General features: G+C 48.8%; 50 protein-coding genes, 1 pseudogene and 2 riboswitches. Of the genes and pseudogenes, 15 read left to right on the top strand and 36 right to left on the bottom strand.

Features of this window, described 5'->3' with window-relative positions; genetic code table 11:
• The 8 genes from G548_RS0114530 to G548_RS0114495 form a co-directional block, all read right to left on the bottom strand.
• Positions 1–207 (bottom strand): transposase (locus G548_RS0114530; protein ID WP_022794880.1); only part of this gene is annotated, 207 nt, incomplete at its 3' end.
• A 238-nt stretch (positions 208–445) separates the two neighbouring features.
• Positions 446–1,480 carry a zinc-binding dehydrogenase gene (locus G548_RS0114525; protein WP_022794879.1) on the bottom strand — a complete coding sequence of 345 codons (1,035 nt, stop codon included), beginning with the start codon at positions 1,478–1,480 and terminating at the stop codon, positions 446–448.
• A gap of 194 nt (positions 1,481–1,674) precedes the next feature.
• Positions 1,675–3,405, bottom strand: a complete 1,731-nt coding sequence (locus G548_RS0114520) for a sigma-54-dependent transcriptional regulator (RefSeq protein ID WP_022794878.1) — start codon at positions 3,403–3,405, stop codon at positions 1,675–1,677.
• A 68-nt stretch (positions 3,406–3,473) separates the two neighbouring features.
• Entirely contained in the window at positions 3,474–4,469 is a 996-nt protein-coding gene (gene pdxA, locus G548_RS0114515) for a 4-hydroxythreonine-4-phosphate dehydrogenase PdxA (RefSeq protein ID WP_022794877.1), read from the bottom strand.
• Complete coding sequence (locus G548_RS0114510) at positions 4,466–5,755, bottom strand: four-carbon acid sugar kinase family protein (RefSeq protein WP_022794876.1); 1,290 nt, start codon at positions 5,753–5,755, stop codon at positions 4,466–4,468. The genes pdxA and G548_RS0114510 overlap by 4 nt, the downstream gene beginning before the upstream one ends.
• A 71-nt stretch (positions 5,756–5,826) precedes the next feature.
• Positions 5,827–6,801, bottom strand: coding sequence for a 2-keto-3-deoxygluconate permease (locus G548_RS0114505; protein ID WP_022794875.1), 975 nt, complete (start codon positions 6,799–6,801; stop codon positions 5,827–5,829).
• A 216-nt stretch (positions 6,802–7,017) separates the two neighbouring features.
• Positions 7,018–8,163 (bottom strand): glycerate kinase, encoded by a 1,146-nt coding sequence (locus tag G548_RS0114500; RefSeq protein ID WP_022794874.1) that lies wholly within the window; start codon positions 8,161–8,163, stop codon positions 7,018–7,020.
• Positions 8,164–8,192: 29 nt separating this feature from the next.
• Positions 8,193–9,839, bottom strand: coding sequence for an SLC13 family permease (locus G548_RS0114495; RefSeq protein WP_022794873.1), 1,647 nt, complete (start codon positions 9,837–9,839; stop codon positions 8,193–8,195).
• Positions 9,840–10,004: 165 nt separating this feature from the next.
• Here G548_RS0114495 and G548_RS0114490 point away from each other — a divergent pair, with 165 nt between their 5' ends.
• From G548_RS0114490 to paiA, 4 genes are all read left to right on the top strand, one after another.
• The gene (locus tag G548_RS0114490; RefSeq protein ID WP_022794872.1) at positions 10,005–11,102 is read left to right on the top strand and encodes a tartrate dehydrogenase; all 1,098 of its coding nucleotides are present in this window, start codon (positions 10,005–10,007) and stop codon (positions 11,100–11,102) included.
• Between the two features lie 108 nt (positions 11,103–11,210).
• Positions 11,211–11,927, top strand: coding sequence for a GntR family transcriptional regulator (locus G548_RS0114485; RefSeq protein WP_084687373.1), 717 nt, complete (start codon positions 11,211–11,213; stop codon positions 11,925–11,927).
• A gap of 241 nt (positions 11,928–12,168) precedes the next feature.
• A complete protein-coding gene (locus tag G548_RS0114480) occupies positions 12,169–12,621 on the top strand; it encodes a MarR family winged helix-turn-helix transcriptional regulator (RefSeq protein ID WP_022794871.1) in 453 nt (150 codons plus the stop codon).
• A 26-nt stretch (positions 12,622–12,647) separates the two neighbouring features.
• Complete coding sequence (gene paiA / locus G548_RS0114475) at positions 12,648–13,181, top strand: spermidine/spermine N(1)-acetyltransferase (RefSeq protein ID WP_022794870.1); 534 nt, start codon at positions 12,648–12,650, stop codon at positions 13,179–13,181.
• A gap of 21 nt (positions 13,182–13,202) precedes the next feature.
• Here paiA and G548_RS0114470 read toward each other — a convergent pair whose 3' ends face one another.
• The 3 genes from G548_RS0114470 to G548_RS0114460 form a co-directional block, all read right to left on the bottom strand.
• On the bottom strand, positions 13,203–13,475 hold the full coding sequence (locus G548_RS0114470; RefSeq protein WP_022794869.1) for a hypothetical protein: 273 nt from the start codon (positions 13,473–13,475) through the stop codon (positions 13,203–13,205).
• Between the two features lie 39 nt (positions 13,476–13,514).
• On the bottom strand, positions 13,515–14,264 hold the full coding sequence (locus G548_RS0114465; RefSeq protein WP_022794868.1) for a helix-turn-helix transcriptional regulator: 750 nt from the start codon (positions 14,262–14,264) through the stop codon (positions 13,515–13,517).
• A gap of 212 nt (positions 14,265–14,476) precedes the next feature.
• A complete protein-coding gene (locus tag G548_RS0114460) occupies positions 14,477–15,547 on the bottom strand; it encodes an aldo/keto reductase (protein WP_022794867.1) in 1,071 nt (356 codons plus the stop codon).
• A 169-nt stretch (positions 15,548–15,716) separates the two neighbouring features.
• On the opposite strand from G548_RS0114460, the gene G548_RS0114455 reads away from it, so the two are divergent.
• From G548_RS0114455 to G548_RS0114445, 3 genes are all read left to right on the top strand, one after another.
• Complete coding sequence (locus tag G548_RS0114455; protein WP_027847446.1) at positions 15,717–16,277, top strand: GNAT family N-acetyltransferase; 561 nt, start codon at positions 15,717–15,719, stop codon at positions 16,275–16,277.
• Between the two features lie 256 nt (positions 16,278–16,533).
• A complete protein-coding gene (locus G548_RS0114450) occupies positions 16,534–16,821 on the top strand; it encodes a hypothetical protein (protein WP_022794865.1) in 288 nt (95 codons plus the stop codon).
• A gap of 85 nt (positions 16,822–16,906) precedes the next feature.
• Complete coding sequence (locus G548_RS0114445) at positions 16,907–17,263, top strand: hypothetical protein (RefSeq protein WP_022794864.1); 357 nt, start codon at positions 16,907–16,909, stop codon at positions 17,261–17,263.
• Positions 17,264–17,333: 70 nt separating this feature from the next.
• Here the strand turns inward: G548_RS0114445 and G548_RS0114440 are convergent, their stop codons facing one another.
• From G548_RS0114440 to G548_RS0114420, 5 genes are all read right to left on the bottom strand, one after another.
• Positions 17,334–18,977, bottom strand: a complete 1,644-nt coding sequence (locus G548_RS0114440; RefSeq protein WP_022794863.1) for a catalase — start codon at positions 18,975–18,977, stop codon at positions 17,334–17,336.
• Positions 18,978–19,179: 202 nt separating this feature from the next.
• Entirely contained in the window at positions 19,180–20,913 is a 1,734-nt protein-coding gene (locus G548_RS18365) for a SulP family inorganic anion transporter (RefSeq protein WP_022794862.1), read from the bottom strand.
• Between the two features lie 187 nt (positions 20,914–21,100).
• Complete coding sequence (locus G548_RS19360; protein WP_022794861.1) at positions 21,101–21,274, bottom strand: hypothetical protein; 174 nt, start codon at positions 21,272–21,274, stop codon at positions 21,101–21,103.
• Between the two features lie 34 nt (positions 21,275–21,308).
• Positions 21,309–21,872, bottom strand: coding sequence for a hypothetical protein (locus tag G548_RS0114425; protein ID WP_022794860.1), 564 nt, complete (start codon positions 21,870–21,872; stop codon positions 21,309–21,311).
• A gap of 165 nt (positions 21,873–22,037) precedes the next feature.
• Positions 22,038–22,550, bottom strand: a complete 513-nt coding sequence (locus G548_RS0114420; protein WP_022794859.1) for a GNAT family N-acetyltransferase — start codon at positions 22,548–22,550, stop codon at positions 22,038–22,040.
• Between the two features lie 156 nt (positions 22,551–22,706).
• Positions 22,707–22,812: riboswitch (glycine riboswitch) on the top strand.
• 3 nt (positions 22,813–22,815) lie between these two features.
• A riboswitch (glycine riboswitch) is annotated at positions 22,816–22,893 on the top strand.
• Positions 22,894–22,971: 78 nt separating this feature from the next.
• Between G548_RS0114420 and G548_RS0114415 the strand changes: the two genes are divergently transcribed.
• Genes G548_RS0114415 through G548_RS19355 form a run of 3 tightly spaced genes read left to right on the top strand, consistent with a single transcriptional unit; the run spans position 22,972 to position 24,548 of the window.
• Entirely contained in the window at positions 22,972–23,469 is a 498-nt protein-coding gene (locus G548_RS0114415; RefSeq protein ID WP_022794858.1) for a serine dehydratase beta chain, read from the top strand.
• Positions 23,466–24,350, top strand: a complete 885-nt coding sequence (sdaAA, locus tag G548_RS0114410; RefSeq protein ID WP_022794857.1) for an L-serine ammonia-lyase, iron-sulfur-dependent, subunit alpha — start codon at positions 23,466–23,468, stop codon at positions 24,348–24,350. The genes G548_RS0114415 and sdaAA overlap by 4 nt, the downstream gene beginning before the upstream one ends.
• A 27-nt stretch (positions 24,351–24,377) precedes the next feature.
• The gene (locus tag G548_RS19355; protein ID WP_022794856.1) at positions 24,378–24,548 is read left to right on the top strand and encodes a hypothetical protein; all 171 of its coding nucleotides are present in this window, start codon (positions 24,378–24,380) and stop codon (positions 24,546–24,548) included.
• Positions 24,549–24,951: 403 nt separating this feature from the next.
• Here the strand turns inward: G548_RS19355 and G548_RS0114400 are convergent, their stop codons facing one another.
• Positions 24,952–25,434 carry a universal stress protein gene (locus G548_RS0114400; protein WP_022794855.1) on the bottom strand — a complete coding sequence of 161 codons (483 nt, stop codon included), beginning with the start codon at positions 25,432–25,434 and terminating at the stop codon, positions 24,952–24,954.
• Positions 25,435–25,709: 275 nt separating this feature from the next.
• Here G548_RS0114400 and G548_RS19350 point away from each other — a divergent pair, with 275 nt between their 5' ends.
• Positions 25,710–25,847, top strand: a complete 138-nt coding sequence (locus G548_RS19350; RefSeq protein WP_022794853.1) for a hypothetical protein — start codon at positions 25,710–25,712, stop codon at positions 25,845–25,847.
• A 50-nt stretch (positions 25,848–25,897) separates the two neighbouring features.
• Here the strand turns inward: G548_RS19350 and G548_RS0114385 are convergent, their stop codons facing one another.
• The 5 genes from G548_RS0114385 to G548_RS0114365 form a co-directional block, all read right to left on the bottom strand.
• A complete protein-coding gene (locus G548_RS0114385) occupies positions 25,898–26,473 on the bottom strand; it encodes a nitroreductase family protein (protein ID WP_022794852.1) in 576 nt (191 codons plus the stop codon).
• A gap of 37 nt (positions 26,474–26,510) precedes the next feature.
• Complete coding sequence (locus G548_RS0114380) at positions 26,511–27,377, bottom strand: pirin family protein (protein ID WP_027847445.1); 867 nt, start codon at positions 27,375–27,377, stop codon at positions 26,511–26,513.
• A gap of 132 nt (positions 27,378–27,509) precedes the next feature.
• Positions 27,510–27,947: a MarR family transcriptional regulator gene (locus tag G548_RS0114375; RefSeq protein WP_022794850.1), complete on the bottom strand. Its 438-nt coding sequence runs from the start codon at positions 27,945–27,947 to the stop codon at positions 27,510–27,512.
• 110 nt (positions 27,948–28,057) lie between these two features.
• Positions 28,058–28,804, bottom strand: a complete 747-nt coding sequence (locus tag G548_RS0114370) for an SDR family NAD(P)-dependent oxidoreductase (protein WP_022794849.1) — start codon at positions 28,802–28,804, stop codon at positions 28,058–28,060.
• A gap of 55 nt (positions 28,805–28,859) precedes the next feature.
• Positions 28,860–29,315, bottom strand: coding sequence for an Lrp/AsnC family transcriptional regulator (locus tag G548_RS0114365; RefSeq protein WP_022794848.1), 456 nt, complete (start codon positions 29,313–29,315; stop codon positions 28,860–28,862).
• 184 nt (positions 29,316–29,499) lie between these two features.
• Here G548_RS0114365 and G548_RS0114360 point away from each other — a divergent pair, with 184 nt between their 5' ends.
• Positions 29,500–30,402 (top strand): DMT family transporter, encoded by a 903-nt coding sequence (locus tag G548_RS0114360; RefSeq protein WP_022794847.1) that lies wholly within the window; start codon positions 29,500–29,502, stop codon positions 30,400–30,402.
• Between the two features lie 13 nt (positions 30,403–30,415).
• On the opposite strand, the gene G548_RS0114355 is transcribed toward G548_RS0114360, so the two are convergent.
• The 9 genes from G548_RS0114355 to G548_RS19340 form a co-directional block, all read right to left on the bottom strand.
• Entirely contained in the window at positions 30,416–31,288 is an 873-nt protein-coding gene (locus G548_RS0114355; protein ID WP_022794846.1) for an SDR family oxidoreductase, read from the bottom strand.
• An 89-nt stretch (positions 31,289–31,377) separates the two neighbouring features.
• Complete coding sequence (locus G548_RS19345) at positions 31,378–31,521, bottom strand: hypothetical protein (RefSeq protein WP_022794845.1); 144 nt, start codon at positions 31,519–31,521, stop codon at positions 31,378–31,380.
• 46 nt (positions 31,522–31,567) lie between these two features.
• Positions 31,568–32,074: a GNAT family N-acetyltransferase gene (locus G548_RS0114345; protein WP_022794844.1), complete on the bottom strand. Its 507-nt coding sequence runs from the start codon at positions 32,072–32,074 to the stop codon at positions 31,568–31,570.
• Between the two features lie 190 nt (positions 32,075–32,264).
• On the bottom strand, positions 32,265–33,281 hold the full coding sequence (locus G548_RS0114340) for a hypothetical protein (RefSeq protein WP_022794843.1): 1,017 nt from the start codon (positions 33,279–33,281) through the stop codon (positions 32,265–32,267).
• Positions 33,278–33,499, bottom strand: coding sequence for a hypothetical protein (locus G548_RS0114335; RefSeq protein WP_156847956.1), 222 nt, complete (start codon positions 33,497–33,499; stop codon positions 33,278–33,280). Before G548_RS0114335 ends, G548_RS0114340 begins: the two co-directional genes overlap by 4 nt.
• A 142-nt stretch (positions 33,500–33,641) precedes the next feature.
• Complete coding sequence (locus G548_RS18360) at positions 33,642–34,304, bottom strand: 3D domain-containing protein (RefSeq protein WP_022794841.1); 663 nt, start codon at positions 34,302–34,304, stop codon at positions 33,642–33,644.
• A 468-nt stretch (positions 34,305–34,772) separates the two neighbouring features.
• Positions 34,773–35,210: an Hsp20/alpha crystallin family protein gene (locus tag G548_RS0114325; RefSeq protein ID WP_022794840.1), complete on the bottom strand. Its 438-nt coding sequence runs from the start codon at positions 35,208–35,210 to the stop codon at positions 34,773–34,775.
• A 143-nt stretch (positions 35,211–35,353) separates the two neighbouring features.
• Positions 35,354–35,629: a hypothetical protein gene (locus tag G548_RS0114320; protein ID WP_022794839.1), complete on the bottom strand. Its 276-nt coding sequence runs from the start codon at positions 35,627–35,629 to the stop codon at positions 35,354–35,356.
• Between the two features lie 225 nt (positions 35,630–35,854).
• The gene (locus G548_RS19340; protein WP_022794838.1) at positions 35,855–36,028 is read right to left on the bottom strand and encodes a hypothetical protein; all 174 of its coding nucleotides are present in this window, start codon (positions 36,026–36,028) and stop codon (positions 35,855–35,857) included.
• Between the two features lie 105 nt (positions 36,029–36,133).
• Between G548_RS19340 and G548_RS0114310 the strand changes: the two genes are divergently transcribed.
• On the top strand, positions 36,134–36,499 hold the full coding sequence (locus tag G548_RS0114310; protein WP_022794837.1) for a hypothetical protein: 366 nt from the start codon (positions 36,134–36,136) through the stop codon (positions 36,497–36,499).
• Positions 36,500–36,511: 12 nt separating this feature from the next.
• Here the strand turns inward: G548_RS0114310 and G548_RS0114305 are convergent, their stop codons facing one another.
• Both G548_RS0114305 and G548_RS0114300 read right to left on the bottom strand, forming a co-directional pair.
• Positions 36,512–36,862, bottom strand: coding sequence for a DUF4181 domain-containing protein (locus tag G548_RS0114305; protein WP_022794836.1), 351 nt, complete (start codon positions 36,860–36,862; stop codon positions 36,512–36,514).
• Positions 36,863–37,151: 289 nt separating this feature from the next.
• Positions 37,152–37,787 carry an FMN-dependent NADH-azoreductase gene (locus tag G548_RS0114300; protein WP_022794835.1) on the bottom strand — a complete coding sequence of 212 codons (636 nt, stop codon included), beginning with the start codon at positions 37,785–37,787 and terminating at the stop codon, positions 37,152–37,154.
• A gap of 248 nt (positions 37,788–38,035) precedes the next feature.
• Between G548_RS0114300 and G548_RS0114295 the strand changes: the two genes are divergently transcribed.
• Positions 38,036–38,395, top strand: a complete 360-nt coding sequence (locus G548_RS0114295; protein ID WP_022794834.1) for a winged helix-turn-helix transcriptional regulator — start codon at positions 38,036–38,038, stop codon at positions 38,393–38,395.
• Positions 38,396–38,454: 59 nt separating this feature from the next.
• Here G548_RS0114295 and G548_RS0114290 read toward each other — a convergent pair whose 3' ends face one another.
• Entirely contained in the window at positions 38,455–39,342 is an 888-nt protein-coding gene (locus tag G548_RS0114290) for an SDR family oxidoreductase (RefSeq protein WP_022794833.1), read from the bottom strand.
• 185 nt (positions 39,343–39,527) lie between these two features.
• Between G548_RS0114290 and G548_RS0114285 the strand changes: the two genes are divergently transcribed.
• The gene (locus tag G548_RS0114285) at positions 39,528–40,079 is read left to right on the top strand and encodes a DUF7010 family protein (protein ID WP_022794832.1); all 552 of its coding nucleotides are present in this window, start codon (positions 39,528–39,530) and stop codon (positions 40,077–40,079) included.
• A 97-nt stretch (positions 40,080–40,176) separates the two neighbouring features.
• On the opposite strand, the gene G548_RS0114280 is transcribed toward G548_RS0114285, so the two are convergent.
• Complete coding sequence (locus G548_RS0114280) at positions 40,177–40,488, bottom strand: hypothetical protein (protein WP_022794831.1); 312 nt, start codon at positions 40,486–40,488, stop codon at positions 40,177–40,179.
• Positions 40,489–40,719: 231 nt separating this feature from the next.
• Positions 40,720–40,915, bottom strand: a pseudogene (locus G548_RS19500) (IS701 family transposase); the annotation flags it as partial.

The raw sequence follows: 40,915 nt of genomic DNA, 5'->3' as shown, positions 1-40,915 counted from the left end.
TTCGGTTTTCAGCGTGCGTTCGTACGTGCCGTTGCGGGAATTGCCAGAACCAATGCCGGAGGCATCGTATTTGTCGTAATCCAGAAAGGACGTTAATTCGGTTTGAAGCAGCTGGTTGACGGCGTGTTCCAGGTGAGATCGAAAGATCTCGTTCACGTCCTGATGTTGGACTAGAGCTTGAGCAATATCTGTAGTAAAATCATTCATAGGGAAGTCCTCTTTTCTATGGATGTGGTCGGTAACTTCATTCTACTAGAAAAGGACTTCCTTTTTTTGCGATCGATCGTTTACACAAAATATTTTACGCTCTCCCTCTTTAGTCAGCGTTTCTTTTATCATCCCATAAATTGAAATATTATCCAATAAACATCTTTGCAACCAAAAAGAATAAATAAAGGGAAAGCACAAATGAATGTGCTTTCCCTCTGGCGGTTATTCGCTTATCTTACGGCTTTACCAGTACTTTAAGTGCTTCGCGGTCGTTCATCGCCCGGTAGCCTTCCGGAACGTCGTCAATTCCCATCGTGACGTCAAACACGCGGCCCGGATTGAGGGTGCCGTCCAGAATGTCCGGCAGCAGCTCGTCCATGTAGGCACGAGTCGGAGCAGGACCTCCCGTGAGTGTAATATTGTGCCTGAAAAGACTTCCAAAGCCTACCGCTGCCTCTTCATACTGCGGCGCGCCCACACGGCTGATTGCGCCACCGGGACGGACAACGCCCACGCTCATGTCGTACGCCGGCATCAGCCCGACACATTCGAGCACGACGTGGGTGCCTTCCCCGTTTGTCAGCTCAAGAACCTTGGCAATGCCTTCATCCCCGCGCTCGGAAACGACGTCGGTAGCACCGAATTCCACCCCGAGGTCAGTGCGCTCCTGGTGGCGCCCCATTAATATGATTTTCTGCGCCCCAAGCTTTCTCGCAGACAGCACCGCAAGCAGTCCAACGGCTCCGTCGCCTACTACCGTGACGGTGGTATTTTCGTTTACGCCGCCCATCACTGCAGCGTGATAGCCGGTGCCGTAAACATCCGAAATCGTCAGAAGGGACGGAAGCAGCGGGGAATCATCACCGATCTCGTCCGGAAGCTTAAACATGCTTCCCTGGGCCTGCGGGATGCGGACGTATTCAGCCTGACAGCCGCTCATAAATCCGCCGTTCACACAGGACGTCTGCAGCCCTTCCTGGCAGTACGGGCACGTATTGTCTCCATACGCAAACGGAACCACGACCAGATCGCCTTTTTTAAAATCTGTCACGCCAGGGCCCATTTCTTCGATGCGGCCGATCACTTCGTGGCCCATCGGTTCGCCTCCGCCCTGTTCATCGGCATGCATATGGCGGTACGGGTGCAGATCGCTTCCGCAGATGCAGGCAGCGACAACCTTCAACACGCTGTCCGTCGACTCCTGCAGCTGCGGCTTCGGTACGTCTTCCACGCGGACGTCGCCCGCTTCGTACATAATATTTGCCTTCATAGCTGAAACCCACCTTGTCAGTAATATGTTTGTTTTTATCCTCACTTTTCCACTAACCATGGATAAGTGATGCGTTCAGTGTAACCCGTACACTCCATTTTAAAGCAAGGAAAAGGCTTCACTCTCTTTCCCATAAGAAAAACACCTCCATATTAGAGGTGCTTGTCTATTTCTCATTATATAGGTTTTGTTTCTCAGCCTTTAAGCTTGCGCCACAATGTGGAACGGTTAATATTCAGCCTTTGGGCCGCCCGGGTCTGATTCATGTTTTCTTCCTGCAGCACCAGGTTGATCACCTGCTTCTCAATGCTGTCCAATGGTTGATTCAAATCCAACGATTCGCCGGATCCATAGGAAGATGTTGAATTAATTTGAACGGCTTCCCTGGAAATGTACGGGCCTTCGGAGTTTTTTACTCCCATTTCAACCAGATCCTGCAGCTCATGCAGGTTCATCGGCCAGTGATAGGATTTCCATTCCAGCAAAAGCCCGCTTTCCACTCCCACCAACTGTTTTCCGTATTTTGAATTGTTTCTGGCAATGAATGTGCGTATATACTCGGGCAAATGCTCGATTCGCTCACGCAGAGGCGGAAGCGAAAGCACGATGCTTTTCTTTTGAAATTTCTGCTGAAGCAGAGGCAGATTGGTTTTGGCAGCAGCAAATATAATTACCGACACAGAATCAAAGGCAACCTGAAAGAGCTGTTCAAGCCTTTCAGCTGATAGAGCCTCCCAGTTTTTAATATAAAATGTACCATTTCCCGATAGAATCATCGCTTCGAGCCGCTTCATCGCCATTTCGTCGAAGTCTTTGTCCAGTATTACTTCCCATTGATTTTCAATGTAGTTATTACGATAATGATGCAATGCAGCAGCAATGGAACGCTTTCCTGTCCCATCTTCTCCCTGGAGGAAGTATACGGATTCCGTGAACTTCTTCGCCTGTTCCACAATGGAACGTACCCGTTCATCGGCTGTTGAAATTTGGCCAAAGGAAACAATGTCTGACTGAAGCGGCTGAATAACTAAACCGTTTTGTTCTATCCTGTATCTGTTTTCATCACTGATTTTCAGAAAATACAGGCGTTCTTTTCCTTCAACTAAAAATTCCCCCTCTGCAATTACACTGCGTTCCTTAATTACAAAGGTTTCCTGAAGGAAAAAATAATTCAGCATTTTTTGATGCAGGCTCTGCAAAATTTCGTTTTTATCAGCATGATTATTTGTATACGAAGGTAATTGAAACAGATTCAAAAATGGCTGATTGGCAAACATTAATTCACCTGTGTCTTTGATAAGAGCGATACTTTCCGGTAAATGCTCCAGCAGATGGTGGTAGCTTGTATTCATGGCTTCCTGGTAAAGCAGCAGGCTTCCGACTTCTTTAGCCTGAACAACAGCCTGCTCCACCGACTCCGGCCCGGAGGTGATCATAATTCCCTCCAGCCCAAAACGGCGGGCTGTTGTTAAGGTTACCGTGTCTCCAATAATGATTTGAATGCCCCGGCTGATAGCATTCTCTACTGCCTGATACACTTCCTGAGAGCTGTGAATAACCTGATAGGAAATGGATATGCCAAGCAGCTCTGCCACCTGATTCACCCCGTGGCAGACATTCGGAAACCCTATCAGCTCTATAGGGTCCTTCGAGTCTTGAAACAGCAGCAGCGTACGCAAAATATCATAGCCGGAAACATCAATTTCCACCACCGGAAGAGAAGATCGTTCACGCAGAATCTGCGCTGTCCCTCCCCGGCTGATCAATACATGGTACCCCTGCTCCTCCAGACGCCGGGCCGGTTCCACAGCCTCCTCCAGGTCTGCTGACTCTACGTTTATCATGACTTCCTGATGAGAAGCACTAATCCTAGTTGCTACTTCCTTTAAGCCTTCATAAGGAGCTATAATTCCTATTTTCAACATTTGCTTACTCCCTTTAATGCAATTTTCTTCATATTTTACACGAAAAAATGCACATGATGGAGAATGAATTATTTAGGAGCAAGCTCCGCGGCAATGGTGAGCGCCTCCAGAAGACTGCGCTCATCCGCGATATTTTTTCCGGCTATGTCAAAGGCGGTGCCGTGATCGACCGAGGTGCGGATGACGCCGTAATTTAACCCAACGGTAATGTTCACCCCGGCTTCCAAGCCCAGTACCTTCACCGGCGCGTGGCCCTGGTCGTGATAACATGCCACCACGACGTCAAAATCGCCGCGTCCCGCACGGAAAAATAAAGTGTCTGCCGGGTACGGCCCCTCCACATTGATATTTTCCTCCTGAGCTTTGTGTATGCCCGGGAGCAGCTGTTTTTCTTCTTCGCCGTATCCAAACAGGCCATTTTCACCGGCATGCGGATTAATGCCGCACACAGCAATTTTCGGGTTGGTAAAACCGGCCTTTGAGAGCGTTCTGTGCGCAAGACGAATCACATTATACGTGCGTTCCGGTGTTATCGCTTCAATGGCGTCCTTGAGCCCCAGATGGGTGGTTAGATGAATCACCTTCAAGTTGGGGGCGGAGAGCATCATGGAATAATCCTCGGTTCCGGTCAGGTCCGCCAGAATTTCCGTATGCCCCGGATAATTGTATCCCGCTCCCTGAAGAGCTTCCTTATTTAAGGGCGCTGTACAGATAGCGTCAATACGCTTGTCCATGGCAAGCTGCACTGCTTTTTCCAAATATAAAAACGCATGCTTTCCTGCCTCAAAGGACAATTGTCCATAGGGAAGCTCAGGCTCCAGATTCCCTACCTGAATGCAATAAATGACACCCGGATCCACTTTTGCTTCCGCGGGATCTTCGATGGACACCACGGTCTGGCCGGTGTCTGTTATTTTTATGACGTCCTCCAGGCGTGCGATGTCGCCAATAACCACTGGCGTGCAGTAGTCATAAACCGAGGTTCCTGCCAAAGATTTGACAATAATTTCCGGCCCTACGCCGGCAGCATCCCCCATCGTGATCCCAATAACTGGCTTTGTCATGTTAAAATCTCTCCTCTCAGCGTTTCGATCGCATGAACGAACGTTTTTTCTGTACCAAAAGCCCCTGCCTTCGTAATGGCGATTGGATTGTAATACCCGCGCAGCCGTCCCACAGGAATACCCGGCTCAAACTCCTGTATCAATTCAAATTCTGTACTATCGAGCGAAACACAAACCGCTTTAGCTACGTCCCCGCCCGTCATTACGAGCGCATCAAACGTATTAATATCGAAAACCAGGCGTGTGAGCCTGCCCAGTCCTTCAGCAATTTTTTTCGTTGCTTCCACCATCGGGATATTTACCGCCTCCGCTTTTGCCTTCACGTTCTCCACAGCCTCTAACGTGGTATCCGTGGAAATAAGCATCACTGGATGGCTGCGTTTGGAAGCCGCCCGGAGAATATCTTTGATGGAAGCATCCGACTGCCACCCGGGATCCAGAAAAATTTCCGGGGGCACTGTCCAGCCGGGATAGTTCACCTCCAGGTGGGCTTTCTGTTTTTGCGTGATATCACTCCGGCTGCCGGCGACAATTAACACGGATTCGCACTCGTTTAATCGGTCTGCTTTTTCAGTTGATGATTCGCTCCCGTTTAAACCGTAAATCTCGGGTAAAAATTTCATCACGCCGGCAGAGCCCGCCCAGATAACATCGTATCCGGCAGCTGTAAGCGCACGGCTCTGGCGGAGCATCTGCTCCTCCGTTTCCCCGTCAAAGCTGAGATATCCCACACCCTCCCTTTTCAGCCGTTTAAGCAGGGCCAAAAGTTCGCCGGAGGATATTTCCTCTTCGCTAAGATGATAAGCTTTATTACTGCTTTGTGCTTGAAGAAGATCGATGACTGTTGAAGAACGGACGGTCTGGTTCGGAAGCGTAGTTATTCCGGTCTCTTTTAAAGCTGTACTGTTTACATATAACTCCCCGTTTATCACCGTTCTGCCGTTCTCCGGATAAGCGGGGTTAACCAGGATAAAATCCGGTGAAAATGCTTCATACAGGGCATCTAATTCCCTTCCAATGTTTCCCCTCATCGTAGAATCAATTTTTTTATACATTAATTTCGGAGGACTTTCTGCAAATGGGCGGACAGCATTTTTAACGGTCCGGTAAGCTGATTCTGTATTCATTTCCCTTGAATCTGTGTCGATGATAAGCGCCTCCTTATGCACAAAAGCACCTGTATCACGTGCATTTACGGCCACCGAGGGCCGGTAGCCGTACCGGGCGCACTGCACCCCGGAGTCATTGGCTCCCGTTAAGTCGTCAGCCACAATACATATATCCATATTAAAACCACCTTGTCTGGCAAAAATAAGAGGACTTCATGTTTTGAAATCCTCTCATTTTACGTTGAATGTCATTGAAGATACGTCTGAAGCTTTCCTTTTTTCTCCAGACGCTTTACAAGAAAGCCTACATAAATAGGCAGGAGGATAGCAGTAGTCACGACGCTGGCTGCCACCTGGACGGTAGCCACAGATTCCACACTGGCGAAAGCGGCATTGGCGGAAGCTATCGCTGCCGGAGTCGCAACTGAGTTACCTGCCGAAGAACCCTCCGATGCACCAACAATCGGGTTCCAGTTGAACAGTTTAAATACCCAGTAGCCAGCAGTGCCCGTTAGAAATACAGTCATAAACCCGAGCACGATACCGCCGAGCCCGCCGGCTAAAATGTCTGCAAAGTTAATCCCCATCCCGAGCGCGAAGGCGAAAAACGGAATTAACATATTGCTTCCGGAATCCAGAAAATCTCTCATCTCTTCATCCAGGTTTCCGAGCACCGCGCCAATAATAATTGGCAGCAGAACAGCGACAAAATCAACGACCGAGAACAGGCCGTCCACAAAACCAATCGCGCCAAAAATCGATAAAGCCACCATGGTTAAAAAAGGGCCGTCGTTAAGCGCAAGGATGGAATAAGCCGCCCGATCATCACCTTTTCCGTACTGGCCGACAAGCGCTACGTACAATCCGCCGTTACTGTTTGTCATAGCCGCAATGATAGCGAGCGGGGCCAGGCCAAGGAATAAACCGTCCGTGCCGGCAAAGGCGTAGGCAATTAAACCGAAGGCTGCCCCTACCACCCATTTCACTGTTAATAATGTGACACCTTTCCCCACGGTAGTTCCAACATTTCGTACATTAATCTGCGCTCCTGCACAAAGTAAAAATAAAGCAATTAAAACTAACGCCCCATCGACAAAAAGCGCCTGGGTAAAGCCTCCAATCCTTAGCATACCAGGTGCAAAGGTGTTAATCAGAGCCCCAAGCAATAATGGGACTACCATCATGCCGCCAGGGATTTTCTCCATGTTCGCTTTAATACGCATTATACAACCTCCTTTTAATATTTGCAATTTGCAACAGTTATTATAATAACGCTTACATGTTGAAATATAAAACATAAAAAATAATTATTCAACTATGAAAGCGGATTTTCTAAAAATAGTTGCAAAATTAAACAAAACAAAAAAGAAACTGGATATTATCCAGCTTCACGCGTTTTATTACGACTTTTTAATCGTTCTCTATTCTTTATATTTTATCTACTTTATTATCTGTCCATAGAATTTAGACAAATTGCCTGCCAGATGTGCTATTAATTTTTTCGAATCTGCGACGGCTTTCTGTAGAGTGGAAGGTCCTTCGCTGATACTGAAAACGGCTGTAATACCTTCTTCATATACATTTTCAAAGCCTTCTCCAAGCTGGCCGCATATCGCGATCACTGGGATCGAAGGATTTACTTCTTTGACGGCCCTCGCAACGCCCACCGGCGTTTTCCCTGAACCACTCTGATAATCAATTTTTCCTTCCCCAGTAATAACTAATGAGGCGTCCCGCACCCGTTCATAAAAATTGCTTTCTTTCAAAATAAACTGGATACCCGGCTCAAGCCGGCCTTTTAAGCACCCTTCCAAGGCCGAAGCCAGGCCTCCGGCTGCCCCCATATAAGGAAGCTCGCTCACAGCTTTATGGGTATACGAGTTAAGCACTCTGCCGAATGTACTCAATGCCTCCTCCAGCGAAGCAGCTGTTTCTTTGGATGCTCCTTTTTGTGGACCGAAAATATAGCTTGCTCCCCATGGTCCAGTCAAAGGGTTATTTACATCACATAAACCAATTATTTCTGTCTTTTCCAACCTTGGATCCAAAGCAGTCATATCCATCGCCTCAAGCTGCTTTAAAAATTGACCGCCGTACGGTAGCTCCTGATGGTTTGCATCCAGCAGTTTTCCACCCAGGGCCTGTAGCATGCCGGCTCCGCCGTCGTTTGTACCGCTCCCTCCAAGCCCAATAAGGAGCCGGTCAACATCGTAATCCAGGCACGCTTTGATGAGCTCTCCCGTTCCGTAGGAAGTCGCAATAGCGGGGTCCCGCTGCCCTGCAGGGATTTTATCCAGTCCTGATGCAGAGGCCACGTCTATGACAGCCGTTCTGTGTGTTCTGGAAATATGCATCGAGGCGGTGATCGGATTCATCAGCGGGTCATGCGCCGGCACTGAAATTTCTTTCGTATCCAATGCCTGCTGCAGGGCCTCTGAGGTTCCTTCCCCTCCGTCTGCCATAGAAATAACATCAAACTCTAAATCATAGGAGGCGAATTTTTCCCATCCCTGACGAAAATAACTGGCCACCTCCAACGAACTTAAGCTTTCTTTAAACGAATCAGAAGCTACAACAATCTTCATAGTTTTCCTCCATTGACGGTATTAGAGAGTTACATAACGCTTAGATTGCCGAAGACAATTGGCACAAAATATAAAACGATCAGGCAGGAAATAATGATGCATATCAAGTTTAACCAGATGCCCGCTGAAGCCATTTTGCTCATTTTCACGTAACCGCTTGCAAATACAATTGCATTCGGCGGAGCCGCTACCGGGAACATAAAGGCAAATGTAGCCCCCATGCAGGCAGCAATCATTAATACGATCGGGTCAGTGCCGAGAGTTGCAGCTCCTGCTGCCACAATTGGATAAACCATGGTTGAAGTTGCTGTATTGGAGGTGAATTCGGTGAGCAGTGTAATTAACCCAATGATAAACAGTAATATAACAAACAGTGGTGCGTTGGAAAAAGCAACGAGCTTTTCACCAAGCCAACTGTCCAGACCGCTGTTCGTAATACCGGCAGCAAGTGCGAGCCCGCCTCCAAACAGCCATAAAATTCCCCATGGCAGTTTTAGAGCAGTGTTCCAGTCCAGGATCGTGTCTTTTTTGTTCTTGGATGGAATAAGAAAAAGCAGTAAGGCGCCGCATAACGCGATAATGGTGTCATTGATTCCGGGAATGAAGTTTTCCAGCAGAAAACTCCTGGTAATCCAGGCAAAAGCTGTAAGTGAAAAAATTGTAAGCACAATTTTTTCTTCATACTGAGTCTTACCCAGGCCATGAAGCTCCTCTTTAATAATTTCCCTTCCGCCCGGAATATGATCGACTTTCATCGGAAAAGCTATTTTGATGAGGTAGAACCACACTAAAGGAACCAGCACGACAACTAACGGTACGCCGAACATCATCCACGTGGCGAAAGCAATTTGCACGTCATACAAATTATTTAACGTTGCAGCTAAAATCGTATTGGCTGGCGCTCCAATTAACGTGCCGAACCCTCCGATCGTAGCCGCATACGCTGTACCAAGCATCAGAGCCGTACCAAAAGGAAACACACCGGGTGAAGTGTCTATATCTGTATGCTTCAAGGAATCTGAAACGTGCTTGGCCACTGCAATACTGATCGGAACCATCATCATCGTTGTAGCGGTATTTGAAATCCACATCGACAAAAAACCAGTAGCGATCATAAATCCGAGAATAATCATGTTGGGGTTGGCACCGACAAAAGCGATAACACTTAATGCGATACGTTTATGCAGGTTCCACTTTTCCATCGTTAAAGCAATCATGAAGCTTCCCGCAAACAAGAAAATAAGCGGATCGCCGTAGGAAGCCGTGACTCCATCCATTTCCATAATGCCGAGCACCGGAAACAGGACAATCGGCAGCAAGGAAGTTACCGGAATCGGCAAGGCTTCCGTGACCCACCACGTGGCAATCCAGGCAATCATTCCGAGCATGGATACCGCTTCTACAGACATTGTTTCCGGCTGAACAACGAATTTTATCAATAGGAAGAGCAGCGGTCCTAAAAATAAACCGATCAATTGTACTTTGGAATACAGCCGGGGTTCGTTAGGCGGATTCGGCTCTTCATTTTCCAGCTCCTGGCGCTCGGCTTCCGAAACATTGTCTGCACGCTTTGGTTCAGGTTGTGAAAACATCAGGATTTTGAAGCTGCTTTTTAATTGGCTTTTAACTTGGTCATTCCAATGCCAGAGGTGATTCCAGGTTTTTATGAAATTCATTTCTTTCCCTCCCTGTTATTGATAACGCTTTCAATTACCCAAATCTTATATTAACGTATACATTAAGTCAATTAATTTTCTTAATTAAGCTTAAAATATTTTTTTATTGACTTTTACGTATACGTTGTAGATAATGAAATCAAATACAAAAAAGGTGGGAACAGGATGGACAATCAAAAGACTCATCAATTAGCAATTATTCCGGGAGACGGTATAGGAAAAGAAGTTGTGCAGGAAGGGATTCGGGTATTGGATTTTATCAGCAAACATTCTCCAAATAATTTCAATTTTGAAACCGATTACTTTCCGTGGGGCTGCGAATATTATCTTGAGCATGGCCGCATGATGGCTGAGGATGGGCTTGAGAGGTTGAAAAATTATGATGCTATTTATTTCGGGGCCGTTGGCTTCCCGGGTGTGCCCGACCATGTTAGTTTATGGGGACTCCGCATTGCGATATGCCAGGGCTTTGATCAGTGGGCAAATATTCGTCCCGTCGAATTTCTTCCTGGAGTGCCCAGCAAGCTAAACCACCCAGACACAGATACGCTGAACTGGGTGCTCGTTCGCGAAAATTCCGAAGGCGAATACTCTGGTATCGGCGGCAGAAACTTTACCGGCCGGGGCCCTGGGAAGGAAGTGGCTGTCCAGTCCTCCCTCTTTACCGAAGAAGGCTGCGAACGTGTTATCCGCTACGCTTTTGATTTAGCGCGGACCAGAAAACGGAAAAAAGTAACGAGCGTCACGAAGAGTAACGCCCAGCAATACGGCATGGTACTGTGGGATGAAGTATTTGCGAGAGTCAGCAAGGAGTATCCGGACGTGGAGACGGATCAGTGGCTGGTGGATGCCATGGCTGCCAACTTCGTTCTCCATCCGGAGGATCTCGAAGTAGTGGTTGCTTCAAACCTTTTAGCAGATATTCTCTCTGATTTAGGAAGTGCTCTTGCTGGGAGTCTTGGCATTGCTGCCAGTGCCAATCTGGATCCGGAGCGCAGATACCCAAGCATGTTTGAATCCGTACACGGCTCCGCGCCGGACATCGCCGGTAAAGGCATAGCTAACCCAATAGGTGCGATCGGAAGCGCAGCACTCATGCTTGAACAGCTCGGTTATGCCGAAGAAGCCCAGCTCGTCAATCAATCTATTCGGGATGCAACGGCCGCCGGTTATTTAACAGCCGATATCGGAGGAAATACTTCCACCAAAGAAATGACCGACGCTATTCTGGAAGCCCTAGCTAAGGTTTACGTCAAAGCGTAATAAACGCAAATAAAAGAATTAAAGTATAACACCTCCTTTTTAACTGAAAAGGAGGTGTTATACTTTTATATGAACGGATAGAAACTTATATACAGGGAGAGGCTTTCGATGAACACTAACGATTATTCCCCTTCAATCCTTTATGATGAAACCCTGCACCATCATTTAACGCAGCTTTCTTCTTCAGTAGAAGAAAAACGCCTGCCTCAAAAAGCGTATCAAATTATTCGGCAGGCTATTCGTAACCTTTATCTTCCGCCGGAAAAGATGGTTCTGGAAAGGGAAATGGCGGAGGTTTTGGATATGAGCCGCACGCCGGTACGGGAAGCGTTGATACGTCTGCAGACAGAGGGCTTAGTGCGTGTCATTCCCCGTAAAGGCTTCGCAGTTACCCCTATTGAAAGTAAAAACTTAATGGAAATTTACGAAATTGCCGAAAGTTTGGACGGCCTGGCCGCCGAACTGGCTGTCCGAAACTTGACTGATTCATTTATTACTCAATTAGAATCCTTGATTGCGGATCAGAAAGCAGCCCTTGAAAGTAAAAATCTTAAGGACTGGGCCGTACTGGATGACCAGTACCATTCCCGGATTTTAGAAGCAGCCGGAAACCAGCGGCTGAACGATTTAATCGAATTTCACGCCGATCATTTATTCAGGGCCCGTTTATATACTGTAAACAAACGCCCGCTCCCCACCAGTTCCGTTTTAGAGCATGAAGCGATTGTAGCCTGCTTGAAAACAAACGACGGCAAAGCTGCCAGAACCATTATGGAATCCCACCGGCGCCGAGCCAGCCAGGATATCTTAAACGCCATTGACTGAATGGGAAGAAAAAATGTTATTACCTATAATTAGATGGAAGAGGCTGTTCACAAATTTGGGCAGCCTCTTTTCAGGCTAGCAAAATATAATTTAATAGTATTGATTTTTTCATGGTTCGTTCGCCACCTGTATTAATTAAGTCAACTCTTTTTTGTTGCAAATGCAACAAAGATAATGTACATTTTTTATATAGCCTGACATACACCTTCAACAAACACATACAGCAGGGAGGCAGGGACGAATGACAGAAATTCTTCGTGAAATCGGCATGATAGCGAGAGCGCTGGATTCAATCAGCAATATAGAGTTTAAAGAATATGACCTTACCAAAGGGCAGTATGCCTACCTTGTGCGCATTTGTGAACACCCAGGGATCATCCAGGAAAAAGTAGCTGGAATGCTCAAGGTAGACCGGACCACCGCCGCCCGGGCCATTAAAAACCTTGAAACGAACGGCTTCATCGAGAAAACAGCGGACATACATAACAAAAAAATCAAAAAGCTTTTCCCCACCGAGAAGGGAAAGAACATTTATCCTTTCATCACACGGGAAAACAATTATTCCAATGGCGTGGCCTTGGAAGGCTTTTCTGACAAAGAAGCAGAAACCATGCTCTATCTCCTTCAAAGAGTCAGGCAAAATGTAGAAAAGGATTGGGAGTTTGTTAAAAAAGGACATAAGAGAGATTACTGATTTAAATAAAGGAGTGACCGGTTCCCATGAGTACCACAATAAAAAAATGCGGCCTGGAGGATGCTTACCGCCTTCAGCAAATTAGCTTCGAAACATTTAATGAGACGTTTAAGGATCAAAATTCCCCGGAAAACATGGATGCCTATATGACCAGGGCATTCGACATCAACCAATTAAAGAAGGAGCTGTCAAACTCCTCTTCCTACTTCTACTTTATTTATTTTAATGAGGAACTCGCCGGCTATTTAAAAATCAACACCGGCACGGCCCAGTCGGAACGCATGAATGAGGAAGCGCTTGAGATCGAAAGAATTTATGTAAAGAACAACTACCAGCAATACGGACTTGGCAAACGGCTGTTCAATAAAGCGATCGAAATGGCCATGGAAAATAATAAAGAGTCCATCTGGTTAGGCGTATGGGAAAAAAATGAAAAAGCCCTCGCCTTTTATAGAAAACTCGGGTTCATTCAAACCGGTGCCCATTCCTTCTACATGGGTGATGAAAAGCAGACGGACTTTATTATGGCTAAAGAGCTTACTCCCTCTTTGGAAAAATAAACTGGAGCCGCCTCTATTTGTTTAGAGACGGCTCTTATGTATGATCTCTGCATAATGACCAGCACCATTATAGACTTTCTTTTGCAAAACAACGGCCACCGATCCTGATGAAGATTTAACCTTTTTCACGGCATCGGCCTGCTCTAAACTGTTGGTAATATCGCTTATTTCTTTGGCATGCACCGGGAACGGCAGCTTGTGAGTCACCTTCCTTACTAACGCTGACATTTCCATTTCGCCATCATTGGCCTCCAGGCAGGTTAATAACGCCTGTTTCAAATCCTTCGTCCGCATCTCTTTTTCCTCTTTCCTTCCCTTTGTTTTCTTTATCTGTTACCGCTGGGCAGTAAATATCCGGTACTGCCTCGGCGTACAGCCGTATACGTTTTTAAAGCACACCCCGAAATAACTGGCGCTTGAAAATCGCAGCTGTTCGGCGATTACTTTCATCGGACTTGTTGTGCTCTGGAGAAGATAGGCCGCCTCCTGAATCCGTTTGTAGGTCACGTAGTTCGGAATGGACATGCCAAGCTCTTCGTTCACCAGCCGGGAGACATGACTACGGGAGATCTCGAGCTGACCTGCGAGAACGTCCGTATTTAACTCCTGATACAGCTGCTGTTCCACAAGCGTAATAAACCTGGAAATAATCGGATTGTTGTAGGTCTGAATGTCTTCATTCCAGGTGGTATCGAGCATTCCGTCCACCAACACATGGATCCCTTCGTAAAACTCCTCTTCCCGTGTCCATGCTTCCATGACATTGATCAGGGCCACCGCGGCGGCGAGCGCTTTTTTATCGAACGAAAAGGTCTGGGTATACCGGTCCAGAAAACCACCGATCAAAAAGAAATAATACTGCTTGAGTACCTGCAGGCGTTTATCATTTTCCGGCTTAAGCGTAATGACCCGGTAAATCGCCCTCAGCTCTTTTTTGGCTGCCTGTTTCCGGCTGCGGAAAATACAGTCAAAAAAACGGTTCTGTGCCATATACAGCTGCACCAGCTCTTCATTTTCCGCCAGTTCCATTTTCTCTATTTCCTGTTCGTACAGCGAACGGAAACGTTCATAATCCTTAATCATCGCGGATGTTCCTTTGTTTTATGTATTGGCCTGCCTTTCTTAACGTACTACATCCCGCGTGTATAATCTATCAATTATGTTTCATTAACTATCAATAATTCATCTTTTCTGTTAAAAATAACGATTCTCTTTATAATTTCGATAATCTTATCTATGTAAAAAAGTAGCGGAAGCAGATAGTTCCTGCTTCCGCTGCTTAGCTTATCCTGGTATTACTCATCCATCCCCATCGACTTTTTGTATCCTTCGAGATACGGCATTTCGGACGGGCTGCCCATTTCAAAGCCGGCCATCGTCCGGTGCCATAGCGGGTAAATCGGTGCCGGACGCGCGACGGATTCGATCCGGTCATGCTCGTCCTGCGTCAGATACATATCTGCCGACGCCAGGTTTTCACGCAGCTGCTCTTCGTTGCGGGCTGCAATGACGATCGGGCCGACGTTCGGGCGGTCCTTGACCCACGCGTAGGCAATCTGCGGAACCGTGGCGTTCCGGCCTTCGGCTACTTCCTCAAGCGCATCAATCACCTGATACAGGCGTTCTTCATCCTGAATCCATGGCTCCGGCCAGCCTTCGCCCTGGCGGGTATTCGCCGGTGCTTTTTTATTCCGGCCGATCTTGCCGTTCAGAAGTCCTTCGCCGAGCGGACTCCATATCATCGAGCTTACGCCGAGCTCCCGGCCTGCCGGAAGCAGCTCGTACTCTGCTTCACGAGCCTCCGGTGTGTAATAGATCTGCTGGGTAACCGGCGGAATGTAGCCCGGACGCTCTGCCACGGAGAATATTCTTGCAAGCGCCCAGCCGCTGTAGTTGGAGACGCCCCAGTACCGGATTTTTCCGGATTTCACGAGGTTGGTCATCGTTTCCACGGTTTCCTCCACCGGCGTGCGGCCGTCCCACAAGTGGACAAAATACACGTCCAGGTGATCCGTGCCGAGCCGCTCTAGCGTCCGGTCAATGGACGCTTCAATGTTGCTGCGGGATGCACCGAGGGCGTTCGGGTCATTGTCAAAATGAAAGCCGGTTTTGGACGTTAAGAGAACCTCATTCCGGCGTCCTTTAATCGCAGAGCCCAAAACACGTTCGGCATCGCCCTTCGAATACAGGTTCGCAGTATCGAACATGTTCATGCCTGCCTCCAGTGATATATCCACGATCCGGCGGGCATCATTTTCGTCAATATTTCCTGTTGGTTCAAATCCATTCGTGCCGCTGAATGGAATCGTACCGAGAATGTACTTCGGCACGCGCAGTCCTGAGTTTCCTAAATAAATGTATTCCATTATTAAAGCCTCCTGTGTGTTAAAGTTCCACTGGCTGACAGGTGATTTTCTGTGAGAGCAATTACGTTGTTCATATACCTTGAATAATTTTTTTCCAAACATTTGTAAGCGAATACCTGCTAATTTAAAATAATGATAATAATGTTAACGCGTCTAAGGAGGTTATCATATTTCTGCTCAAAAACCCGGAAAAGAAAGTCTGCATACCGAACGCCTGCTTTTAAGAATTCCACATCCTGCGATTGATACTGAAGCCGTCTATGAAGGAATTTTACAGTCTCATCGAAGTCTTAAAGCCTGGATGAGCGCCTTCCAGGAGCCACCAACGCTCGAGGGGACGAAGGAATTTTTAATGGGGGCCTGTACTCAATTCTCAAACAAACAAAAGCTTCGCTACCTGCTGTTTGAAAAACAGTCGCTTTCCTTTGTCGGAAGCATTGTTATTCAGGAAATTGACTGGCATGTGCCGCGCTGCGAGCTGGGCTACTGGATCCTGGATCCATTCCAGCGCAGGGGATACGCACTGGAGGCTGTCACCGAAATTGTCCGCTACGCCCTGGAGGACCTCGGCATGAACCGGATTGAAGCGTGGACGGATGAACGGAACGATCCAAGCACGGCAATGCTTGCGAGAGCCGGCTTTCAACTGGACGGCATATTTAAAAATGATGAACGTTCCGCGGATGGAAGTCGTTTAATAAACTCGGTGGTTTACTCAATTACTACTTAGAACATAACCCACAGAGTAAATTAGGTCTTTTGGCATGAGTAAATAATTGTTATACGGGTATACATACGTCTGTGGGCATTTATCTTTTTTCTGCCTGTAAATATCGCAGATCACTACACCTCCATCTTTTCATCGTCCTATTAACTTTATACACGCCTGGCTTAGAAGAAGGAAAAAATGCTTTTTTCAAGCCATTTCTGTCCCGTCCCGTGGATAGGAATGGCTTTTTTTAATGCTCACAAAGGGGAAATGTCCGATGTCTTCATCTACTTTTGGTTTTATGTTTTATGGTCAGGAACTGCTTGTCGGTACAGCCGTCACCCTCGAACCTTACATGCAGGGGAACGTCCCGGAAATACACACAAATATCGATAAATTGTTCCAGGCCCTTCATCCGTTTGCAGTAAATGGCTACCCGGTCCGTTTTCTTTCTGAAGCCTGTGTTTTAAAGGCACCGTGGGCCGCCTACGATTTAAGTCATGCTGATCGTTCCTTCTTGAACAATCAGCAATTGTCCACCAATAATTTCACCCCGCTTCATTAATATTTCTTTTAGTCTGATATTGGATGCTGTAAAGACCTGCTTCTATTAAGGAAAAAGTAACTTCACTTAAGAAAGGGTGCTTTTTATGCTTCGACTCGATTTAGCTGCTGTCCACGAGGAACCTCCCATCGATGATCATACAGGCAGTTTTTCCGGCAGTGTTTTCCAGGAGCAACAAAACATTGGCACGTACCGGTTCCTCCTCTATTGCCGCAGCCGTTTGGCCGAAGTCAGTATCACCTTTGAGGTGGATGTAAAAAAACCTGACGATTTTTTCCGCATTGATCTGCACCGCAATCTTGATATGGAAGCGTTCCAGGACGATCCCGCAAGTCTGCTGCGATTGATTAAAATCAGAGTTTTGAGCCCGGAATGGCAACTGCCGGGCACTTCACGCCAAGGTTTTCAATACAAATTTGAGCACGTTAATACTTTTTCGTAACTATGTAAAAAAGCTGAAGCCGGAGAACGATCTCCAGCTTCAGCTTTTATTGTTTCAGGCTTTTCTTCTATTAATACGGATCCGATGGGATGCCGTGCTCTTCAGCCTGTTGGACGCCTTCTTCTGTTTTCGTGGCGCCTGCAGGTCCGCCGTGTGTGGAATCCTGGTCTGCGCCGTCATCGGAGCTGCTGTTTTTCAGCCCTTCTTCGACCCGGCGGCCGTATTCTTCATCACACTTCTTAAAGTGGGCAATCATTTCTTCCTGGATTTCCTTTTTACATGGAATCAGGTTGTCGACGAGGTTTTTGATCAATTCGTCTTTTTCCCATTCCTTAAACTTGCGGAACGTTTCGCCCGCCTGCCGGTAAGGATTCTGGCGGTCGATGGCTTCTTTTTTCACTTCCCCTTCGGTATAAGGAGTGTGAGGCTTGCCGCTCATCTCCGCCTCCTTCAGGTTATTCATCGTGGAAGGCTCGTAGTTTACGTGCGGATTCTGTCCTTCGTCGTTATCGACTTTATACGACATCTGTCCGCCGCGCTGGTTCGTCGCGACCTTTTTCTTCGCCTGGTTGATCGGCAGCTGCAGATAGTTGGCGCCGACGCGGTACCGCTGCGTATCGGAGTACGAGAACGTACGGCCCTGCAGCATTTTATCATCGGAGAAATCCATGCCGTCGACAAGGACGCCGGTACCAAAGGCCACCTGTTCAACTTCGTTGAAATAGTCCTCTGGATTACGGTCAAGCACAAGCTTGCCGACCGGGATCCAAGGGAACTGGTCCTTCGGCCACAGCTTCGTATCATCGAGCGGGTCAAAGTCGAGCTCCGGATGATCATCGTCGCTCATCACCTGCACGCGAAGCTCCCATTCTGGATAGTTGCCTTCTTCAATGGCTTCATACAGATCCTGGGTGGCGTGGTTGAAGTTTTTGCTCTGGATGCTGTCCGCTTCCTCCTGGGTCAGGTTGCGGATGCCCTGAACCGGTTCAAAGTGGTACTTCACAAGCACCGCTTCGCCGTCTTCGTTCACCCATTTGTACGTGTTCACCCCGGAGCCCTGCATCTGCCGGTAGTTGGCCGGAATGCCCCACGGGGAGAATAAAAACGTCAGCATGTGCATCGATTCCGGTGTCTGCGACATAAAGTCGAAGATCCGTTCGCTGTCCTGCACGTTCGTTACCGGGTCCGGCTTCAGCGCGTGAATGACGTCCGGAAATTTGATGGCGTCCCGGATGAAAAATACCTTCAGGTTGTTTCCTACAAGGTCCCAGTTGCCGTCCTCGGTATAAAATTTTACGGCAAATCCGCGCGGGTCCCGGAGCGTTTCCGGAGAAGTCCCGCCATGGATAACGGTGGAAAAGCGTACAAATGCCGGGGTCCGCTTTCCTTCCTCCTGGAAGATTTTCGCCCGTGTATATTTGGAAATCGGCTCATCGCCAAAGGAGCCATACGCTTCAAAATAGCCGTGAGCGCCTGCGCCCCGGGCGTGTACAACCCGCTCCGGTACACGTTCGCGGTCAAAGTGGCTGATCTTTTCGAGAAACTCATAATTTTCAAGCGTTGTCGGCCCGCGGTTGCCCACGGTTTTTGAATTCTGGTTATCCCGGACAGGATGCCCCTGTCTTGTCGTCAGCGTGCCGTCTTCATTCTTATATTGCTTGTCGTCGTTTTTTTCTTCATCGTGTTTACGTTCGTTGTCGCGATCTTTACTCAATGCTGTTACCTCCTTTAGGAAATCTATTCGTTTTTACCCGGGTTTAAAACGCCTCAAACGATATTTTTGAATTTTTTAAATTCGAGGTATATAGGTATATACCCTGTCATATCAGCTTTTCAAAGGCGGTCCCCGTCCCGGCGAAGCATAAATCGGGCCGGCGGGAAATGCCCGGCCGGCCTTGTTCGTTACTATACGCATGCTAAATCATGTAGTCCCAGGAGTCCTGCTTCGGCTCTGTAGGCGTTTTAAACGGAACGTTGCCCTCGTGTTCAAGAAAGCCTTCGAGGGTCTGATATCTGATCGCTTCCGCGTATTTTTCCTCCCATCCGGCCCGAAGCAGCAGGTCCCGGACCGGGCCCTTCAGCTCGACAAACCATACCTTCACGTCCGGGTCCCGGCGGTACATTTCAATAATCTGCTCGAGAGCGCCGATGCCGGTCGTGTCAATGTCGTTTACCCCGGACATATCAATCGCGGCCTTCAGTCCGCCGCCTTCTGTTTTGCGGCGGTCCTGAATCGTTTTTTCCACCATTTTCACAAAATAGCCAACGTTCGAAAAATGAATGCGTGTGTCCGCCCGTACAAGCACCGTGCCCGGCACCCGCCTGGCGTGCGGGAACCGCTGCAGATCCAGATAGCTGTGCGTATCCTCCTCATAGCCGATCTCTACAATATTCGGACGGGCGATGTGGCGCAGCAGCAGCAGGATAGAAAAGCCGATCCCGATCAACAGTCCCCACTGGATGCCGACGAGAAGCGTCGCAGCAAACGTGACGATCCATACCCATCCGTCCTCCGGCTTCACCCGGAAGGCGTCCTTCAGCGACCGGATGTTAATCAGGCCGGTGACCGATACAAGAATGATCGCTGCGAGCACCGCGTACGGCAGAAAGTAGAATAAAGACGTGAAAAAGAGGAGCGTAATAAGCACCCCGGCAGCAGTAATAATCATTGCCGCCTGCGAGGCTGCTCCCGACCGGTAGCTGACGGCGCTTCTTGAAAAGCTTCCGGTCACCGCGTAGGAGGAGAAAAACGGGCCCGCAATATTGGCGTACCCGATCGCCCGGATCTCTTTATTCAGGTCGACGCCAAAATCATTTTTGTCGCTCAGCGTTTTCGTGATCGCAAGCGTCTCCATCATCGCAATTAACGCAATCGTCAGCGCTGTCGGAATCAGCACCTGCATGTCCGCCAGGTTAAAGCCCGGCACAGTAAAATCCGGAAGGCCCTGGGGCACTTGTCCGACGACGCTCACTCCCTGGTTGTCGAGACGGAAAAGCCCGACCGCCGCAATGCTCAGTACGACGACAATGAGAGAAACCGGAAGATTTCGTTTTACTTTCCGTCCGCCGATCAACACCAGAAGGCTGGCAATTCCTACGAGCAGGGTCGGGATATGTATCTCCGGCAGATGAACGATCACATCCCGCAGCAGCGGGATAATCTGCGTCTGGCTGCCTACGCTGATGCCCATAAACTGCCCAAGCTGGCTCATGCCTATCGCAATCGCCACCGCTGATGTGAATCCGCTGATCACGTTCGGCGAAATGAATTTTACAAACGCGGCGGCATTCAACAGTCCGAGCGCCACCTGCATGACCCCGACCATAACTGTAAGCAGCAGCACGAGTGCCACATAGTCCGGCGTCGCCGGTTCGGCATACAGCGACACGCCGGAAAAAACAAGAATGGACGCCATCGCCACCGGCCCGATAGCCAGATGCTTCGATCCTCCGAACAGAGCGTAGATTAAAAGCGGAAGCAGCGAGGCATACAGCCCCATCACCGGCGGCAGGCCGGCGAGTACGGCGTAGGCCATGCCCTGCGGAACGATCATAATAAAAATCGTAAATCCCGCAGCCACGTCCTTTTTCAGCGACTGATTGTTATACTCCTGCGGCATGCTTAGTATGTTTTTTATCCTCCGTGGCATAAACCCTTCCTTCTTTCTCCGTAAACTTACTAAGTGTTCGATCTCTCTCCTATAAATCATGAACCATAACCGCTTAAAAGAAAAGCCCGCCCCGCACCTTTTTGTAAAAACAGACTAAGATACACGTCCAGTAAATAAGTAATTTAACGGCACTACAAAGGCAGGCGCCCGGAGGCCCCTGCCCTTGTTAATGCTGCCGTTCATTTTTCAGCTCTTCTTTAATTTCAGCCTTCAGCCGCTCCTGCCCGGACTTGTCCATCTGCTCTTTGTTTACACGGCTCATCCGTTCGCCAAGCGCTTTGATGTTAAACGCAATCATCAGCAGAGCGCCGAATATCAACAGATCCATAAAAATGGCCATGGCTTTCCCTCCTTGGGTCGACGTGCCTTCTACACTATCCGTTGTTCTGTAAAAAGGCTTTAATCTGCTCGCGGTGCACGTCGGTATCTGCCCTCGCCTCCTCCGAGTATGAAATGGCATAGGTGCCCCCGTTCGCCTGAAACGTATAAATCATCGGACCGCTTTGAATATCCCGACCCACCGGGCGCCCGCCAATACTGAGCACCTCGTCATGAGCTCCGTAAACCATCTGGTCGCCCGCTTCGTAATCTAAAATAATGTGAATGTCGTTGCTGTAAATTCCGTACACCAGGCGCGTACTGTAGTCTTCTTCATACCGGTGCCGGTTGCCGGCGTCCTGAAAATAAGACAGCAGTTCGTCCTGTTCTTCGTCGCTGTACCAAATTTCTAGTTCCTCGGGCTTCCCTTCCTCATCTTCATTAATCTGCGCCCTCGAAATAGATGACTCGTTAAAAGACGGCAGCGGCACTTTCTCTCCCCATTCCGATTCTATATTTCCAGGCACATCCTTCTCTTTTTCCGTATAGTAAGACGGAACAGAACAAGCGCTTAAAAGGATGAACATGCCGGCTGCGCCAGCAGGAATAATCTTTTTCATTATGTTTCCCCCCGCCCGCATGATTGTCATTACAACAGCATTGCCCCGATACCCCGTTTTCTCCGGACACCCTGATGCACATAAACGCTTTTTTCTATTTTTTCATAATAATCTAATTTTTGGAAGTGACAATTCTGCTGATTGCCTGCTTTTCCAGCGAAGTTCTCAGTTTTCGGGGAACAATGCGGTGTTCAGCCGGCCCATCACCAGCACGTTGTGGAATGCGCCCCGGGCAAAATGGGCTTTGCGGAGTGTACCCTCTGTTTCAAATCCACGGCTTTTATACAGCTGTACGGCGTGCGTATTCCCTTCCACCACGTCCAGCTCCAGCCGGAATAAGCCTAAATAATTGTCGGCGATATCAATCAGATGATCCAGCAGACGGCTGCCGATTCCCCGGTTCTGAAACTCATCGTGCACCGCCATGGCGGTCAGACCGTAGTAATGCAGCTTGCCGCCGAGCACCTCCAGGGAGCCGATACCGACGACACGACCGTCGTACTCTGCCACAATCACATGATCGTTCGTTGTCAGTCCTTTGATAAAAGACTGACTGGAAGCTCTTCGTTCCGAAGGGAGTCCGAGCGTATAATGCATGACGGATGGCTGACGCCGGAGAATGTTAATATCTTTTTCATCTTCCGCTTCGACCGGGCGCAGACTGATTTGGGCATTCATCGTCTTATCCTTTCCTGCCTGATAATGAATTGGTTTATTATGACAAATTGACAGGCTGCACCTAGTATATCGTTTTCGTTCCGGCTGTCAAAAAATAGGTTTACTTTTCCAGCGGGCGTGTTTAAACTGAAATTAACACAAATATTGGGTTTGCAGATGAACGTATTGGGAGAGTCTGTATATTTTTTACAGCACCGAAGGAGCAATTCTTCCCACCAGCCGGGAAGAAAAAACTCTCAGGTACCAGGACCAGTACAGGATGCACCTCTGGAGAAGGTATACTTACCTGCCGAAGAAGAAAATTCTTGTCAAAGAATGAAATCTTTCAGGCACACAGACAGAGAAACGGCGCATGAGGCCGCTTCTCTGTCTTTTTTTTCATTTATGCAATCGCTTTCAATTAATATAGGGAGGTATCGCTATGGAGTTTGACAGCTGTTTTGATATTATCGGTCCAATTATGGTCGGCCCCTCGAGCTCTCATACTGCCGGGGTGGTATCGATCGGGAAATTTGTGCATGACTGGCTCGGGGACGTCACCGATGTGACAATTACGTTCTACGGCTCTCTTGCCTCCACCTACCAGGGTCACGGCTCGGATAAGGCCGTACTCGGCGGCCTGCTTGGCTTATCCGCGCACGACATTAACGTCCGGAGTGCGTACGCTCTGGCAAAGGACAAGGGGCTACGTTACGACTTCCGGTTCTGCCCGGGCACTCCTGGCGGCTGCCACCCAAACACTGTGGATCTGCAGGCCTCATCCGGCGCAGAAAGCGTCCATGCATCCGGCGCTTCCATCGGGGGCGGCGTTGCCTACATTTATGAAATCAACGGGCATCACACAGCTATTAATCTGGGAACGGGCGCGGATATTTTATCCATCACCGCCCACATAAAAAAGGAGGCACCATTTAGATGAAGGACACTATGGAAAGCATCGTCGAGGCATGCACGACTCAGGACATTTCCATTGGCGAGTGGATGCTCCGCCGCGAAGTGGAACGCTCCGGTTCGTCCCGCAGGCAGATTTTCGGACGCATGCAGGAGCGGCTGCTGGTGATGAAGCAGGCCGTCCGGGACGGATTGCACGATCTAACGGAAACAGAAAGCAGGCTCTCGGGCGGCGACGCCTACCGAATGCACCAGTATAGCCAAAGCACCGCCCCGTTATCCGGGCCGGTCATCAGCACGGCAATGACAGCCGCGATGGCGACCTCCGAGAGCAACGCGAAAATGGGGCTCATTGTAGCGACGCCTACGGCCGGATCTGTCGGTATTCTGCCAGGCGTGCTCGTCTCTCTCCAGGATAACCGCGGCCTCGATGATGATACTCTCACCATGGGGCTGTTCGCAGCGAGCGCCATCGGATACGTTTTTGCGAACCATGCCTTTATTTCCGGAGCCGCCGGCGGCTGCCAGGCAGAGATCGGGTCAGCCACGGCTATGGCTGCAGGAACGATCACGGAGCTGCAGCAGGGCACGCCGGAGCAGGCAGCCCACGCGACAGCAATGGCCATGAAGTCACTTCTCGGTCTTGTCTGTGATCCGGTCGCGGGGCTCGTCGAAGTGCCGTGCGTGAAAAGAAACGTCATCGGCACCTCCATCGCCTTTTCCGCAGCCGACATGGCATTAGCCGGCATTACCAGCCGCATTCCGTGCGATGAAGTGATTCAGACGATGCACACGATTGGCCGGGATATGCCCGGCAGTCTGAAAGAAACCGCTGAAGGAGGGCTTGCCCAGACCCCGACAGGAAAGGAAGCCGCCCGGAAACTGTATCAGCGTCCCTGCACCTTATAAATCTACTTCCGCCCAGGAGGTGAAGCCATGAATGAACGACGGTTTTTTCAAGTCTGGTTCGGCACCCTCACTCTCGTCAGCATCCTGTTTACGTATTGGGCTATAGCGGTTTCCGCCCTTCTTTTAGGCATACTCTGCTTTTACTCTCCAGGGCCTAATAAAAGTAAACGCTTCACCCAGCCTAAAAAACAGGCTTGAATGTGGCATAGTACCGCGCTCAAGCCTATTTTCCTACTATAAATTCCAGGCATTCTGCTTTCTGTTTTCCCTCTATCATGCTATTCTTAGTATAAGTTTCTTCGAAGGGGGTCATTGTCATCGACCATTTTGCATATGTACTTCAACGCTCTAAAAATCAGGTATACATAGGAACAGCCGCCGATATCCGTTCACGCTTCGGCAGCCAGGAGCCCGTTTATTTTTGCTCAGAGGATGAGCTGCTCGCCAGTTTAAACACGTTTCGGGATGAAGAGCTCATCATCACTACCGTCAGTGACCTTCCCGTGATTAAACAAAAATGGGACGATAAAAATCACTACACTCTGTAATTGTACGCAAAACGCTCCGGCTGACTGTTAAAATCGGCCGGAGCGTTTTTGAATTACTGGAGCGGGGCGGTGTGTGCCCGCTGAATCGAAGCAATGGCGTGATCGACGACATGCACGTCGCACGGCGCATGCTTTTGAACCGTTTTAGTAACAGTGTTTCCCTGTATGACCTGCCCGAATGCGTTCCCTCCTGACTGGCCGACGACGATAAGATCTGGTTCAAACCGTTCACATAACTGGTTCACCAGGCGTTTTTTGGGAACCCCGTTGTCGAGAACGGCTTTTACTTTGGGTACTCCTTTTTCTTTGGCATTCTTCCGGTATGCATTCAGCTGATATTCAGCCTCTGCATGCAGGCGTTTAATGCCGATCGGATCCATCCATCCGAGCGATGAGTATTCGTTATAATGAAACACGTAGGCAAGCGTTAAATCGGCTCCGTGTTTGACAGCGACGCGGCAGGCTTCGTCAAAGGCATCGACACTGGGGTTGTTTAGGACGTCAAGCGCGGCCAGGATATGAGAGTATTGTTTCATTCCATTTCACCTTCTTATTATTTTATAATAAAAGCCAAAAAGCACGAAGGTTTCCCTTCTGGCGCTTTTTGGCTCATGCTTCAGGCTTATGGATTCCTGACATTTCCGCCGTATTGGCTTGAATTTATTTTTCGTATTCCCAACCGGCTTTGACGCTCAAACTAAAAATATTTCGTTTTTACAATTTTCATTCATTTTCACACATGAATTTGAGGTTTTAAACTATTAACAGCCGGATAGTATACAAGTGATACTTTGTGGCAGGAGGATCTCATATGAATAAACATCACCTTTTAAACCAGCTTAATGCTTTAAAGCAGCAATGGGCGCAAAAAGAAATTTCTCTGCGGGAATACTTACAGCAGCGTTTGAATCTGCGTCAGCAGCTGAATAAAAAACATGATGAAAAATAGCACAAAACCAGGCAGCGGAATTGTCCCGCTGCCTGGTTTTGTGTAAATATTTATGCTTCTGTGATCCAGGTGGTTACCTGCTCCACCGGTCTCCTTCTGCCTTCCTTCATCTCCCGCATCGGGTAGCCGATATAAATCAGCCCAAGCACTTTGCCCTGCTCCCCGAGACCGAACTGCTCGTTCATTTTCGGATGATAGCAGTGAGACCCGGTGCGCCAAAAGGCTGCCAGGCCAAGCGCATGGGCGGCCAGCAGCATGTTTTGAATCGACGCATATACCGCTCCGTACTCTTCGAGCGTATCCACCCGCTCTTCCTCTGCAGGCTTTGCCGCCACTGCGATCACAACCGGTGCCCGCATTGGCTTCTCCTTTTGTTTATCAAGATTTTTCTGCTTTTCCACTTGTTCCTCCGGCGTCATTCCTTCGGCGGCAATGGCGGCCATCGTTTCCCCGAGCTGCCTGCGCCCGTCGCCGGTCATGACGAAATATCGCCACGGCTCTGTTTTGTGATGCGACGGTGCCCAGGTGCCGGCTTCAAGCACCTGCGAAATGACATTCTCCGGCACCTCAGTCTCTTCGACGAGTCCGTTACTGCGACGTGAATGAATTGCTGTGAGTACATCCACTCTGCTTCATCTCCTTCATATTAAATGACGGCCTGCCTTATTCCGCGGGCGGTCCGAATTTTCCCTGGTGAAAGTCCCGGTACGCCTGCTTGATCTCTTCCATGCTGCTCATCACAAACGGGCCGTACGGTACGATCTCTTCACGGATCGGCTCCCCGGAATACACAAGCAGCCGGGTCCGGCGCTTGTGGGCTTTAATGTGGAGTGTGGAGAGTGCTTCCGGATCCCCGTCCTCCTCAAAGGTGAGCGTCGCGACGTCATGCTTGTTGACGGTCCCATCCGCTACATCAGCACTGCCGGAGAGTGTATAAAGAAAGGCATTGTGGTTTTCCGGCAGATGATGCGCGTATTCGGCGCCCTCCGATAAATTAATTTCGGTCAGCGTGATGGGAACGAGCGATTTCATCGGCCCTTCTTCTCCAGCGATATTGCCGGAAAAGACCTTTAAATACCCGCCATCGATCTGGACGGTCGGCGCTTCTTCCCCGTACACGTTCTGGTAAATAGTTTCACTATTTCGCTGGTCCTTGGGCAGGTTCAGCCACAGCTGCAGCGTATGGGCGATATCGTTTTCCACTCCGTCTTCGGCGTGGCGGGCCGCCCAGCCGGCATTCATATACTGCACGTCGCCGGGCTCGAGAATGTCGCGTCCGCCGCCGTTGTCAATGTGCTCAAGCCGTCCGTCCACCACATACGTCACGGTTTGAAAGCCCCGGTGCGGATGGTCGGGGAAGGTGCCCTTCTTGAACCAGTCCTCGGCCATTAATATGAATGGGTCGAAATCCTTCCACCGGTCCACCGGCAGCACCCATCCCTTCTGAATGGACGGAAATCCGAATTCTTCGTACTGGACTGTCCATTTATCGCGGATACGGCGTTGAAACAAATCCTGTTGATGTTCCATAAACAATCCCTCGCTTTTCCTTTTAGTATGCATAGCAACTATTTCGTCAAAAAATATATTCACTTCTTCTAATCTGTATCTTCAGTACAACATATTTTTCCTTGCCCTGCAAAGAATCTACTCAGAGAGCCTTTACTCCTTCCGAAGACTCTCAGAGACATTTTTATTTATTTTGGCGAGCGTCTGTTCAAGCGCTTTGAGCTCTTCAGCGCTGATGTCCTTTGTCACCGCAGCATTGAACCGCTCGGCTTTCGGGCGCACCGTTTCCTGCAGCTGCCTGCCTTCTTCTGTCACAAACAGCTGCATCGCCCGCTGGTCTTCGACGCCTGAGACGCGCCGAACGAACTGCTTTTTTTCAAGCTGGACAGCCATCCGGGCGATGTTGGTTTTATCCTTCTGCAGCCTCCGGGCAATATCGTTCTGGGTGCGGCCGTCCTCCTCCCATAAAAGCATCATAATGAGGTTCTGCTCCGGGGTAAGGTTAAATTCCCGCAGCTCTTCTTTAATAAAGCTGGTTAATTTCAAATCGGTCTGGTGAATCATGATACTGATAAAATCTTCGGTATGCATCTGAATTTCCTCCGTGTACTGATGAATTTGAACGTAGTCAAAGATTTAAGCTCCGTCTACCGGCGTTAAGAAGCTGGCGTAGTCATCTGACAGCTTTAAAGGTCAGGCAATCAATATTCGGCGCTTCCCAGCGTCATGCCTCCGTCGATTACGAGCTCGGCCCCGGTGCAGTAAGAGCTGTCGTCCGAAAGGAGAAAAGCGGCGGCTTTTGCGATCTCATCCGGCTCTCCGATCCGCTGAAGCGGGACCCTCCGGTACGCCTCCAGTTCTTCCTCATTTTTGCCGGTCATTTCTGTATTTACCCCGCCCGGATGGATCATGTTCACCCGGATGCCCTTGGGCCCGAGTTCGACCGCGGCTGATTTTGACATCGCCACCACAGCGGCTTTACTCGCTGCATACGCAGATGAGCCTTCAATCGGGGAAAAAGCGGAGACGGAGACGTTATTGACAATAGCGCCCTTCTGCTGTTGTTCCATGTAAGGTAGGACGCTCTGCATGCCTAAAAAAGTGCCCAGCTGGTTAACCTGGATTAACTGAAGATACTCCTCTGCGGAGGTTTCCGCGAAAGGCTTTCGCGTCAGCATTCCCGCATTGTTTACCAGGCCGTCAATCCTGCCGTAGGTCGCACTGATTTCCTTCATAGCCGCCTTCCATTCGTCCTCCTTCGTTACATCCAGCTGGACAGGATACGCTTTGTCCGGGTGCAGCGCCTCAGCTGCCTCCGATGCTTTTGTATAATCGCGGGCTCCGACAATGACCGTGCTTCCCAAATCCAGTAAGTGTCCGGCGATCGCTCTTCCCTGTCCCCTGTTGGCTCCTGTTACTAATATGACGCTATTGCTTAAGTCCGGCATTGGCCCTCTCCTCTTGTTTGTTCTGGCTTTTTCGATGTTAACCTTTGAATCCATATTACTTTCGCAGCGGCAGCACCGTCGAAGATTTGACCTCCCGGAGCACGATGCTCGTCTGCAGCTGGGAGACACCGAGCTGGTTCAGCTCGCGGATAAACGCCTCCAGCTCCTTGCGGCTGCGGTGGATGGTTTTCAGCATATAATCGAACGACCCGGTCATGCAGTAGCACTCCATGACCTCCGGCATCGCCGATAGATGGCGTTCGAGCTCGTTTATCTCCTGCGTCTGGTGAATGCTCGTGCTCATAAATACCGTGCACAGCAGGTCATACCCGAGCTTTTCCTGATTCAGGATCGCTGTATAGGAATCAATATAGCCCTCCTGTTCGAGCCGTTTGACCCGGGCGTGAGTAGCCGGCGCGGAGAGATTCACCCGCTGCGAAAGCTCCAGGTTGCTGAGCCTCGTTTCCGTCTGCAGTAAATCGAGAATATGTACGTCCACATCATCAAGCATGCATTTCCCTCCCGAATAATATTCGTTTTCAGCGCATTTCTTTCCCCTTAAACAAAAATAAATTCTGTTTTAATTTTATCAGTTGAATAATATTTTGAATTAATACACTTATGCAGAATATTATTTCCTATAATTATTTTACATGATACATTTATTTCGTACAACACGACGGGAGGGAAAACGCATGAAATACATTGGACTGCTGCTGCTCGCGAGCCTGTGCTGGGGAAGCAATTTTATCGTCGGTGAAGGCTTAACCGCCTACGCTTCTCCCGTGACGCTGACGATTCTGCGCTACGGCATCGCCGTTCTCTGCCTTCTGCCTATCATCCAGGTCACAGAAAAACGCCTGCTTCCCGACAGAAAAGCGATCATACCGCTCTTTCTGATGGGAATCACAGGCGTTGCCCTGTTTAATATTCTGCAGTTTACCGCGCTCACGTCATCAAGCGCCACCAGCGTAAGCATTATCTCAACGATGAATACGCTGTCGATCGCCCTGTTTTCAGCGTTTCTTCTGCGTGAACGGCTGCGCGGTACGCAGATTACAGCCATGCTCATCTCCACCGCCTGCGTATTGCTCGTCGTGACCGGAGGCAGCCTGGCAGGCTTCTCGTTTGCCTCCGGCGATGTGTGGATGCTTTTGGCGGTGCTTGTCTTCGGTCTCTACTCGATCTGCAGCCGCTGGGCCACCACCATGGTGTCCCCGATGATGTCCGTCTGTTATTCCGGCCTGTTCGGTGTACTCCTGCTGCTTCCGGTCAACGGCTTTCAAGTCCCCGTACATCCGATTGACGCCGCGTTTATCGGATCGATGCTGTTTCTTAGCATCATCGCAACGATCGTCTGCATGGTGCTCTGGGGGATCGGCGTGAAGCACCTGGGAGCCACGACCTCCGGGCTGTTTTTAAACTTTAACCCGCTGTTTACCGCCCTGCTGACCTTTGTGCTTTTCGGGGAACACCTCACCTGGCCGCAGGCGGCCGGCTGTGCGATTGTCATCGGCGGCTGCGTAGCGTTTTCCCTGCTCACGAAAAAACGCGGGAGGCTGCGATCAGCTCCCGCGCTTCAAAAGCATACGGCTTGAGGCGTTATGGTAATTACGATTCGTCCGGAATTGTCCGCACGAGATGCTCGAGCGCGTCATGCATCGGCGTGGCCGGACGGCCGAGCAGCTTTTCAAAATCATCGCTTTCAATATCAAGCGACCCGCTGCGGATGCCCTGCTGGATGCTTACAAGCATCGGTACCACGGCCTCCGGCATGCCGGCTTCCTTCATGATCTCTGCATATTCATCGTCGTCCACGTGCTGCACCGGAATCTCTTTTCCAAGCACTTCCCCAAGCACGCCAACGAGCTCGTCCTGGGTGTACGGCTGCCCGGAAAGCTCGTATACCGACTGCTGTTCTCCCTCTCCTGCGAGAGCGGCGGCCGCTGCTTCCGCGTAATCGAGCTGCAGCGCCCATCCGACCCGGCCGTTCCCGGCAGCAGTAACCCACGGCGCTCCGTTCATAGCTCCCTGAATGCCCGGCACTTCGTTTTCAAGGTACCAGTTGTTACGCAAAAACGCGTAAGAAATACCGGTTTCAATGATCGCATTTTCGGCGGCTCTGTGCGGCGGAGCCAAAAACATCGTGCTGCTTTCCGCATGGCCGATGCTTGTGTAGGCAATAAAGGAAACACCCGCCCGGGCCGCTGCTTCCACCGCGTTGGTGTGCTGGCGGATTCTTGTATCATTATCCCCGTCGGTTGAAATGATCAGCAGACGGTCCACGCCGGCAAATGCCTCGTCCAGACTTTTGGGTTCGTCAAAATCGCCGCGGCGCACATCCACGCCCGCTTCCTTCAGATCGTTTGCCTTGTCCGGGTTACGGACACTGACAGCCAGCTGGTCAGCCGGCATTTTTTTCAGCAGCGACTGCATCACCTGGGATCCTAATTTGCCTGTTGCTCCGGTTACTAATGCTTTCATTTGTCATTCCTCCATTCTGTTGTTAATTATAGCCAAAACAGTTACATGCAGTACAACAAAACGACTGATTTTGTTAAATTTATCCGCAGCTATCCCAGCGTTAAAATAGCTAGCGCTGTGAGAAACAACGCATAGCTGCTGTAAATGGAAATTTTCCGCACCCGGCTGTTTGAAATAAAGCTGACCGCTGTCAGTACACCGGCAAAGCCCAGCACCATAAGCATGATAAGCATCTTCTTCCTCCTCGGGCTGCCCGGTTCGCAGCTGTTTTTCTTCTATTTAAATGGCGCGCCTGTACCGGAGCGATACATAATCCTCATCCTCGGTGTTTGCATACCCGATGCGCTCTCCTTCGTACGTAAAGCCTTTAGCTTCATAAAACGGAATCGCCAGCTGATTGCCCTTCTGCACAGACACCCACTGCTCCGCCGAACCCCAGCTCTGCTGCTGGCTCGTCACCGCACCGAGCAGCATAGTACCGATCCCTTCATTCCGGCGGCCCGGATCCAGGTACAACACGTAAAGTTCGGATTCCTTCTCCCCTGTCATACCGCCGCCTGCAGCTCCTACCACCGTTCCATTTTCCACGGCTGTAAAATAGCCACCCCAGTCGGGGCTTGTATGCTTCACCTCACCCAGCACTCTGGATTCATTATAAAACTCCCGGCACACCCGCTCGAGATAATCATCACTGTACAGCTCCCGGTACGCGGCCCACGTAGCTGCCGTACAGACAGAAATGATGCCGGAAACGTGCGACGGTCCGGCCTGTTCAATATGTATCATCTTTTTTCCTCCGGCGTAGCGATTTTGTTAAAGCCTTTCATTCTATCTCTTTCATATTTTAAACGTTTTGCCTGCCTTTTAATATACGTTCGGGATGAAAGATTGGCAGCATCCGCCCTGATTCTTAGATAAAGATAAACCCCCGACGGAGCAGCATCCGTCAGAGGCCGGTGGCACTATTCTCTTCTTTTTAACTACGCTGCTCCTGCTCCAGCCGCTCCAGTGCAATGGCTGCCAGCATATAATCAAAAAAATGGGTCTCCGCTGAAGGGGTTGATTCCTCGTGCAGCTTCCTCAGCGGCTCCTCCCACTTTTCTGCCTCCTGGATATTGCCTTGATCAATTTCCTGCATTAAAAGCAGGGCATATACGCTTGCTGCTTCATAATTCACGGACGCTTCTTCTGAGGTCCGGTGGTAACGGCCGTAGATTTTACCTTCTTTTTCATATTTCTCGTCAATCCACTGTGCCAGTGCTTCCTTTTCGGGAGCCTTGGTGTTCATCTGCTGCATAATCAGCACCTGGTCAATCATATTAACCTCCTGCAGATTGTATGCCTCCGGCTGCTGCTTGACAGCATTATACGATTCCAGATAAAACACGCTGCCGCTGTCCTTCGCACGGTGAATGATTGGCAGTTCTTCCTGTGGCCAGCCGAACTGCTTCCATTTTTCACTGGAAAAATAACTAAAATGAATTTCCGGCGATGCCTGGTCCTGCTGCCAGTCGTAATAGTCTCTCCAGCTTCCCTCCGCAAAATTGCCGGTCCTCAGGCCGTCCTGGATGGCTTCGGACAGCTCGGTATAGCTGCGGTCGTTAAACTCGGTGCCGGCCTGGTCAAGCGCCGAGGCAATACGGACATCATCAATCAGCGCATTGGTGGATGTAGCGCTGCCTTCCTTCCACTGAACCAGCTTCCCGGAAGGAACCTTCTGCAGAAGCGGTTCCATCCGCTCTACTTCCTCCTGAAAGAGCTCTTTTCGGCCGGCGAGCAGCAGATATTCCAAATACAGGCCTTCTGCTTCCGATAAATATTTTGCCTCTCTGGCGGCCCCCGGATAATTTTGAATTAAACCATTTTCGCCCCGGTACTCCTTCTCCACCGTGCTTACCACTGCGTCCTGCTGGTTGTAGACGTTAATGAAAACAAACGCAGCCGCTATTATCATAATACTGCCTATCCCTAAGATTAATTGTTTACCTGTCACGAGCTCCCGCCTTTAAACCGTTCCGTCTTGTCCCATTTAATCACCTTACGGCGCAGCCGGCTTCCCGCATAGGCGTAGAAGCTTTTTGCGAGTAAAATCAAAAACAGCTGGGCATAGGTGAAATACATAACGCTTCCTACAGCGACCTGCCTGGCCGTAACGTCCCGCTCCAGCACCTGGACGCTGAAAATCTGGCTCGTATAAACAATATAGCTCATAAACCAGAGCATCAGCAGCGGGACGGTAATAGCTGTAGTGAACCCATCAAACAGACTAACCTATCATACAAACCTATCGAACTCCGGCAATACAAAAAAATCCCCTCCAGCTCTGGAGAGGATTTTTGCTTCGTGCTATTGATTAGTCGACTACTGTTACTTCAACGTCCTGACGACCGAAAGCATAAGCATCGGATTTAGTCGGTACGTGGATATCAATGCGGTCGTTATTGATTGCGCCGCCTGTATCAGCTGCTTCGTACGTACCCATGCCTTCCACTTTTACCGTGGAGCCAAGTGGGATGACGTCAGGGTCTACGGCGATGACGTTGGCGTCACGGTCGTTGTTCAGGTTGACGCCTGTTGCCGTGATGCCGCTGCAGCCTGCACATTCAGCTGTATATGCGGTAGCTTCCATTGTCATGGTGTCCCCGCCGCTAGTGCCGTCGGAAGACTCGGAAGTTGACTCGCCTGCTACTTCTTCACTGGAAGAATCAGAAGATCCGCCGAGTGCCGCCTGTGTTTCAGGGCCAGCTACGCCGAAGTAGTTGCCGGCAGAAGAAGAAATTCCGTTATCTGCCTGAAATTCTTTAACAGCACTTTCTGTTCTAGGTCCGAAAGTCGAGCCGGTATAGCCGTGGAAATAGCCTTTTTCTTTCAGCGTGTCCTGAAGCTCCGCAACAGAAGAGTTAACGTCTCCTCTTTCCATTTGGCCGTGGTCGCTGATGGATGCGTCCGCTGCCTGTGGTGCTCCGAATACTACGCCTGCTGTAACTGCTGTTCCAAATAATGTTTTTTTCATCATATTGATTCAACCTCCGAGGTAAAGATATTTTTTCGTCCTGATGACGATGCCCAATGAACTGTTTGCCTATATGATTACTTACCTTTACGTCACTATTGCATAGATAGGTTGGTTGTTTAAATGTAGTTAGTTGCTGAATTACTTATGTGCTTTCTCTCAAACACAACGCTTCCGATTATGACGCGGGGGGTTGAAAATATCAACAGCATTAATTTAGTTGTAATCTCCTCTTAATAAACTTTCTTTTTATGTAAAAAAAGCAGGCCCAATGGCCTGCTTCAAAGCTTTGAAAGAATATAAACAACGGTTTATCCACCAGAATTTGTCATAAAATATTACAATCAGATTACCGCCTTCAAAATGCAGGCAGGTAATACCTCACAATTCCAAGCGTTTAATGCGGTGATATCAGTATTTCCAGCACATTCAAGTACGAAAACGAGTTTTTACAGTCTGTCTGTAATATTTCTATTGAATATCGATTTGTTTTTTATTTACGGACCGTTTTTCCTCTTTTGGCAGCTGCAGTTTTAATACGCCGTTTTCAAATGACGCCTGGATTTCGTCATCTTTAATATTTTCAAGTGTTATACGCCGGCGGAATTCACCGTAGCTGCGCTCTCTGTGCACGTAGTCGTCATCGTCAATGTCCTTTTTTTCCTCCCGCTTTGCGCTTATCGAAAGCACCGGTGCTTCATATTCCACCCGGATATCTTCCTTGCGAAAGCCCGGAAGCTCCGCTTCGACTACATATTCTTTATCTTCTTCGCGAATGTCCAGCTTAAATTTGTTCATATCCTGAAGAGGCTCCAGAAAACGATCATTCAGCAAATCTCCAAATCCAAAACCACGAGAAAGATCCGGGAAAAACCCACGATTACGGCGATTAGGTGTTAAATCTGCCATCATGCATTCCTCCTTATTCGAAAGTAATGGTATTTTCATTATTTATTATAAACGCTTATTCCAGTTGTGAAACTATTTTTTCTGTAAAATTTCCGTAAAAAATAAAAACCCTCCAGTGAGCCGAAGGGCTGTTTGTACCACTGTTACTTTTTCAGTTTTTTCGGCAGCTTGCCCTTCGCCTTTTTCTTCAGGCGCTTTTTCTGCTTTGCCATTTTTTTCGGTGCACTCTTCTTGTTTAAAATATAACGAGGTTTTTTCGATTTTTTCTTTTTGTCTTTCTTCTTGCCTTTATCGTCGTCCGGCGTCAGACCTTTTTTGATTTTACGGGTGATAAGCGGAAGAGATCCGCCGATCAGGCTGCCTGTGGCAACCCAGCCGTAGCCCTTATTTTCCTTATTATTTTTATTTTCCTCTGCCATACAATCATCTCCTTTGATGGTCCCCTCAGCTGTGGGTGTTTGTCCGCTGAATCGATGTTTCTGCTTCAATATTAATTTCTCATACATATATGTTTTCCGAACTATTAATATTTCAAACAAATTTTCACGGTAAAATGTTTTTTAGGCTTTTAAATTACCCATAAATATAGATATTTTTAATTTTTAAACCCGGAATTATCATCAACAGTAGATTCATCAATTTTTCTATAGCCTCCTGGTTTTAATAACATCGGCTGTAAGCGAGCCTGCCCCGATTATAACCACGATCGAAAGCGGTATTATGAGGGGGAGCATTTCCTTTTCAAAATAGTTCATGCCGAAAATGCCGGCGATCGATATGATGAGCGCACTGAGAACCATGATTTGCCGGATATCCATCGGAAAATCTCCTTTCAGAAAAATAAATAACCTGTTATGTTGCCCTTTCATACGGTTAAGGAGATATATGTATAATGTGAAACAGCGTTGAAAGGAGCAATTGTATTGGCCACAGCAATTATCATTCTTATTATTTTTCTTCTTACACTTATGATTGATAAAAGGCTGCGAAAGAAAACGCGGGTTCCTTTTCGAAGGAATAACTACCGAATGCAGGAGGAAAAGTTTTTGCGGGCTAAGATTTATACTACCGTTTTAATGCTTTTTCTTTTCATTCTTCTTATCGGCACCGGAAAAGCGCCGTGGGTTTTCCCGGTACTAGGTTTTCATTTTTCCCTCCAGGCCCTCCTTGACGCCGTAGAGGAAAAACGCAATATTCCCAACGAACGAAAGCACTGGCATTCTTTTTTAATCAGCGTGGTTTCCGCACTAATCGGCGCCGCAGCCTTGGCGAATCTGACGCTTTTTTGAATATCATCTATATTAAAGTAAAAATTCTAATATTAGGAGACTAACGGTCAAATAAGACAAGGTGATGCCCGTTACAATATATTCTTTCGCCTCCCGGGCAAAATGCCATTCGAGCCATGCTTTTGCAGCTCCAAATAGCGTCAATACAGAAAGCATAAACAGCGGAATATAACCCTGCGAATACGTTTCTGCTATAAAGGCTGGAACCGTTATTAGCACTAAAGCAACGATAAGAATTCCAAACGACCAGTAGTGGCCACGTGTTTCTTTAATCGTCACTGCTCCTTTTGGTACGATCCACTTCTCTAAAGGGAAACGAAGCAGTATGATGGTAAGCACTGCAATAGAAAAATATTCTGGCAATTTATCACCTTTCTTTGAATTAATTAAGTACCTCCGCAAGATAGTTATGTCCGGTGAAAGCCAAAATGTTCACGAAAAAACGCAAATAAATACCAGGGCGTTTAAGAAGAAAACCAGCGTCGTACGTATTCGATTGTGGCCTGCTTCCATGCGCTTTTCTCCTTCCATCTCCTAAAATATTACAAATAAATTGTACCAGAAATCATCTTTTATGTCCTCCGCTCCTAAGTGTTCCCAATAAAAAACCCGCCGGCAGTTTCCTGCCGAACGGGTTGATCGATTCGTTTCGTTATACCTTTTGGTAGGCAACGCGGGAAGCAGCTTCCGCAACTTCCTTCAGGCCGGCTTCGATGATTTCCTCTGCCTGGTCCGGATTGGCGTTATGACCTTCGATTACCACTTCATCTACAATATCCATGCCGTACAGGCCGCCAAAAATGTTCTGCATGTACGCAAGCGCCATGTCCATGCCAGCCATTTCCGGAGCGGAATATACCCCGCCGCGGGCGTTCAGAAAGATCACTTTTTTCTCCGGCATGAGTGGTACTAGCGCACCTTCCGGGCTGTATTTAAACGTGTAGCCGGCTTCGGCGATATAGTCAATAAATGTCTGCAGCTTAGCCGGAATCGTCAGGTTCCACAGCGGGAAGGCAAACACGACCAGATCAGCAGCGCTGAATGCGTCCTTTGCTTTCTGCTTGGCAGCAAGCACCCGGCGGTCCATCTCGGTTGGCTCTCCGTCTGTCGCAAGGCGGCCGAAGGCGTCAAAGAAGTCCTGACCGAAGTAAGGTGTATCCTCTTCAAACACGTCGTAGGTCTGGACGTTTAATGCGCCCGCATCCTGAACGTTTTCCAGAAACGTTTCGTACATTTTCGTGGAAATGCCATCCGGGCGGTTGTTTGCTTTTACTAGTAATACGTTCACAGCTATCCCTCTTTTTCTTAAATGATTAATTTTTCTCTGCTCTTATTATTTTAGCCGCTCCGGACGCGAAAACAAGTACGCACATAAAAGTGGTATAGTTCCCTCGAGGGTACCAATGGCGGCTTCCAAAGAGTGTAAGCAAAACAATTCGTTTTCCGGACAGGACGTGGTAGTATGTACATACTGTGATGCATGTAAGCAAATGTCTACATACCTGCTTTATAAAATCATACTAAGGAGTGGCACCATTGAAAAAAGAACCAGAATTCTGTCAGTTTCAGGAGGCGCTCGGCATACTCGTCGGCAAATGGAAGCCCGTCATTCTTGTTCATCTGTTAAATGACGGCACCCAGCGCTTCAGCGTATTAAAACGAAAAATGCCGGGCATCACCCAGCGCATGCTCACCAAGCAGCTGCGCGAGCTTGAGGATGAAGACATCATTCAGCGCGTCATTTATCCGGAGATCCCGCCCAAGGTAGAATATTCTATTACCGAATACGGCCGGAGCCTGGAGCCGATTCTCGAAGCGATGCACGAGTGGGGAAGCTCTCACGTTGCACGCAAACAGGCAGAGGAGCCCGAAACACAGGAAGAAAAGCTCTCCTAAACAAAACAAGCACCCATTTCCCGTGAATCCGGGAGATGGGTGCTTGTCGTCTGTCTTCATTAATTGGCGTTTAATCCGCCAGTTGCACTGTATACATGACCGGTTACGTAGCTTGCCTGGTCGGAGGCAAGAAATACGTAGACTCCGGAAAGCTCTACCGGCTGGCCGGCGCGCCCAAGCGGGGTCTCCGGCGTTTCTTCCCCGAATTTCGGGATGTTTTCGCCCGGCTGGCCGCCGGAAATCTGCAGCGGAGACCAGAATGGTCCCGGCGCTACCGAATTTACCCGGACACCCTGGGACGCTACCTGCTTAGCCAGAGCTTTCGTAAATCCGATGATAGTGCTTTTAGTAGCGGCATAGTCCAGAAGCATCGGCGACGGATCATAGCCTTCAATGGACGTCGTCGTTATGATCGATCCGCCCTCCGGCATATGCGGCAGTGCTTCCTGGGTCATCCAGTACATGGAAAATACGTTCGTTTCAAACGTGGAAACAATCTGTTCGGTCGTAAGGTCAGCAATATCCTTAACGGCCTGCTGTTTACCGGCAACAAGCGCCAGAATGTCCAGACCGCCGAGTTCATCCACTGCGGACTGCACGAGTTCGCGGGAGAACGTTTCGCTTCTCAGATCTCCCGGCAGAAGGACTGCTTTGCGCCCGGCCTGTTCAATCATTTCTTTTACGTCCTGGGCGTCCGGCTCTTCGTCCGGAAGATAGTTGATCGCCACATCCGCGCCTTCACGGGCGTACGCAATAGCCGCAGCCCGGCCGATACCGGAATCGCCGCCGGTAACGAGCGCTTTTCGTCCCTTTAATTGGCCGGTGCCTTCATAGCTGCTTTCGCCGCAGTCCGGCTGTGGATTCATATATTTTTGCACACCAGGCGGGTCCTGGTACTGCTTTGGATAATCGTCATGGTAATACTGATTGCGTGGATCCTGGGTCATGCTGAATAGCTCCTTTGTTTACATAATTTAATTACATGATTATATATTTCCATTTCATAAAAAAATGAAACATTCAATAGTATTTTCACATAAAAAATTTTGTAAGCCTGCCCTGTGCACACCTCCTATAAATGAAATTTTATGGTACGCTTAATTCATTAATCATCGCAACGGAGGTGGCAGTGGTGGAGGTACATGCATGGAGAAAGGAATTGTCGGTAAAAGGCAAAAACGGCATTGCTTTTTTGATGGCGGCGGTGCTGATCTGGGGGCTGAGCACGGCAGTTTTTCTGCTTTCCCTGGACCTGTATACCCAAAACATACTCATGCTTTGTTCTTCGGGACTGATGCTGCCGCTTGCAATATTATTTTCCCGTCTGCTGCGGGCGGAATGGAAATTTGATGAAAATCCGCTCGGCAGCCTCGGCCTCAGCCTGAACCTTGCACAGCTGGCTTATTTTCCGCTGATCTTTTGGGCTATTTCTGCGAGTCCCGGGGATGCCGTGATGTTTTTCGCCGTCATTACCGGTGCCCACTTTTTCCCCTACGGATGGTTTTACGACGGGCTTCCCTATTACGTGATGGCCCCCGTCACCGCTATCTCCGTAACTATTGTTGCCGCCTTAGTGAGTGACAGTAGCCGGTGGCTCATCCCAGCCGCAATGGTCGTGCTGCTGCTTGTGTTGATTTTATGGCTGACACAGGATTATCGCCGTAAGGTCGCTTTGCAAAAATAAAAATCATTGTCCTTCAAGACGAAGGTCAATGATTTTTTTAACTGTAATTAGTGGTTTATGAACCACTAAATTCGATAAAGATCATTATTCTTAATTTTTAGTAATACTCTGATTCAGTCGACCATGTTTCTCCCTGATCCACCATATCGAATGTGTAGTTATAGGCAAATTCACCGTACGGCTCCTGCACCCACACCTTTCCCGATACCGAATACGTCTTTCCATCTTCTTCAGCATAAATATCCGTATGCTCAATGCCTGAGATTTGGTTTAATGTGTAACCACTCTCATGGATTTCATCCTCAATCAGCCTCGTGGCTTCATCATAAATATATTGCTCGTCATATCCCCCGCTGCACGCCCCCAACAAAAATGTCAGACTGGTTACCAAAAGCAGCATTCTCTTCACTGTGGAACCCCCCTCATGATATTTTACCCAACTGCAACTAAGATAAATTACCTATTCTTTCATCATACAGTTTTTGGAATATAATTGAAATGCGAATTTGTCAATTAATTGTAAAAATTATCATGTTTTGAAAACCGCAGCTCTAATGTTGCAGTTTTGAAAACAAATGTTGGTCATGGATTTAAATATTGGAAATCATCGACAATATCATCCAACCGATGGCTTTGCGGGTCAGGCGACGCGATAAGCGTCATATACGCTTTCCAGGGTCGCGCCCGCCCGGGCGCGCTGATAAATATCCGCAATCTCCCGCCGCCGGTGATCCTGATGACTGGCATGAAAGGCTTCACTGATGGTGCCCGCAAATGCCCAGGCAAGCAGCAGCCAGGCGGTTTGGAGGAGAAGCAGGTAGCGTCGGATAGCCGGG

It is taken from the genome of Marinococcus halotolerans DSM 16375, assembly GCF_000420725.1.
In the GTDB taxonomy this organism is placed as follows: domain Bacteria; phylum Bacillota; class Bacilli; order Bacillales; family Marinococcaceae; genus Marinococcus; species Marinococcus halotolerans.
Note: the sequence above shows the minus strand (reverse complement) of the source record. Positions and strands in the feature narration are given on the sequence as shown.

Excerpts from the sequence above, each read along its gene's own strand:
- G548_RS0114525 (WP_022794879.1), bottom strand. The coding sequence starts at position 1,480 with ATGAAGGCAAATATTATGTACGAAGCGGGCGACGTCCGCGTGGAAGAC.
- G548_RS0114520 (WP_022794878.1), bottom strand. The coding sequence starts at position 3,405 with ATGTTGAAAATAGGAATTATAGCTCCTTATGAAGGCTTAAAGGAAGTA.
- pdxA (WP_022794877.1), bottom strand. The coding sequence starts at position 4,469 with ATGACAAAGCCAGTTATTGGGATCACGATGGGGGATGCTGCCGGCGTA.
- G548_RS0114510 (WP_022794876.1), bottom strand. The coding sequence starts at position 5,755 with ATGGATATATGTATTGTGGCTGACGACTTAACGGGAGCCAATGACTCC.
- G548_RS0114505 (WP_022794875.1), bottom strand. The coding sequence starts at position 6,801 with ATGCGTATTAAAGCGAACATGGAGAAAATCCCTGGCGGCATGATGGTA.
- G548_RS0114500 (WP_022794874.1), bottom strand. The coding sequence starts at position 8,163 with ATGAAGATTGTTGTAGCTTCTGATTCGTTTAAAGAAAGCTTAAGTTCG.
- G548_RS0114495 (WP_022794873.1), bottom strand. The coding sequence starts at position 9,839 with ATGAATTTCATAAAAACCTGGAATCACCTCTGGCATTGGAATGACCAA.
- G548_RS0114490 (WP_022794872.1), top strand. The coding sequence starts at position 10,005 with ATGGACAATCAAAAGACTCATCAATTAGCAATTATTCCGGGAGACGGT.
- G548_RS0114485 (WP_084687373.1), top strand. The coding sequence starts at position 11,211 with ATGAACACTAACGATTATTCCCCTTCAATCCTTTATGATGAAACCCTG.
- G548_RS0114480 (WP_022794871.1), top strand. The coding sequence starts at position 12,169 with ATGACAGAAATTCTTCGTGAAATCGGCATGATAGCGAGAGCGCTGGAT.
- paiA (WP_022794870.1), top strand. The coding sequence starts at position 12,648 with ATGAGTACCACAATAAAAAAATGCGGCCTGGAGGATGCTTACCGCCTT.
- G548_RS0114470 (WP_022794869.1), bottom strand. The coding sequence starts at position 13,475 with ATGCGGACGAAGGATTTGAAACAGGCGTTATTAACCTGCCTGGAGGCC.
- G548_RS0114465 (WP_022794868.1), bottom strand. The coding sequence starts at position 14,264 with ATGATTAAGGATTATGAACGTTTCCGTTCGCTGTACGAACAGGAAATA.
- G548_RS0114460 (WP_022794867.1), bottom strand. The coding sequence starts at position 15,547 with ATGGAATACATTTATTTAGGAAACTCAGGACTGCGCGTGCCGAAGTAC.
- G548_RS0114450 (WP_022794865.1), top strand. The coding sequence starts at position 16,534 with ATGTCTTCATCTACTTTTGGTTTTATGTTTTATGGTCAGGAACTGCTT.
- G548_RS0114445 (WP_022794864.1), top strand. The coding sequence starts at position 16,907 with ATGCTTCGACTCGATTTAGCTGCTGTCCACGAGGAACCTCCCATCGAT.
- G548_RS18365 (WP_022794862.1), bottom strand. The coding sequence starts at position 20,913 with ATGCCACGGAGGATAAAAAACATACTAAGCATGCCGCAGGAGTATAAC.
- G548_RS19360 (WP_022794861.1), bottom strand. The coding sequence starts at position 21,274 with ATGGCCATTTTTATGGATCTGTTGATATTCGGCGCTCTGCTGATGATT.
- G548_RS0114425 (WP_022794860.1), bottom strand. The coding sequence starts at position 21,872 with ATGAAAAAGATTATTCCTGCTGGCGCAGCCGGCATGTTCATCCTTTTA.
- G548_RS0114420 (WP_022794859.1), bottom strand. The coding sequence starts at position 22,550 with ATGAATGCCCAAATCAGTCTGCGCCCGGTCGAAGCGGAAGATGAAAAA.
- G548_RS0114415 (WP_022794858.1), top strand. The coding sequence starts at position 22,972 with ATGGAGTTTGACAGCTGTTTTGATATTATCGGTCCAATTATGGTCGGC.
- sdaAA (WP_022794857.1), top strand. The coding sequence starts at position 23,466 with ATGAAGGACACTATGGAAAGCATCGTCGAGGCATGCACGACTCAGGAC.
- G548_RS19355 (WP_022794856.1), top strand. The coding sequence starts at position 24,378 with ATGAATGAACGACGGTTTTTTCAAGTCTGGTTCGGCACCCTCACTCTC.
- G548_RS0114400 (WP_022794855.1), bottom strand. The coding sequence starts at position 25,434 with ATGAAACAATACTCTCATATCCTGGCCGCGCTTGACGTCCTAAACAAC.
- G548_RS19350 (WP_022794853.1), top strand. The coding sequence starts at position 25,710 with ATGAATAAACATCACCTTTTAAACCAGCTTAATGCTTTAAAGCAGCAA.
- G548_RS0114380 (WP_027847445.1), bottom strand. The coding sequence starts at position 27,377 with ATGGAACATCAACAGGATTTGTTTCAACGCCGTATCCGCGATAAATGG.
- G548_RS0114375 (WP_022794850.1), bottom strand. The coding sequence starts at position 27,947 with ATGCATACCGAAGATTTTATCAGTATCATGATTCACCAGACCGATTTG.
- G548_RS0114370 (WP_022794849.1), bottom strand. The coding sequence starts at position 28,804 with ATGCCGGACTTAAGCAATAGCGTCATATTAGTAACAGGAGCCAACAGG.
- G548_RS0114365 (WP_022794848.1), bottom strand. The coding sequence starts at position 29,315 with ATGCTTGATGATGTGGACGTACATATTCTCGATTTACTGCAGACGGAA.
- G548_RS0114360 (WP_022794847.1), top strand. The coding sequence starts at position 29,500 with ATGAAATACATTGGACTGCTGCTGCTCGCGAGCCTGTGCTGGGGAAGC.
- G548_RS0114355 (WP_022794846.1), bottom strand. The coding sequence starts at position 31,288 with ATGAAAGCATTAGTAACCGGAGCAACAGGCAAATTAGGATCCCAGGTG.
- G548_RS19345 (WP_022794845.1), bottom strand. The coding sequence starts at position 31,521 with ATGCTTATCATGCTTATGGTGCTGGGCTTTGCCGGTGTACTGACAGCG.
- G548_RS0114345 (WP_022794844.1), bottom strand. The coding sequence starts at position 32,074 with ATGATACATATTGAACAGGCCGGACCGTCGCACGTTTCCGGCATCATT.
- G548_RS0114335 (WP_156847956.1), bottom strand. The coding sequence starts at position 33,499 with ATGAGCTATATTGTTTATACGAGCCAGATTTTCAGCGTCCAGGTGCTG.
- G548_RS18360 (WP_022794841.1), bottom strand. The coding sequence starts at position 34,304 with ATGATGAAAAAAACATTATTTGGAACAGCAGTTACAGCAGGCGTAGTA.
- G548_RS0114325 (WP_022794840.1), bottom strand. The coding sequence starts at position 35,210 with ATGGCAGATTTAACACCTAATCGCCGTAATCGTGGGTTTTTCCCGGAT.
- G548_RS0114320 (WP_022794839.1), bottom strand. The coding sequence starts at position 35,629 with ATGGCAGAGGAAAATAAAAATAATAAGGAAAATAAGGGCTACGGCTGG.
- G548_RS19340 (WP_022794838.1), bottom strand. The coding sequence starts at position 36,028 with ATGGATATCCGGCAAATCATGGTTCTCAGTGCGCTCATCATATCGATC.
- G548_RS0114290 (WP_022794833.1), bottom strand. The coding sequence starts at position 39,342 with ATGACCCAGGATCCACGCAATCAGTATTACCATGACGATTATCCAAAG.